The following is a 57,671-nucleotide window of genomic DNA, read 5'->3' on the forward strand; positions in this document are numbered from 1 at the left end:
CCCATTTTCTGTGCTGAGATGGTAAGGTACATGGGCGTTATCTTAATTGATGTTTCAAACTTTCAAAATCCCCAATGCCCATATTGATTTTCAGATATGGTTTTCCCATCATTGGTTCCACCTTCTCCACATTGTTGAGGATTTCATTGCAGTGTTTTTTATAGCTTTCAAATTCACGAAGGATTCTCTCGTGATCCACTTTCGGAACGGTGTTTCTTGGCTCCAAAAAATCCATTCTCTCTTCCTGTATCTTGACTGGTTTCCGACTCGGTTTCCTCCCATCCTTTACATATGCCTCGTAAAGAATCAACATCATTTCATAGGTCGGCCGGATACTGGTCTTTTCCATGTTCTTTATAATGGTGATGAGCCTATCGAATTTTTTCATCATCTGACGCTCCAATTTTTTGATACTGTCAACGATGATCTTTGTTCCCTCTCCAAATGGGTCAAGGCTGTTCTCCTTGAAGTATTGTATCATTACATCCAATACCTCGCTATGGGATTTGTTGAACCTTTTGGAATAACTGCGAAAGCGTGTGGCCGTTTCTTTCTTTACCGTGATATTGGAATAACCACCGCTTCCTTTCTTTGTTCTGCCGTTTGTGGATTGCTTTTCCATAGGTGCGATTTTGCTTTTTAGTGAAATTGCGTCAATTTTTTCGTCAAAAATTTCCAGTGTTTATAGGGCTTCCCAAAGGGTTTACTGTAGATTTCGAAAAAGTCTACTGTAGCCCCTGATTTTGCACGGTATTCCGAAATCAGTTCAATCAACTGGTTTTCAACTCGTTGAATACCAGAAAACAACCGTGATGGCGCATTTTGCGCATCACCCTCTTGCTATTCCTACGTCCCGCAAGCGGGACCGAATGAATACAGCCTTATCATCCTTCGGCTGCTTTTTTAGTCTGCATATGTTCTATCAGATTTTGCATGTCCTCCCCTATCTTGTGTTCCAGTACCCTTGCATAGATCTGGGTGGTGGTCAATTTGGTATGGCCTAGCATTTTGGAAACTGTTTCTATCGGGACTCCATTTGAAAGGGTAACCGTAGTTGCAAAAGTGTGCCTGGCTGAATGAAAGGATATGGTTTTGTAAATACCACAGGCCTTGGCAATTTCTTTTAGATATTTGTTTGTCTTCTGGTTGGAGAGCACAGGAAGCACTTTTGTATCGGTCTCAGGGCTGTCCCAATACTTTTCAATGATTTCTTTTGCCTTGGGCAATAAAGGCAGTTTCACACTTTCCGATGTTTTTTCCCTTTTGGTATAGATCCATTGGTTTCCATCAATACCAAGCACCAGTTGGTTCTTTTCAAGTTCCCTGACATCGATATAGGATAGGCCGGTATAACAGGCGAAAAGGAAAGCATCCTTGACTTTTTCATAGCCAGCTCCAGTGAAGTCCGTTTCTTCGATGAGCCTAAGTTCCCTTTCCGTTAGATAACTGCGTTCAGTTTTATGAAAACGGAGCTTATAGTTAATGAAAGGGTCTTTTTCCAACCATTCCAACTTAACGCCCAGCTTGACCACTTTCATCAAACGCTCCAAGTGTTTCATCGCCCCATTATTGGTACATTTCTTTCCCTTTTGGAGTTGCGGGCCGTTCAGTAGATAATGTTCAAAATCGGTAATGAACTTATAGTTCAATTGTTCCAAACGGATATCGGGGAGTTTGTATTTGGATTCCAAAAAACGAAGGAGATACTTTTTGGTCCCATAATAGTTTTTCATCGTTCCGGGTCGGAGTACACTCTTTTGTGTTTTGTTATGATACTCGATAAGTTCAAACAGGGTACTATGTTGCTCGTCCTGTCCTAGATAACGGGCCTTAATGGCTTGGGCTGTGATCACCTTTTCTTCACGCAACAATACCTTGTGGGTGTCCATGATTGCAGCATAGACCTCATCAAGGTAACTGTTCAATAAACGGGCCTTATGGGTCAGACCATGGAGCCTTCCCTTGTTTTCGTCCCATTCATTCACCGAAACATATCGTTTCAGACTGATTTCTGCCCTCTTCCCATTGACGGTGATACGGGCATATATGGTCAACTTTTGGGGATTATTTGAAATGTCCCGTGTGAATAGAAGTACTTTTAAAGTGTTGGAATTGCGCATAATACATAACTTTTGGGTTTGACAAAACAGGTTTGCAAAACACCCATGAACAGCGTCAAACGCTATCTAAATTATGCACAATGAACGTACCGAACCATTCACCGAACTCTACACCTTTTATATGGTTTTAAATGAATTCAATTGAATGCAATAAAAACAAAAAGCACTGTCAATCAGTCAGTTGACAGTGCTTTGATACCACCTATTTAGTGGTTCGTCGGGATGACTGCCCTACTAATCCCAATGCCCCATATCGTCCTGGGTCGAAAGAATATTTTTAACAATTCTTGTTCAACTAAAACCATAGAATCTGTATCTTTAAAACTTAAATAAGATTAGGTGCCAAATAACGGCATTTAGGTTCATTTTATATGGTATTTGTGTACTGGTGAACGATTCGGTGCACAGGTTAAGAAAAATGATTTTAACTTTTTGAATATCAATTGATTATACCTTGGGTTTAGGCCCCAGTCAGGTCACTTTTTAACAAACCATAAGATATCAAAATCCTGTAATCTAATTGATTTACAGGATTTTGCATTTTTTTGGCATATCATATAATTTGGTTTAAAAGAGTTCACAAATCGTCAACATTCGTCAACATGTAAATTTGGCATTAAAAATCGGACGATTTGACTGTATGGTTGATTTGACTTTCGTAGCAGATTGTTTAATTAAAAACTTGTCTCTATGAGATCGACCAAAACCTTTTCCATCCTAATTTGGCAATACGCCCAACGGGCAGATGCCAATAATGAAGCAAATCTTTATGCCAGAATCAGTCTTAACGGCAAAAAGGCGAACATCAGCCTCAAGAAAAAACTGAATGTCAACAGTTGGGACTCAAAAAAACAACGCGCCAAAGGTACCAAAGCATCCGCCAGATACTTGAATGAATACCTTGAGGAGGTGGGTGTCGAAGACCTGTTGTCCCCTCATATCCATGCATCCCATCAAACCTAAAACCAATAAGATGATTATATTATTTTTCATAAGTTTCAATTTTACTTAGGAAGTTTTCAAAAAAATCAGTGATCAACAACCCATGGGGGTGATGGGGGAAATGGCGTTCCACTAGAATGAGTTTGCCCGTGGTGATCAATTCATAGGTATCGGTGACGGCAGCTCGGTTGAGATGGATCACGGTTCGGGTCTGAAAGACATAGGGTTCCTGTGTCAAATCTATTCGGGAATCGATGCGTTCCACTTATTGTACGAGGGAATATTGCAACAAACGGTTATAGAAGCCATCGGCTTTCTTTTGCCGATACACAGCATCCACGGAGGCGTTGCCCAACTATAGGGCCTTTTCCATGTTCCTTTCGTAGCTGTTGGCCTCGATGTCATAGAACCAACTATGGAACTGCTTCAAATGGGCCAGAGCCTCGACTTTCAGATTTTCCCGTTCGGCGAAGTATGGGCTAAAGTTTTTTGGCTCTGATCAGGCCACCAAGTACCCATTTTTGGAGAAACTCGCCGGGACGTCCAGAATTAGCAAAAGATGCATCGACGATTTCCGGTCCTTAAAATACTACAGTTATGAAGCTCATGTTCTTTTCTACCAATTTGATGGTGTTGACGAAATTTTCTTCGTTGGGATTATAGGCAAACGTATGAATTTTGTGGAGCACATTTAAAGTTCAAATAATGTACTGATACCTCAAACAAAATCCATTTTAAAAAAACCAAACCAAATCCCCTAGCATTGAAACGTACCAGAATCCACAATCCGTTCTATGTAATCACCGGAGGTCCAGGTGTGGGCAAGACGAGTCTTCTGGAGGCCCTTCAAATAAGAGGATATACCGTCATTCCTGAAGTGGCGCGCCAACTAATCAAGGAAAAACAGGCCATCGATGGGGATGCCCTTCCCTGGAAAAACAAAAGATTGTATCGGGACCTCATGTTCCAAAGATCTCTTGAAAGTTTCGAAAAAGTCATGAAGCAGAAACAAGGCAGCAGCCCCATCTTCTTTGACCGTGGATTTTTAGATGCCATCTGTTATGCCAGTCTTACCGGTATCAGAGTGGAAAACGATATGAAAATACTGGCCGAGACCTGGCGCTACAACGATCATGTTTTTATCTTACCCCCATGGAAAGAAATCTACCAGACCGATGCCCAGCGCAAACAGGACTGGAACGAAGCAGTATTCACCTATAATAAAATGATCCAAACCTACCGAAGCTATCAATACAACCTAGTGGAAGTTCCCAAAACAACCATCGGAGAAAGGGCAGAATTTATCCTTACATTCGTAACAAAGGAAAAATAGAACCTTCCAGCATTTGTTATAATGCTCAGATACCATCCATCTATTCATTCCTTAATTAAATATACCTCAAGAAGTTGAAGGTGTATTCCTACCACATAATTTCGATACGGTTCTTATATTTGTAAATCAGCTGCCCTGATGAAAAAGAACCAAAATAACCAGTAACCAAACTAATGATCAACCCATTCAAAATAGGCCTAACCGAAACCTTGGCTCCATTTTTCAACCAATCATTCGATTGTTTGTGCATTGCAAACTTTGAAGGCTATTTTGTAGACATCAATCCAGGGTTCGTCTCACTTTTGGGATACTCCAAGGAGGAGCTGATGTCAAAAAAAATATCGGAGTTTATTTATGCCGAGGATCGTGAACCAACGGCCCAAAAAAGACAAAAACTCTTGGAAAACGTTCCTTTGGTCAATTTTGAGAATAGGTATGTCAGTAAATCTGGGAAATTGGTCTGGTTGCACTGGACATCGGTTCCCCTGTCCGAACAAGGTTTGGTCTATGCCATTGCAAAGGATATTACCTATACAAAGGAATTACAAAAGGAACGGCTCTCCCATTTAAAAAATCTTTCCATTGCCAATAAAGAGCTAAAACAATTGAATTACACCACCGCACACGATTTAAGGTCCCCGATCAACAATCTCATCTCATTGGTCAACTTGATTGATCTAGATAAAGTAATTGACTCCGAGACCCAGGAAATACTGGCTATGATCAAAGTGTCCACGATTAGTTTGATTGATACAATGAACTCACAAATTGATGCCTTCAAGGAAATTGACACCACACAAAGGCAACTGTCCAAGACCAACTTAACCGTTGTAATCAATAAGGTACAACACTCCATTGGAAGTTTAATCAAGCAATCGGACACGCAGTTCCATATAGACCTTTCTGCACTTCCTGTCGTCTGGTTCAACCCCCAAGCCTTGGAAAGTATCTTTCTCAACTTGATCACCAATTCCATCAAATACTCCAAGTCCGGGGTTCCCCCCATCATAACACTCCATAGTGCTTTAGAGGACGGAAAACACATCTTAAGATATAATGACAACGGTATCGGCTTTGATTTGTCAAAGACAGGTGACCAACTTTTCAAATTGAACCAAGGTCACCACGGTGGGAGTAACAGTAAAGGAGTGGGGCTGTATTTAGTATATCAAAAAGTGACCGATTATGGTGGAAGTATCGAGGTGGACAGTGAAGTAAACCAAGGAACTACCTTTACCATAACCTTTAGTGAAGACCCCAATTCGTCTATCCTATAAATGTGCCTACCGGAACATCGAACCCACTTCTTGGTGAACCTTCAAATAATGTTGTTCCAACGCTTCCTCAGTAACCTTCATTCCGGTAATCCTTTGGGAATTTCAGGCTTCGGGGTGAATTTTCTTCGTGTCATATTCAGTAAATGCAATGATTAAACTTACTGCCCTAATTTTTGGGGTATCTACGATTCTAATCTTATTTTTGGGTACCGAACAATAAAATTCATCTTTCACATGTTCCCGAGTAAGAATACGGAAAAAAATCTATTTATAATTTTATACCTCAATGCAATCTATCCCTTAGGCCCCAGTCTAAAAAATTATCTGGTTCAGCACATCAAAAGTTGTTCTTTCGAAAGAAACCAAATCATTAGCAGGGCTGGAGAAGTCTGCAATCGTCTTTATCTTATTAAAAAAGGGATGGTCCGTGGGTACTTCGTAAGCGACGAAATAGAATTGACTACTTGGGTAGACACCGAAAATGAGGTCTTCACCTCCATTACCGGTTTTTTTAGAAATGAACCATGCCAAGAATATATGCAAAGCCTTGAAGAAACCTATTGTGATTATATGGATTATGAAGACTATAAGTATTGCTTAAATAATTTTCCGGAAATGCGGCACATCAACCGAATATTATTGGAGGAGTATTACATACTTGCAGAAAAAAGGGTCTATTTGGCAAGAATTCCCAATGCCAAAAAAAGATTGGCCTACTACATGGAGCACATGAAGCCACAAATTGTAGATCGAATCCCACGAAAACATTTAGCTTCCTATCTAGCCATAAGACCTGAAACTTTATCAAGACTGTTGAGAGAAAGAAATTAAGTTTTATTTGCTTTGTTACTTCCAGAAACAATTTTGAATTCATATACAAAGTGTATTTTTTAACTTCCATTTAAGTTACCTTCCCTACCATCCACCCTTCTTTTTACGTAAGAAATAACTCTAAATTGACATATATCAATTTCAGAGATTTTTTTTAATACTAAAAAAAAACACCCTCCGTTTCTTAAAGCAAACGAAAGAAAAACTGCACACAATCCGCTTTAAATTGTACGAAAAATAACATCAAAAACCTTCTTAAGTAAATAAAATAGTTCCTAAGCAATATGACATAAAAAATACGCTTCCCTAAGACCGATAAAAATTCGCAAACCCTTACCGGTGGTGACCTGATTCAGCAAAGCTGAGCACAAGCCAAAAAAAGCTGCATCCATGTGGCCAGAGTTTTTCATGCCTTTTCCGAACAGGATTACAAACTATAAAACCGCTAACAAAACCTAAAATAAATCACAAATGAAAACCATTTTTAACCAAAGAACCCTAATGAGCTTATTGCTTTTCCTTTTCTTAAGCTTAGGAGTTTCCATGGCCCAAACAGATCATACTGTCATCGTGGATTCCGACTTTCCTAATAGTGGAGGGCTTATCGCCTCATTACCTGCAAGTGTAACGCTGATAGAAGCCAAGACCTCTGCTACATTGCCAGAAACCCTAAAACAGGCCTTGGCCAAGAATTCAAGTGTCAAAAACATTCATCTTTTTGTGCCATCGACAAACGCATCCATCCGTATTGGAGGACGATCCTACTCGGCCGAAGCCGTAGGAAATCAATTGGAGCCATCAGAATTTAGAACCGGTTCTGATGTGACCGTTTTTGTTTACTCGTGTGTATTGGCGAAAACCCCCGAAGGCAGGTTCCTTCTTGAAAACATAGCCTCTGGAACAGGTTTCAACGTGGCTTCCAGCTCAAGTTGTGACGAAATGGGAGAGGAAATGACCTTTGATTTTTCCGTAAGGCCCTTGAGCAATACCAAGACCATTTTCGATTAACATAGCCAAAATCCAAATACAAATTTGACCAAAATGAAACAGATCAACCTTCATTATTCCCACTTCATCACCCTATTGTTTTTTGTGCTGGGATGGGGATCCATGTTCGGCCAATCGGTAAACATGGAAGTACAGCAAGGCCCCAATATTGATGTGGTGCTGACGGTAGGTATTACCGATGAAAATATAGATACGTTCGAGGCGGACCTCGGAGCCGCCTTGGAAAGCAAAGGTATCCCCGCTGACAAACTCTATGTACAGGGTTTTGAACGAACGACCATCTCCTCCAACTCAGAGGATGCGGCTGCAATCTTTAACAATTGGACCCGTTGGGGCTATAACCCGGAGACTTGGGAATTTGTTGATGCCGACAAGGTCATCAGGCGGGTCAACAACGATAAATTGGCCGGTTTCTACGATCCCGTTTTCGATTCCTCCAATTACACCATGGAAGTGGATTTCAGGACGACCAATACCGATAATGATGATATGGGTATCAACTTCGGTATTCCCAACTCGCCCATTGGTGCCTACCTGTTCAACCTTTCCGGGGCCGTTAGAAGCTTTAGCACCAATGAATTCATTCCGGGCGATGGTTTTGCAACAGGTCTTTACCAAATCACCAGAAGTGATGGAAACGCCAATCCCCAGCATTATATTCAAGGATTGCAATCAGCGCGCTCAGTTATCTTTAACCCAAACCAATGGTACCATCTAAAACTGGAGGTCAAAGGCAACAGGGCCAAAATTTGGTTGGACGACAACCTGTTGATCGATTATACGGCTCCTTCCGAAATCGGTGGCAGTTATGGGTTCTTTTCCAACAGTCAACCCTACGCCACCTTCAAAAACATTGAAGTGACCTCTTTGACCCTTAAAAAGTTCAAGGACGTACTCAGGGAGCCTCAATGGAGAAACAGCGCTATGCGGTTCAATGTAAACCTCGACGATCAAGAAGTTGCCGATTTCGACAACGATCAGGATTTGGCCGAGATATTAATGCGTACCATCAACGAGGACATTCACTATATCGGGTGGGGATTGAACGACAACCAAACCCAGTTCGAGCGATTTGTACAACAGAATAATAACAAGGGAACCTTTGTTAACCGGGATATGGGAAGCTGGTCCACTTGGATGGATGATATGGCCCAATATATTTATGAGCAATACCAGTTGCTTACCGTGACCGAAGGGGACTACTTTATTGCTGGGACCAGCGTTGAAATAGCCGTTGATCCTTCCGAAATGAAAACCAGTACCGCCAATGCAAGTTATCCGAGCGGTAGATGGAAAATAACACATAATGAAACCTTCTTCCCCAATAATCAGGGAAGAGTTTCCTGGAGCGGTCTTTATTTGGAAGATGTACCGGAATTCTATGAAAAACCAGGAAAGTACTCCTTTACCTTCGAAGACCTCCCCACCTCCCCTACAACCTTGTATTTTCACAGAAAACCAGTAGCGAGCTTCTCCTACAGTTCAGATACGGGCGTGTTCAACGACACCTCCTACGATTTGGATGGTGGTCCCAACAATGGTATTGCACAGACCGAATGGAAGTGGAAACCTGTTGATGCAACATCTACCCAGGGCTGGACCACGGGAATGTTCGACAAGAATTCCGTTTCGGACGGGGAGTATTTGGTGATGCTGAACGTACAGGACCATCAAGGTGTATGGAGTAGCCCATCGAGTGCTTATATCTTAGTGGACAGCAGTAGTTCATCTACTAACGAGGACCTACCAGTGGCGCAATTCAATATTCAGCCAGATGCATTGTTCACGTACTCTGGTTCCATGAACATCAATATAGAAAACAACTCCATCGACCCGTACGGAAGAACACTTTCCAATGAGGAATGGATCGTTACCCAACGGGTGTACGATAGCGAGGGAAATCCGACGGATACCGAGATCCATAACTCCACCATGGAGATGACCGATTTCTCGGCTTACAACAATGTAACCGCAGATTACATCATTAGCCTTCGTGTACAGACCAATACAGGGGTTTGGTCCGAGCCGTTCTTCCGAACATTGACCATTACCCACGACACCACCGAACCTACCTTATCGGCCACACCGAATAGCGGATCTATTGATACGGACACCAATATTTTGTTGACCTTTCAAGATGAAAATGATGGAAGTGGATTTGACGTCCAACGTTATGTATTGATTCAGGACAGTAATCCGCCTGCATCCGACAGCAGTTTGTGGTCCTCTTGGAGCAACAGTCAATCCAAGACCACTTCATTTTCCAGTGGCGGCACGGGATGGTACATCCATGCAGAGGCGAAGGACAATGCAGGAAATATAGGAACGGCATCCTTTGGTCCGTTCGACCTTGCCTTGGTCGTCGGTGCAAAGAACGACTTAGCGGTTTTGGACGAAGATACAGAGTCCGACCCTATCGATGTCCTATACAATGATGTATACGATACCAACAATACACCAACGGTAAGTATCATTACCCAAGGAGCAAAAGGTTCCGCTGTGGTGGACGAGAATAATAAGATAGTCTACACCCCAAATGCGAATGCGTATGGCAGCGACGCGGTTGTATACGAATTGGATGATGCAGGAACCAAAGTAACCGCAACCCTTACCTTGTCCATCACTGCCGTAGATGATACCCCAATAGCAGTTGCAGATTCCTTCACTTTGGATGAAAATGCCACTTTGAACGAGGATGTATCAACAAACGATATCGAAGTGGATGATGATGAAAGGGTATATCACATCATTACAAACCCATCCAATGCAAGCGCATTTACATTTAACGCAGATGGTACGTTCAGTTACGAGCATAATGGCGATGAGTCGGCAACGGATAGCTTTACCTATAATTTTGAGGATACCGTTTCCTTCTCGGAAACCGTTACGGCCACATTGAACATTACCAATGTGAACGACGCACCCAAAGGTGGGAATGTTACCCTTGAAGTTATTCAAGATGTAGGATATACTTTCAAAACCACTGATTTTACCTTCTCTGATGATGATGCAGGAGATGCTTTCAATGGTATACAAGTGATTACACTACCAACGGAGGGTACTTTACTATACAATAGCTCTCCCGTTCAGGCAAATGATATGGTCGATGATGTGACCTTACTTGTCTTTACCACGGCAAATGGAGGGTACGGTGAAGACTATACCTCCTTCTCCTTCAAAGTAAAGGATGGGGATGATGCCTTGAGTTCCACTACGCACACAGCGAATATCAATGCCGGCCAAGATACTGATGGTGACGGCATACCCGATAAGGATGATGAGGACGATGACAACGACGGTACACCAGACGATGAGGACGATTTCCCAAAGGATGATTCCGAGGATACAGATACCGATGGTGATGGAACAGGAGACAATGCCGACGACGACGACGACAACGACGGTACGCCTGATTCAGAAGATGAGTTTCCAAAGGATGATTCCGAAGTCACCGATACGGAAGGAGACGGAACTGGTGACAATGCCGACGACGACGATGACAACGACGGTACGCCTGATTCAGATGATGAATTTCCAAAGGATTATTCCGATGACACAGATACGGAGGGTGACGGAACTGGTGACAATGCCGACGACGACGATGACAACGACGGTACGCCTGATTCAGATTATGACTTTCCAAAGGATGATTCCGAAGACACCGATACGGACGGAGACGGAACTGGTGACAATGCCGACGACGACGACGACAACGACGGTACACCCGATTCAGAAGATGACTTTCCAAAGGATGATTCCGACGACACCGATACGGACGGAGACGGAACTGGTGACAATGCCGACGACGACGACGACAACGACGGTACACCCGATTCAGAAGTTGACTTTCCAAAGGATGATTCCGAGGATACAGATACGGATGGTGACGGAACAGGGGACAATGCCGACGAGGATGACGACAACGACGGTACGCCTGATTCAGAAGATGACTTTCCAACGGATGATTCCGAGGATACAGATACCGATGGTGACGGAACAGGGGACAATGCCGACGAGGATGACGACAACGACGGTACGCCTGATTCAGAAGATGACTTTCCAAAGGATGATTCCGAGGATACAGATACGGATGGTGACGGAACAGGGGACAATGCCGACGAGGATGACGACAACGACGGTACGCCTGATTCAGAAGATGACTTTCCAAAGGATGATTCCGAGGATACAGATACGGATGGTGACGGAACAGGGGACAATGCCGACGAGGATGACGACAACGACGGTACGCCTGATTCAGAAGATGACTTTCCAAAGGATGATTCCGAGGATACAGATACGGATGGTGACGGAACAGGGGACAATGCCGACGAGGATGACGACAACGACGGTACGCCTGATTCAGAAGATGACTTTCCAAAGGATGATTCCGAGGATACAGATACCGATGGTGACGGAACAGGGGACAATGCCGATGAAGACGATGACAACGATGGTACGCCCGATTCAGAGGACGCATTCCCGAAGGATGATTCCGAGGATACCGATACCGATGGGGACGGAACTGGCGACAATGCCGATGAGGATGATGACAACGACGGAACGCCCGATTCAGAGGATGCCTTCCCGAAGGATGAATCCGAGGATACCGATACCGATGGGGACGGAACAGGCGACAAGGCCGATGAGGATGATGACAACGACGGTACGCCCGATTCAGAGGATGCCTTCCCGAAGGATGATTCCGAGGATACCGATACCGATGGGGACGGAACAGGCGACAATGCCGATGAGGATGATGACAACGACGGTACGCCCGATTCAGAGGATGCCTTCCCGAAGGATGATTCCGAGGATACCGATACCGATGGGGACGGAACTGGCGACAATGCCGATGAGGATGATGACAACGACGGAACGCCCGATTCAGAGGATGCCTTCCCGAAGGATGATTCCGAGGATACCGATACCGATGGGGACGGAACAGGAGACAATGCCGACGAGGATGCCGATAATGATGGAACTCCTAATGATGAAGACGCTTTCCCTTACGACCCGAACGAAGATTCCGATATTGATGGTGATGGTGTTGGTGATAATTCCGATACGGACGACGATAATGACGGCGTTACCGATACCGATACCGATGGTGACGGTCTGGGCGACAACGTGGACAACGATGATGACAACGACGGCATTCCGGACAATGAAGACGATTTCCCGAATGATGCTTCCGAAACAATCGATACGGACGGAGACGGAATTGGGAACAATGCAGATACCGATGACGATGGCGATGGCTATTCTGACGAAGTGGAACTGACCGAAGGAACCGACCCAACGGATGCATCCAGTACTCCAGTGGATACGGATGGTGATGGAATTCCAGACAGTATGGATGAGGATGACGACAATGACGGCGTTCCAGACATTGATGATGCATTCCCTACAAGTGAAGAACCTTCGTTGGTTCCCGCACAAGCTTTTACCCCTAACGGTGATGGTAACAACGATGCTTGGATTATTCCGGGAATCGATAACTATCCCAACAATGTGGTCAAAGTTTACAACCGATGGGGTCACGAAGTGTTCGGCACAAAATCGTACCGGAACAACTGGGAGGGCTTCTACAAAAACAGGAACGAGAAACTCCCTGCAGGATCGTACATGTACGTCATCAATTTAGGTGATGGCTCTGCTCCCTTGCAAGGATGGATATTCATCAATTATTAATACCAACAAAAAACACCATACAAAACAGATGAAACTTTTTAACAACATACCATTATGGGTCACTTTCCTTGTGCTTTCCTTCTCGGCAAGCGCACAACAGGATCCGAACTATACCTTCTACCGCTACAACATGAACCTGTACAACCCCGCATTTGTGGGGAGTTCAGAGGCTGCCGAATTCTCTTTGGGAATCCGCAGCCAATGGGCGGGAATCGAAGGAGCCCCCGAGAGTCAAAGTGCCATTTTCGGGATGCCCGTGGGCAGAAATATAGGACTTGGAGCCTCCATACTCAATGATAAGACCTTTATCGAGCAGCAGACCTGGGTGGCCATAGATGTGTCATACAATATCCAATTGGATGAGGACCATTTTCTCTATTTTGGAATCAAGGGAAGTGCCAACTCCTATGATGCCAACACCCAGGGCCTTGTCACCTACGGTGTGGGCCAAGATGGTGCCTTGGTTGATTACGATAGTCGTTTCACCCCAAATGTAGGTGCAGGAATCTATTTGAAACACGATAGATATTTTGCATCCCTGTCCGCGCCAAAGCTGTTGACACCGGAACGTCTGCAAGAGCGTGATGGGAACGCTTATCTAGGTGTTGACCGTATGCACGCTTACTTGAGTGGCGGCTATACTTTCTTATTGGGGAGAACCTTGGACCTGAAGACCATGGGGATGTTTCGCTACGTTGACGCATCGCCCATATCTGTTGAATTCACCGGAATTTTGGACTTTGGTGAACGCTTTGAGTTTGGGGCAAGCTATAGATACGATGAAAGTATCAGTGGTCTGTTTCTGTTCAATATCAGCAATGGGTTTAATTTGGGTTATGCCTATGAAACTTCCATACAAAACCCCATTGACGGTTTGGACAACAATACACACGAACTCTTTATGCGGTTGAGGATGTAAAATTTCAAAATCAAATAATACTTATATTAGTTATAAATGCCCTTCTAACCAAGGGCATTTTTTATGACTTGAAGTAGCTAGCATTAGTTTAAGGCGGCTGTGAGGATATAAATAACATTGGCTTTATTGACATGGAGTATAACTTAGTTGTACCAACAAAAAATGATTTGGCTGAGCATTTCAAACAGCTCGGACTCTCTAGTTATGACCAACATCTAACTCAAGGGGGAGGTCATGAAGATATCAATTGGATGAGCCGAATGGTTAAGACCACCAAAAACGGAAAATTTGAGCCATCCAATATTTGGATTTTTCAAATTGAAAATCAGTCTTTTACATAGATTTCGAAGTGGCTTAATTTTATACGACGTAGGGGGTTTATCTTGGGCGGCGTTTCCCCTCTGTTCTTTAATGCGATATACGGAAAAACTACCAGGATATCTTTTATGCAAGCCCCTTTACATTTTTTGGGAAGAACGAATCTTAAGCTCTCCACTCAAAGCCCAAAAAAGGGGTTTGCCAAAGAAAACTATATGTTCCAAAAAAATATATAATCGGAAAAAATCCGATTACATCACTATATGGTGAAAATATGTGCTTTAGAGAGAAAGCAAGGAATTTGCAATACGTCTCATTTCTAGATATTGGATGTTAGAATTCCTTGGAGATGCTGGTTACTTAGCATATTTATTGAGGGAGCAAAAAATAGAAAGCTCATATCTGATAGAAAAGAATTGTCCATATCAAAGGCAGAAATGGATGCAATATGACCTTAAACCTTTCTAATGGCAAACCAAACCACTTAAGGAACTCTAATTTTAGTTTATTATATTAAACAAATATACGAACAAATAGACAAAATGTTTAATATAGTAATCATAATTGATTTTTCATTGGAGAGTTGACCTCTTAAAATGTTTCAAATCCCATGACATAACCGGAAACACTGGGCATAGTATCCCATCCCCATTGTTGGGAACCTACACCCTCTAGGTCAATATTTCATCTGAAAGGAAAAGAAATTTGTACAGACCGGGCACAAACAAAAAGGTGGTTTTCAAACCACTAACATCATGTATTGGGTGGCTCAAATTTTCCGTTTTTGGTGGTATCAACCATACGGGGCATCCAGCTTGACAAGAGTATCAAAAATACAGATAAATGCCGATTCTCTAAGATAAAGCTTGTGATGGTTCGATAAATTTGTTTTAAGTGGTTACCATATCCATCCCATCCACAATTTGGCCATCCCTTTAAAAAGGCAATTCCAATATGGGTGTATCTTCACTTACTAACTCAAAAAAAAAAATAAAATTATGCTTGAAAAAATAGCAGTAAAGGATATACATACCGGCCTAGGCCGGATTCACTCCATTCGCTCTTTGGTTACTGACCAAGTTATCCATAAAATGAAGATCGATAATTTAGCACAGTGACAAACTTTTTGGAATCAACTTTAATGGTTTTTAACTAAAAATCTAATCTAAAGGATTTGGGAGACTTTCAGCTCTAAACTTAATTAAGATTGCTTAGACATGAATATTTTATTTGAGTATTGGTTAAAAGTTCGCTTGTCCACAAAGATAGACCCTTTTTATTTCTTTAAGCTAAAGGTATAAATCTTCCCTTTTTCTGTTTCTATATCGTATAATGATGTTTCGGGTAATATTAATTCTTCAATAGAAGAATTCTCAGATATTATTGGGTCTGCCACTTTACTACAAGTGAAGAACTTATTCCGATTTTCCCCTTGTGCTATTTTTAACTTTCCCGTTCCGATATACTCAATTTCATTGGGGACCCTGAGCCGTAAATTGCCTCCTAAATTTGATTTTATTGAAGCGGCCACGAGTTTCTTGTTTTCCCATTCCATAGCTACCACTTCAAATCCTCCTCTGGTCCTTAATCCACCTACGTATCCGGCATCAAGTGCGTCGGGAACTGCTGGTAGCAGATGGACACTACCGTCCGAACTTTGCAATAGCATTTCAGCAATTCCAGCGGTACATCCAAAGTTCCCATCGATTTGGAATGGAGGATGCGCATCGAACAAGTTGTTATAGGTTCCTCCCCCTCCTTGATTGATTCCTACAGGGGTCAATTGGTCTATGATTAATTTATAGGCGTGATTGCCATCCTGCATTTTGGCCCACCAATTTACCTTCCAGCCCATACTCCATCCCGTAGAAATATCCCCTCTCTGCAGCAAGGTGTTCCTTGCAGCGGCAAAAAGTTTCGGTGTGCGATATGGAGAAACCTGATTGGACGGAAAAAGACCGTACAAATGGGAAATATGGCGATGATTGTCCTCTGGTGAGTCCACGTCGTCCAACCATTCCTGCAATTGGTTGTGCTTGCCAATCTGCATTGGGGGCAATTTGCTTCTCAACACTTTTAGCGAGTCTACGAAAGCGCTTTCCTTTCCCAAAACTTCCGTAGCTTGAATATAGGTGTTGAATACATCGAAAACCAATTGGTTGTCCATGGTAGATCCGGCGGTTATGGACGAACCTTGATGTGCTTCTGGGGCATTTTCGGGAGAATTTCCAGGAGCTATGACCAAATATGGGTACTTGGGGTGCTGCACCAGAAAATCTGCATAAAACTCAGCGGCTCCTTTAAAGATGGGGAGAGATGTTTTTAAGAAAGTGGTATCCCCAGTGTATAAATAGTGCTCCCAAAGATGCTGACTCGCCCAGGCTCCCCCACCGTTCCAGATACCCCAAAAGGCACCATCAATGGGTCCGGTAATCCTCCAAATATCAGTGTTGTGGTGTGCCATCCAGCCCCGTGTACCGTACATGGTCTTGGCTGTTTCCTGACCAGTTTCAGAGAGTTCTTTAACCATTTTTAGAAAGGGCTCGTGAAGTTCGGAGAGATTGGTCCGCTCTGCAGGCCAATAGTTCATTTCCGCATTGATGTTGATGGTGTATTTACTGTCCCATGCGGGATTCATACTTTGGTTCCATATACCTTGAAGGTTTGCAGGTTGCCCACCCGGTTGGGATGAGGATATGAGCAAATATCTCCCATATTGAAAGTATAATGCAACAAATGATGGGTCCTCCGTATTCCTGAAATTGGCCAGACGTTCATCCGTGGGCTGCTTTGAAGCTTCCGTTTCCCCGAAGTCCAAAACGACTCTGTTGAACAATTCTTGGTATCTTTTTATGTGGTCGGATATTAGGACTTTATAATCTTTATCAATACCCGCATCCAAAAATCCTCTTGCACGTAGCACTTCATCACCGCTCAAATCTTGGTAGGAGTTGAAATTGCTGGCAATCGAAACCATCAAAATGGCTTCGTCCGCATGTTCCACCGTAATTGAGGTATCTGCTTGGGTTATCCTTCCATTTTGGGCCTTTAGTCCCATTAGGGCATTGAATTCCACTTTGCCCTCAATACCTTCGTGATCGCTGGTTCTGCCCCAAAGAGAGATTTGGTTACCTGGCTTGGTCTCTATTCTTGAATTGGCGTGGGGAGTGGTGAAATTGGCGGTAAAGTCAATTTTACCTGGCTTGCTGGCAGTAACGCGAATGACCAAAAGTCTATCGGTCAACGATACAAAAGATTCTCTCGTAAAGGTAACACAATTGATTTTATAAGAGATTTTACTAATCGCATTGCTGATATCCAACTCTCTGTAATAGTCTTGATAGTCTGTATGGTTGGGAAAGGATAGTTCCAGATTTCCTACAGGTTGAAACATTTGGCCATGCGATTTTTTGGTAATGATCTTATCGTTCGCCAATTTTTCTGCTGCTTTATATTTCCCATTAAAAATGAGTTCCCGGACTTTGGGAAGGGCCTCAAGTGCATTTGGATTGTCATTTCTATTGGGGCTTCCGCTCCAAACCGTATGTTCGTTGAGCTGGAATATTTCTGTGTCCACATTACCATATACCATTGCCCCCAAACGACCATTGCCCAAAGGCAGCGCATTTTCCCACGTATCTCCTGAGGGCTCGTCATACCAAAGTTTTAAGTCATCTGAATGCTGTCCAAAAAATGAAATTGGAAAACAGAAGACAATCAAATAAAATGACCATTTCATATACTAACAATTAATTTTAAAACTGGCTACGGGTTCATGATTAAGGTGTTCAATATACACATGTTATTCCTTGTGTAAAATAATAGTTGTGTTTAGTATACCAATACTTTTAGTTTTGGTATGAGGTAGTTCCTCTCGAACTAACTCTATTGTACTGATTCACGCTGGTTTTCAAGAATTTCTCCCAGATTCATTTCCAATGTGTTAAATAAACACTTATATTGGTGCCAGAAAACACGATATACAATTTACTCCAACGCTCAGATTGTCTTAATGACTTCATTATGCACAATGGAGATAATTGAACCGTATAGAACTATTTCATGACGACCAATAAATGATCAATTAGAATCTAAAAAGAATTAACTAAAAACAAACATCATGAAGTTTAATGCTGCAACATTAACATTTGTATTGTTTTGCTATGCCACAGGTATGGCCCAAACTAATGCACACACTGTAACCGAAGATTTCAAACCCTCAACCCTGAACCAACCTGGGAAAGAATACCCCCAGGTCAACTCACAGGGATATGCGCGATTTAAGATAGATGCCCCCGCCGCTGACAGTGTACGGGTAAGTCTTGGCCTTGGCGGTAGAGGCGGAACCAAACTACAAAAAGTAGAGAGTGGTTCATGGATGGGTACCACAGAAGGGCCCATGGATGAAGGGTTCCATTACTACCATGTAAATGTGGACGGTGGTACTTTTAATGATCCAGGCGCTCTTAATTTTTACGGTTCCACACGTTGGGAAAGTGGTATCGAGATACCGGCCCATGACCAAGAATTTTATGCATTAAAGGACGTTCCCCATGGAAAGGTGGAACAGATTCTTTTTCCTTCAAAAAGTACCAACACATCCCGAAGGGCATTTGTGTACACGCCTCCTGGGTACAACAAGGATCAATCTAAAAAATATCCTGTTCTGTATTTGCAACATGGCTGGGGAGAGGACGAAACGGCTTGGAGCAATCAAGGCCACGCCAACCTTATTATGGACAATCTTATTGCCGAAGGTAAAATTGAGCCTTTTCTTATTGTGATGACCTATGGGATGACCAACGAGATTAAATTTGGAGGGCTGCGTAATTTTGACATCACTCCCTTTCAAACGGTTTTGGTAGATGAACTTATTCCTTATGTTGATGCCAATTTCCATACCATCGCTGACCAGTCCCACAGAGCCATGGCGGGTCTTTCCATGGGGGGTATGGAGACCAAGATGATCACACTCAACAAACCAGAGGTTTTTTCCTATTACGGTCTGCTTAGCGGAGGCACCTATAGTCCAGAGGACATTAAGGATGAAGCCAACGTGAACCTCATATTCTTGAGCTGCGGAAGCAAAGAAAGACCCGATGCTGTCAAAAGTTCCACAGCTGCTTTAAAAGAGGCCGGTATAAATGCCGTTTCCTATGTTTCCGAAGGAACTGCACACGAATTTCAGACTTGGAGGCGAAGTCTACATGAACTTGCGCCACTTCTTTTCAACTAAATCAGGCTAAAGAAAATACCATGAAAATTGCAAGTTCGTTTAATGTCACCTTAGCATTTCTATTTGTATCAGCTCTCTGTTTTGGTCAACAGGCTAATGTAAACCTGGACTATAATCCGCAGGAGGATACCGAAGGACTTATACCCTTTAGTGCACCGATAAATTCTCCTGAAGTGCATAATAACCAAACTGTTACGTTTCAAGTGAAAGCACCTGAGGCCCAAAAAGTGGAATTGAATCCCGGAGCCATCAATACCGCTCTGGGCAAGGGTAGGGAACCTATCCCTTTTACAAAAGGAGAGGATGGGGTTTGGACATTGACCATTGGACCACTTCCTCCTGATATGTATGCTTACCATCTTCGGGTGGACGGCGTGCAAATGGCGGACCCCAACAATACGTATGCGGCATTTACGGCCATGCCTCCCTATAGTGAATTGATCGTGCATGGCGATGGGCCAGCGTACTATGATGCAAAAAACGTACCCCACGGAAATGTTACCCGTCACATTTATCATTCTGATGTAACTCAGGGCGAACGTGAACTGTATGTATACACACCGCCCGGCTACGATTCAAGTAAAAAGTATCCGGTACTCTATTTATTGGGGGGAAGTGGTGAACTGCCTTCGAATTGGGTGTACGATGGCAGGGTGAATTTCATCATGGACAATCTTTTGGCGGAAAACAAAGCCAAGCCTATGATCATTGCTATTCCCAACAACCAAGTGATTCATCGGAATCACCCACAGCATTCCGAGCTCACTTTCGACATTTTTGAAAAAGAACTCAGAAACCATGTTATACCCGTGGTTGATGAAAGTTACAGCACCATCCAAAACCCTGAGGGAAGGGCAATATCAGGATTGTCTATGGGAGGTCGACATAGTATGTTTATAGGTTTCCGTTCGCTCGATTTATTTGCAAATTTTGGTATTCTCAGTGCCGGGGATACGGATGCTGAGACCTCGTTGTCCCACTTTTTGAACGATTCCGAAGTAAACAACAAGGTAGACTATCTTTTTGTGGGGCAGGGCACCAAGGAAGCCGAAGGTTTTTTCAACGCAAGGGTCCAGGGTCTTGTCGGTGCATTAAATAAGCATGATATAGAACACGAATACTATGTAGGTGGTAACGGTGGGCATGACTGGTCCACTTGGCGTCATCTGTTGTATTATCGATTCTTGCCCAATCTTTGGCAGAACAATTAAATCGTATTTAAATGAAAAATAGAAGCTTACTCCTAGTTGCAATCACACTGATTTTTTTCAGTTCCTGTGCAGAACAAAAGCAGGAACCGGGTCTGGTAAAGACTACCAACGGAATGGTACAAGGTTCGGTTGAAGGTGATCTGACCGTTTTCAAAGGAATTCCCTTTGCCGCACCTCCGGTGGGAAACCTTCGGTGGAAGGCCCCACAGCCCATAGAACCTTGGGACGGTGTAAAAAAGACCACCGAATTTGGACCTGCCCCCATGCAGGGCGGCAATCCGCCTTCAGGAAAAAGCGAGGACTGTCTTTATCTAAATATCTGGAGCCCTGCAAAATCCATGGACGAAAAAATCCCGGTTTTGGTCTGGATTTATGGGGGTGGATTTAGCTTCGGTTCCACCTCAGAGCCAGTTTATGATGGCACAAACCTCGCCAAAAAAGGAGTCATTTTGGTCAGCATACCCTATCGTGTGGGTCAATTGGGCTTTTTGGCCCATCCAGAACTCAGTGCAGAAAATCCCAATAATGTTTCAGGAAACTACGGATTGATGGACATGATTGCCGGTTTGCAATGGATTCAGGAAAATATTGCTGCTTTTGGGGGTGACCCGGACAAAGTGGCCATCTTTGGTGAATCAGCGGGTGGCATTGCGGTAAGCATGCTCTGTGCCTCTCCCTTGGCCAAAGGGCTGTTTCAGGGTGCTATTTCCCAAAGTGGTGGCTCTTTTGGACCGTCAAGGCCAACTACATTTCCCGGTGAAAATATGAAAACCCTTGAAGTTGCCGAACAAGACGGGGTCAGCTATGCCGAAAACGCGGGTGCCTCAACGTTGGAAGAATTGCGGGACATCCCGGCGGAAAAATTGCCTATGGGCATGGGTATGGGCGGCGGATGGCCCATTGTTGATGGTTACGTGATTCCTGATGACCAGTTTACGCTGTATGAATCAGGAAAGTATAATGACGTTCCCGTGTTGATTGGCTATAATTCTGATGAAGGTGCCAGTTTCTCTCTGGAAAAAGACCCCAAAAAACATACAGAAAGTGTACATCTCCGTTATGGTCCGTATGCCGATTCGCTGTTGGCGGCTTATCCCTTGGAAGATAATGAAGTGACCAAAACGGCCCGTGACTTGGCCCGTGATGCCGCTTTTGGATGGCAGACATGGAGCTGGGCAAGGCTTCAGGCCAAAACCGGGGATTCCAAGGTGTTCTATTATTATTTTGACCAGCACCCAGACTACCCCGAAGATTCACCCAAGTATGGATATGGTTCTCCGCACGGCCAAGAAGTGGCATACGTCTTCCTTAATCTTAACAATCCTGATTTAAGTGAAACGGATACGCAAATTTCAGAAGCTATGGGCGCCTATTGGACCAATTTTGCCAAATACGGGGACCCCAATGGTGAGGGAATGCCCAATTGGCCTGCCTTCAACAATGAGACCAAACAAGTCATGTATTTTCAACAAGAACCAAAGGTTGGTGGAGTGCCAAGCGAGGCTGCTTTGGAAGTGCTTGACCACTATTTTGAATGGCGGCGAACCCCTGAAGGAAAGGAGTGGGCCCAGTAAAAAATGTATATGATTAAGAATAGGTTACCCTCGATTTCAACTCTTTTTTTGAGCCTTTTATTTTTTTGTAATGGGCATGCACAAGAAAAACTATATCCCAACACATTTGACTTAAATCAAATAACTCTACTCGAAGGACCATTTAAAACAGCTAGGGATTTAAATATTGAGGTGCTTTTGCAATATGATATGGACCGATTGTTGGCCCCTTATCGTAAAGAGGCTGGATTGGAACCGAAGGCTCCTGCCTATCCCAATTGGGAGGGGTTGGATGGTCACGTTGGGGGGCATTATCTGTCTGCAATGGCCATGAACTATGCGGCTACGGGAAATGAAGAATGCAAACGACGCATGGACTATATGGTTGAAGAACTCAAGCTCTGTCAACAAGCCAATGCCAAAAACAATCCGGAGTGGGGTGTGGGTTATGCGGGCGGTTTTCCCAATAGCGATAAGTTGTGGTCCACGTTTAAAAAAGGCGACTTTAGTATTTATTTTTCATCATGGGCACCGTGGTACAATTTGCACAAAACCTATGCTGGACTAAGGGATGCATGGCTTTATGGTGACAATGAGGAGGCAAAGGCCATTTTCTTGAATTTCTGTGATTGGGGTATCGGCCTCACTTCTAAACTTACAGATGAACAAATTCAAGAAATGTTGGATATGGAGCACGGTGGTATCAATGAAAGCTATGTGGATGCCTATCAAATTAGTGGTGACAAGAAGTATTTGGAGGCCGCCAAACGATTTTCCCACAACGACTTGTTGGACCCGCTTTCAAAGGGAATCGACAATTTGGACAATATGCATGCCAATACCCAGATTCCCAAATTTGTGGGGTTTGAGCGCATTGCGGAACTGGAAGATGCACAAAACTATGGTGATGCAAGTACATTTTTTTGGGAAACCGTGGTCAATAATCGCACCTTGGCCTTTGGTGGAAACAGCAGAAAGGAGCACTTTGCCAGTGTGGCCTCCAGTATTGATTATGTGAACAATATTGATGGTCCTGAGACCTGCAATACATACAATATGTTGAAGTTGACCGAGGACCTTTTCAGAATGCATCCCGAGGCCAAATATGTGGATTATTATGAAAAAGCCCTGTACAACCACATCCTCTCTACACAACATCCGGTGCATGGGGGGTATATATACTTTACTTCTGCCAGGCCCCGTCATTATCGGGTGTATTCCGCACCCAATGAAGCCATGTGGTGCTGTGTGGGAACGGGCATGGAAAATCATGGCAAATACAATCAGTTTATTTATACAAAAGCCAAAGATTCCTTATTCCTTAACCTTTTTGTGCCTTCAGAACTGGATTGGGAAGAAAAGGGAATACAAGTGAAACAGGAAACGGATTTTCCTTACGCTGAAACCTCCAAAGTGACCATCACCGAAGGAAATTCAGAATTTGAACTATTGTTGCGCTATCCGAATTGGGTGGCAAAGGGAGCATTTTCAATAACGATCAATGGCAAAACCTTTGCCCATTCAGAAACCCCATCGTCCTATGTTTCTATCAACAGAAAATGGAAAAAGGGTGATGTTGTGGAGGTTTCATTTCCAATGACCAACCATATTGAACATCTGCCCAATGTGCCCCAATACATTGCATTTTTCCACGGACCCATTTTGCTCGGGGCAAAAACAGGAACGGAGGATTTGGAAGGACTCATTGCGGATGACAGTCGATTTGGACAATATGCCAGCGGAGAACAGCTTCCAGTGGACAAGGCTCCCATACTTATTGATGATAATTTGGAAACCATTGCGGACAAACTAAATCCAATCCAAGGAAAGCCTCTTCACTATACTTTGAATGTGAAAATGGTCAATCCCAAAAACCTGGAATTAGAACCTTTTTATCAAATTCATGATGCCCGATATATGATGTATTGGCTGGCCCTATCGGAATCAGGATACAAGGGCTATTTGGATTCATTGTCCAATATAGAGAAGAAAAAACTCGATTTGGAACGGAGGACGGTTGATTATGTGGCCACAGGAGAGCAACAGCCAGAATCTGACCATTACATGGAAGAAACCCACTCCAATTCGGGCAACTCTAATGATGATTTTTGGCGAGAGGCCAGCGATGAAGGATATTTTAGCTATAAAATGGCCACGGGTTCAGAATCCAATCTAAACCTATTGGTGCGCTACTGGGGATTCGAATGGGGCCAACGAAAGTTTGACATCTATGTCGATAATGAAAAGTTGGCCACAGTGGACAATACCAAAAAATACAATATCAGTCAATTCAAACAAGAGACGTATCCCATTCCTGAATCACTTTTAAAAGAAAAAGAATTTGTCCGTGTAAAATTTGTGGCTCACCCCAACAGTTCGTCCAGCGCGGTGTATGACGTACGCTTGGTAAGGCCAAATTAAGTAGAAACAATATGAAATTAAATGAACATCTTCGAAACCACAGAACCGTTTTTATACTGTTGTTCATTCTCATTTGCTTATGGGGTACCGCTCTGGAGGCTCAAGTGCCCAGTGGTGGTAAAAAAATAAGCGATGAATTGTTGGGCCTCTTTTTTGAGGATATCAACTATGCGGCTGATGGCGGACTGTATGCCGAAATGGTTCAAAATAGGTCCTTTGAATACGACCCTACCGAACAACAGGGATGGAATCCATTTTCATTTTGGGAATATATGGAACCGGGGTATTCCTACGGGAGAATCGGCGTGGAGACCTCAGACCCCGTCCATGAAAACAACCCACATTATATGGTGGTCGATGCGGAATTTATTGGTAATTACGAAGAACACGAAGGACAATCAGGAGTGGGAATCAAAAATTTGGGCTTCGATGGAATGGTGGTCAAGGCTGGTGACATCTATAATTTCTCTGTGTTTCTGAAACAATTGAGCAATGCCCCCGTAACCTTGGATATTAGTTTGCAGGGCACTGACGGCACCGTTTTGGCCGAAAACAAAATTCAGAGTACTTCCAAGGATTGGAAAAAATACACCACAAATTTGGTGCCTTCCCAAAGCAGGGACACCACCCACCTGGTCATCTTGGCCACCACCAAAGGCAAATTTGCCATGGATGTGGTTTCACTTTTCCCTGAAAAGACCTTTAAAAATCGTCCCAACGGATTACGGTTGGATATGGCCCAACTTTTAGCGGATATGGAACCCAAGTTTATCCGGTTTCCTGGAGGGTGTCTAGTACACGGTGATGGTTTGCACAATATGTATCGATGGAAAAATACCATTGGACCCATTGAACAGCGAGTGGAACAGCGCAATATCTGGGGGTACCATCAAACAGCCGGTTTGGGATATTTTGAATATTTCCAGTTCTGTGAGGACATCGGTGCAAAGCCTGTACCCGTGGTTCCTGCAGGTGTGAGTTGCCAGAATTCCGGAGGCACATGGAGAATTGGGGGAAAGGGACAACAGGCACTTCCCATGGATGAGATGAATGAGTATATTCAGGAAGTATTGGATTTGATTGAATGGGCAAATGGGCCGGCCACCTCTGAATGGGGCAGCAAGCGGGCAGCCGCAGGTCACCCCGAACCCTTCAACCTGGAATATGTCGGCATTGGGAATGAAGACAAAATGACTCCAGAATTTGAGGAACGATTTACCATGCTCTACCAAGCCGTAAAGCAAAAACATCCAGAAATTACGGTCATTGGTACCGTAGGTCCATTTTTGGATGGGGAAGATTTTGAAAAGGGATGGGAAATAAGCAACAAATTGAAGCTTCCCATGGTGGATGAACACTATTATATTGAACCTGACTGGTATTTGGGCAACCAAGAGCGGTATGACACATATGATAGAAAGAAAGCCCAGGTGTATTTGGGTGAATATGCATCCTGGGGCAACAAACTCTATAATGCCATAGCAGAAGCGGTCCATCTAACGGCCATTGAAAGAAACGGTGATGTGGTCAAAATGGCTTCCTATGCACCCTTGTTGGCCAAAAAAGGACATACCCAATGGTCAACCGATATGGTGTTTTTTGATAATACCACCTTGTGCCCGACCCCCAATTTTTATGTCCAAAAGCTCTTTATGAAAAATAGTGGCGATCATTACTATGAAAATGTCGTCAACTTTTCAAAGAAGGATACCACATTGGCGGCTTCCACAGTGATGGATAGCAATACAGGAGATGTTATCCTAAAAATGGTCAATGCGGGAAAGGCGCCAAAAAATATGGAGGTAAACCTTTCCAAATTTAAGAATAGGGTTTCCAAAGCAACATTGACCGTGCTTACAGGAGATCCTGAAGCTGAAAACACTTTCGACAACCCAGACAATGTCGTTCCGGTCACAGAGGAGTACAGTGTGGACAAAAAATTCATGTATTCCGCACCTGCAATGTCATTGAGCGTCATCAGAATTAAGACAAAAACATAAGTTCAAGAAGCAAAACTTACAACAACAGCAGCAATACTAAATCAGCATGAAAAAAATCAAAAAAAACCTTAAAAGAATCACGGCCATTTTGTTATTGGTCGCAGTAGCGGGATTGTACTCCTTTTCGGTGAAGGATGCAGGTCCAAAACCCAAGAAAGCACCCACGCCCCCCGTGTTCACCAAAGTAGTGTACGAGGGTAATGATCAGCTATACAATAATAATCCCTTGGAAGCAGATGAGTTTTACAATCCAATTCTTCAAGGTTGTTACCCAGACCCAGCCATAACCCGAAAGGGAGACGATTATTACTTGGTATGTTCGTCATTTGCCATGTTTCCTGGTGTGCCCATTTTTCATTCCAAGGATTTGGTCAACTGGACACAGATTGGCCATGTTTTGGACCGGGTTTCCCAGTTGGATGTCCACGATACGGGGATAAGCCAAGGGGTATATGCCCCTGGTATCACCTATAACCCCAATAATGATACATTTTATATGATTACCACTGCTTTTGCGGGTGGTTCGGGGAACATCGTAGTGAAGACCAAGGATCCGATGCAAGGGTGGAGTGATCCTTACCACCTAAAATTTAATGGGATTGACCCATCGCTGTTTTTTGATGATGATGGCAAAGCCTATGTGGTGCACAATGATGCTCCGGACAGAGGCAAGGAACTCTATAATGGCCATAGGGTCATCAAAATATGGGAATACGATGTGGAAAAGGACCAGATTATTGAAGGAACCGATAAGATCATTGTGGATGGTGGTGTGGACATTTCTGAAAAGCCCATTTGGATTGAAGCACCACATTTGTACAAAAAAGATGGCAAATATTACCTGATGTGCGCCGAAGGCGGCACCGGTGGATGGCATAGCGAAGTGATTTTTATGAGTGACAGTCCCAAAGGCCCTTTTGTGCCCGCTCCGAGCAATCCCATCCTTACCCAGCGCTATTTTCCAAAGGAAAGGGAGAACAAAGTGGATTGGGCGGGCCATGCCGACTTAGTTTTGGGTCCGGATGACAAATATTATGGTGTTTTTCTGGCGGTTCGGCCCAATGAGGAAAACCGCGTGAACACAGGGAGGGAAACCTTTATTTTACCTGTGGATTGGTCGGGCACTTATCCTGTTTTCGAAAATGGATTGATCCCAATGGAACCAAAACTAAAAATGCCCGAAGGCGTAGAGAACAAAATGGGGCAAGAAGGATTCTTTCCCAACGGAAACTTCACCTATACCGAGGATTTCTCATCAGAAAAATTAGATTACCGTTGGATAGGGCTCAGGGGGCCACGGGAAGCCTTTATGGAACAAACCAAGAATGGTTTGGAAATTACGCCCTTTGAAACCAATATCAAGGAAGTAAAGCCTACATCCACATTGTTCTACAGGCAACAGCACAGAACATTTTCATTCACAACAATCCTAAACTACAAGCCAAAATCTGAAAAAGATTTGGCGGGAGTGGTCGCCTTACAGAATGAAGGATCCAATTATGTCTTTGGATTGACCAAAAAGGACAATGACTATTATCTCGTACTGGAAAAAAACAAATGGCCCAGAAGACAGGGTGAAATCATCTCAGAGGTTTTGGCAAGCACTAAAATTGATTTGTCAGGGCCCATTGAATTAAAAATAGCTGCTGAAGGTGACAAGTATACGTTCAGTTTTTCCACTGATGGAAGCTCTTTTGAGAACTTGAGCGGCACAGTTTCTGGTGACATCCTCTCCACCGATGTGGCAGGAGGTTTTACCGGTGCTCTTTTGGGACTTTATGCCACCAAGGCAAATGACATAGTACCGGAATAACATAATCCATCAGAAAAAATGTAAGCCATGAAAAAATCAGTAATGCAATTTTGTCTCTTGACAGTGATTTTATTGTGCTCGGGAAAAATTACCGCACAGGCCCCCAATTTCCATATTTATTTGAGTTTGGGCCAGTCCAATATGGAAGGGAACGCCCGAGTAGAAGCACAGGACACGGTCGACGTTAATGATCGTTTTAAGGTTTTGGCGGCAGTGGATTGTCCTGACCTCGGGCGAGAAAAAGGCAAATGGTACACTGCCGTTCCACCTTTGTGTCGATGCAAAACGGGCCTGACCCCTACAGATTACTTTGGTAGGACATTGGTGGAAAAATTACCGGACAGTATAAAAGTCGGGGTTATCAATGTTGCCGTAGGAGGCTGTAAAATTGAATTGTTTGATGAGGATAACTATAAGGAATATGTGTCCACCGCTCCGGATTGGTTAAAGAACATGGTAGCAGAATATGATGGAAACCCTTATGCCCGTCTCGTGGAAATGGCAAAAATCGCCCAAAAGGATGGGGTTATCAAGGGAATCCTTCTGCACCAAGGGGAATCAAATACTGGGGACACCCTTTGGCCCAAAAAAGTAAAAACCGTTTACGACAATCTCCTTAAAGATTTGAATTTGGAGGCTTCAAAAACCCCATTGCTGGCCGGTGAAATGGTGCACGCCGATCAAGGGGGGATATGCGCCAGGATGAACGAAATTGTGGCCACGCTCCCAGAAACCATTCCCAATGCGCATATCGTTTCCTCAAAAGGAGTTCCCAATGCCAAGGACAACCTTCATTTTAATGCGGAAGGGTATCGTATGTTGGGCCGAAGATATGCCATAAAGCTGCTGAATGTGCTACGTGATCAAGCCAATGACCCCATAGTAGAGAAACATGCACCAGAAGGATTTGACCAAGTCAGAAATGACATCCCAAAAGGTAGGGTGGACAGCATTACGTATCGCTCAAAAACGGTGGACACAGAACGAAAGGCTATGATTTATCTGCCTCCTGGCTATGCCAAATCAAAAAGATATCCTGTTTTGTATCTCTTGCACGGCATTGGAGGGGATGAAAAAGAATGGTTGACACATGGCACTCCTCATGTAATTTTTGACAATCTTTATGCGGACGGAAAATTGCAGCCCATGATTGTGGTGATGCCCAATGGGCGGGCCATGAAAAATGACCGTGCCGAGGGAAATATTTTTAGCAGGGACAAGGTTGAGGCGTTTGCCACTTTCGAACAAGACCTTCTAAATGATTTGATTCCCTACGTGGAAAAGAATTTTAAGGTGTACAAGGACCGGGAGCATCGGGCGATATCAGGTCTTTCCATGGGCGGTGGACAAACTTTGAACTTTGGTCTTGGCAATTTGGACACATTTGGCTGGGTAGGTGCATTTTCATCGGCACCAAACACCAAAGCGCCCCAAGAATTGCTTCCCAACCCTGAAAAAGCCAAATCGTTGGAGCTACTTTGGATTTCTTGTGGAGATGCAGACGGTCTCATGCCCTTCAGCAGTCGAACCAGTGAGTATTTGCGGAATCATGATGTGCCCCATATCTTCTATGTGGAACCGGGTGGCCATGATTTTGAGGTTTGGAAGAATGATCTTTATATGTTTTCGCAAATGCTTTTTAAGCCAGTGAATAAGGATGTGCTCACAAAGTACAGTGTTTTGGGATTACCGGCCAGCACCAATGTAAGACGAGCACAGTACCCACAAATTTTACCCGATAGAAGGGTGATTTTCAGAACAAAGGCTCCGCAAGCAAAAGAGGTACAAATCGATTTGGGCAAAAAATATGATATGGAAATCGACGATGAGGGCTTCTGGACAGTGACCACGGATTCCATCACCGAAGGGTTCCATTATTATTCATTGATTCTGGATGGGGTGGCTGTTGCAGACCCTGCCAGTGAAACCTTTTATGGTATGGGACGAATGGCCAGCGGTATTGAGATTCCGTTTAAAGGAGATGACTATTATAGCTTAAAGAATGTGCCTCACGGCAATATCCATATAAAAAAGTATTATTCAAAAGCATCACAATCATGGCGGGAAATGTATGTGTACACGCCACCTGGTTATGATGAGTCCACACAAAACTATCCTGTACTGTACCTTTTACACGGTGGAGGCGAGGACCAACGGGGCTGGGCCACCCAAGGAAAGACCAATTTCATATTGGATAACCTTATTGCGGAAAATAAGGCTGTTCCCATGATTATTGCCATGCTGGATGGCAATGTTTCTGGTACAGGAGGGGTGGCCGGATTCAATCAAAATTCGTTGATAGCTTTTGAAAATGAACTCAAACAAGTAGCAATTCCCTTTGTGGAGGAAACGTATCGCGTGAAGACGGGTGCACAGCACAGGGCTTTGGCCGGTCTATCCATGGGAGGTCTTCAAACCTTGCACGCGGGTGTGCACAATACCGACATGTTTTCCCATTTGGGAGTTTTCAGTTCGGGATGGTTTGCCAATAATGATGAGTTATCGAGCCAACAATACAAGTTTATGCAAAACAATGTGGACAAAATAAACACCAACCTTACCAATTTCTTTATTTCAATGGGAGGCCCGGAGGATATTGCCTATCAAAACTGTCAAGTGATGATGAAGAAATTTGACGATATGGGTGTTGCATATCAATATGGCGAATACCCAGGAGGGCATACATGGCCTGTTTGGCGGCATGACCTTTATAAGTTTGCGCAGCTTTTATTTAAGTAATAAGTCCAAACAAGAATTCATTAAAACGGCTATTATTGAAAAAACCACTAAAAATTAAAATGTTATGAATGGTATTTCTTATCGTCTTAAAGTTGCTTCCACGTTATTTCTATTTATTTTAATTGGTGGTTGCAATTCCTCTTCCAAACCCAAATGGGAAAAGCGAAACAGCGAATTAATTGAAGAATACGGGCTCACTGTCAGGGAACTGCCTAATCTTCCTTCAAGTTCCGTGGCTCCCAATTTGGAAGTGGGAACATCCATAAATTTCCAAGATTTGGACAGTTTGCAATTGTATCCCGGGGTAACGGCCAAAATTTTTTGGGGAAATGGAAATTTAATCAGTGTATTCGACCTAGAACCCAATTCGACCATACCAAAAGAAAACTTGCCTGCCAATAGATTTTTGATCGTAACAGAGGGTTCCATCGATTACATTGGAGAAGGCACAAAGTATAAAATGATGGCAAGGGAACGGGAAGAACCGGATGGTACTCATAGCGGTACACCGAGAATTGATTTTATTTATCAAGACAAAGGAAGCCAAAGCGAAATTGTCGCTGGAGATACTGGGGCCAAAGTGATGGAGGTTTATAGCCCTATAAAGGTTGATTATCTAGAAAAAATGGGGATTGATGAACTTCCTTTGGAAACCAAGGAACAGACATCCAAGAATGAACCGACCATTGTACCCAATAAGGTTTATGACCTTTTCGATATTCAGTTTACGCAGCTTGCTGAGGGAATCTATACAAGATTGGTTTCCGCAGGAGACATGCAGCTAAGTTTTGTTTCTGCCGATCCCAATACCCAATCAAAAGCGCATATTCATCCGGAAGAACAAATCACTATTCTGTTGAGAGGAACCCTAAAGCAAACCGTTCTGGACCAAGAGATGGAATTAGAACCTCACGATATAGTCCTTGTTCCAGGAAACGTGGTGCATTCCGGTACAGCAGGTGAATTGGGCTTTGATGCACTTGATGTTTTTTGGCCCGTTCGGGAAGATTATCTGAACAAGCAACAAGCGGCACTTGAGCGATATCACGAAATTATCCCAAAGGACGCCAAGCCCGAATTGGTGATCGATGGTTCAAAAACAGAACCTACACTTACCTTTAGCGAAGGTCCCAAGTGGATGGATGGGAAACTCTATTTTTCCAACATGTACTTTGACCAAAACTGGAACGCCGACCCAAAAAAGAGTTCCATTGTGGCACTGGACCCTGATGGAACGTACCAAAATATTACGGAAGGGAAAATGCAGGCGAACGGATTGTATCCCTATAAGAATGGCAATTTATTGGTCTGTGATATGATTGGTCACCGGGTGGTGGAAATGACCACGTCCGGGAAAGTGGTCCAAGTCATTGCCGAAACCTATAATGGCAAGCCCATAGACGGCCCCAACGATATTATCACCGATACCAAGGGCGGTATCTATTTTACGGATCCCCAATTTACCATGGACGCTGAAAAATATCAGCCCGGAAGAGCTGTTTACTATGTTTCCCCTGAAAAAGAAGTGACCCGCTTGGTGGAACCCAATGAATTTGCAATGCCCAATGGGATTTTATTAAATCCTGACGGAAAAACGCTCTACATCAACAATTGTTATGATGACGAATCTTGGTATCCCGTAGACAGTTCAAAGGAAAATTTTGTTTGGGCCTATGATGTGAACGATGATGGTACTATTTCAAACGGTCGGAAATTTGCCGAACTGCGTTTGACCGGAAATGTGCTAGACCGTAAAGGCAAGTCTTCTAGTGCGGACGGAATGGCCATTGATACCATGGGAAATATTTATGTGGCCACCTATTTTGGAGTCCAGATTTTTGATTCTAAAGGCTCCTTTGTCGGCATGATTAATCTACCATCATTTCCAGTGAGTTTAGGCTTTGGGGATGAGGATATGAAAACTCTCTATATTGTGAGTTATGACAAAGTGTACAAGATTCGAACCAACAGAAAAGGGTATGTCAATTATCTCTAAAAAAAGTGTCAATGATAATATCTAATTCTGCACATCGTCGCCCATAACATCATATCCGCGCCATTTGAATTCCTTGGCAAGTCCTGAAGCGGCAGGCCAAGCGATTTGGTGTTGATCACTTGCCACCCATTTTCTCCTGTTTTCCTCCGTATCAAAAGATATTTGGATCTGATAGTTATACGTAGTAGGCTCTGCCTGTATTTCCTTGGCCAAATCATCTGGAAAAAGTCGAAGTAATTTCGAGCTGAGATACCCGTCTTGAACGACCATGGCAGGAACGTAGATGGAATAGTACATTTTTTCAAAGGCTTTGGCATTTTCCCTATCTACCACAAAATCCATTTGTAAGACCATGGCCTTGGGTGTTTCCAAAGGTCTGGCAATTGACAATCCGTTGTTCTTTGAAGCTGCAATGCTAATTATTAGAATTTCAAGATTTTCATTGCTGCTATTTGACCAAGCTATTTCTTCTCCCAAACCAGCATGGAATGAATCATCCTTTTGAATTTTGGCCGTTGCAGAACCAACCGATACCAATCCACTCCCATTCATTATATAGTATACTTCCTCAACCCCTTCCAATTGGCGTTTTTCCGTTGTCCCCCCTGAGGGAACCACTACATGGTCCACATGGTGCCAATCTGTTCGGAATATTTCTGGATTAAAAATCCGTCTATATAAAACGCCTTTTCCCTTATAAACCTCATTGTCTTGTTTCAATTGACCTGTGTCCAATCGGGAGGACACAAATACAGGGACATCATCCTTCTTGGCCCCAACACGGTCATCACCTAGGTCAAAGGCACCTCCCTGAGCCTTTACCTCACTTACAGCAAAATTCAGCCATTTGAGGGGTTGTCCAGATGAATTATAAATTCCATGGGAATCCCCAAGTTTACAAGGAACCAAAGCTGGCCCCTTTATTTTTGATGTTCTACCATTGATGGTGAATTCAGCTTCTCCATCCAAAATGACATACATTTCTTCAATGGAATGATGAAAGTGGTGACCAATACCGGATTTAGGTTGAATAACCCCAGAATGTAGGTACAGGAAGTTGCTGACCAGATCATTTCGGCCAATCAATTGGGTAAAACCCATTTTACCGGCACCGGCATGTACACTGGATAATTCCCTATACGTCGAAGGATCATTGTAAACCACTCTTTCATTAAGGTTTTGGGCCATGCAGATACTGGCCATCAAACAGAACAAAAAGCTGAATATTGGTTTCATAATATTGTATTTGTATCGTTTCATTTTAAGTGTATAGAATTAGCCATCATTATCCTATAAGTTACTTTTTGTCCGGTATTCCATAAACCACATAGCCTTTTGCAATTGCTCCCGGTTTTTTCGAGTGGTCATAACTATCTTTTCTAAAATTAGAGGTGGCATTGATCACCAAATATTGCTTGTCATCCAAAGTAAACATAATGGGTTGCGCATTGGTCTCATGGCTTAGCGTAGTTTCCCAGAGCACACTTCCATCCTCAGCATCAAAAGCATAAACCTTACCCCCTTTTGCCGTAGCAAACACAATCCCCGTAGAGGTAATGACCATACCCTTTCTCTGGGTACCATTGGGGGCTCCTTTGGTTTCATCCCCTTGCACATAAAGCGAGTCCACACCAATGGGTCGTCGCCACTTAATGGTTCCTTCATTCAGGTCATAGGCCACAATTGAGGACCAAGGTGGATCAATCAAACCGGGCCAATCCAGACCGTAATCGGTAGTGTATCGGTCTTCTGGACGTTCCACGCCTTCAGGGTAATCCTGCATTGGGGCTCCTCGCTGTGCATCTGGAGGTATAGTTACCCCACCAGAAGCCACCACAGGGCCATCTACTGGTTCTGCCTGTTGATTGCCCCGTCTAAAACTTCTGCGATCGGTATCACCCCCAATATATTGGAACAAGGCTTTCAAGGAAGCTTCATCCACATGCACCAGACCTGGCATTACCCCTTTTCCATTGATCACTGTATTCCTAAATTCCTCATAGAACATATGATGCCCAAGATTCTTCAAGGAAGGCCCTGCCCCACCCTCCATATTTGGGCCATGACAGGCAATACACGAGGAGCTGTAAAGGGATTTGACCTTGTCCACATCATTGTCCGTAAGCTCGTTTTTTGGTGGTTCCACCTTGTTCAATCTGTAAGTGGATGCATATTCCTGGGTCATTATGTACATCATTCCATTACGAGGATCGGCGGCTGTGTTTCCATAATTAGCACCGCCCAAAGCTCCGGGCATCATTATGGTTTCGTATTTGTCGGAAGGCGGCACATATAATCCTGTTTTGGCAGAATCCAATCTTTTGAGCCAATCTTGCCGGAGACTATCCGAAAAGTAGGGATTCAAGTTTTCTTTGGTCACCTCATGTCTCGTAAAACTCGGAAGCGAAGTGATGGGTTGTGTCGGCCAAGATTCCTCCCCTTGCATTTCGCTTTTGGGAAATGGTTTTTCCTCAATGGGAAATAGTGATTTCCCAGTTACCCTATCAAATACAAAAACGAAACCATGTTTGGTGGCAATGGCCACTGCATCTATCTTCTTACCGTCTTTCTCAACCGTGAGCAGTTGTGGGGCCGGCGACAGGTCATAGTCCCAGAGATCATGGTGAACCGTTTGGTAATGCCAGAGCCTCTCCCCCGTTTTTGCATCAAGGGCCACCAACGAATTAGCAAAAAGGTTACTGCCCAACCGATCAGCGCCATAATAATCATAGGTTGGCGAACCGATGGGCAAATAGGCAATTCCACGATCCGTATCTACCGATATTTCGCTCCATACGTTAGCGCCTCCAACATACTTATAAGCATCCTTGGGCCAAGTTTCATAACCATATTCACCGGGATGGGGTATCGTATGAAAGGTCCATTCCAATTTACCAGTAACCACATTATAAGCTCTTACGTGACCTGGTGGGGAAAAATAGGCCTCCCCGGGCGCAGAGCCAAGTATCAAAAGATCATCGTAGATAACACCCGGCATCATGGGCTGTATCCTCGTTATGGATGTTGGATTCCGATCTAAACCTTCCCTAAGGTCCACATAGCCATTGTTCCCGAAATCCATAACAGATTTCCCAGTAACCGCATCAATCGCCTGAATGGAATTGTTAAGCGTGAACAGTAATCTCTTGTTCTTTTTGTCTTCACTTTCCCAATAATTGATACCTCTTCTGGTAATTCCCGGCAAATCTGTATGTATCCAAAGTTCTTTACCCGTTTTGGCATTTATGGCAATGAGGGAACTATTTTTCCCGAGAACGTACATGGTGCTGTCCACAATGATCGGGCTGAAAAAATAAAAACGGTCATCTCCTGATGGGTAGCTCCACAACAGTTGCATTTGTGCAACGTTGGACTTGGTGATACTGGGCGACTCGAAGAACTTGGATTGGTCTGGACTACCTCCGTAGTGCGACCACATTGTGTGCTCGGCAACTTCATTTGTATGGGTCTGACATCCCGATATAGTGACCAAAATTATCAGTATAACCAAGGTAACCCAAGATGTTGGCGTGAATTTAATATTTGACATTGTTATAGATGAAAAGCCCATTATGCCATGCCGAAGCGTATTCTATACTTTTGGCCGGACAATGGTAGCTGTCAATATTTTTATGGGTTTACCAAGTTCTTTTCTTCAAAATTTCTTGAATCTGCTCTCTGGAAACAGGAAGCTCATCGATATGTTCGTTGAGCCACTTGCTAAAATCCTTTTCAATTTCATCAGACCAACGCGTATCAATCTGTCCGGCAGTGTAGGTTCCTTCTTTGATACGTTGATGTCCGAACATATCACGTAAACGGACAACTTCGGAAACGGTAGCCACTTTTTCTGCCAAATGTGCAGGTATAAAGGTGACCACGCCCATTTTGCCCAAAACAACATCGCCGGGCATTACCGTTACAGTCCTGATCCTGGTTGGTTGATTTATTCCGACCAGCATCGTGTTCAAATCCCCTGGCGGATTATGGTGCGAGGCATCGTAACTCGTGTAGTAAGAGGTAAAACCGCCAATTTCCATGAGCCCTTCAACATCTCTGAGAGCACCGTCATAAACAATTCCATTACCTGATTTTGCGAAAATAGCGTTGCCCACATTATCACCAATGGTGGGGCCATCCTTATCGGCACCAAATTGGTCGGCAACATACACATCCCCCTTTACCAAAATATCCACGGGCCACGTGTTCTGCCCACGTTTGCCCTGGGCTTTTCCTCGATCATCTATAGCCTTCCACACATCGGGCCGACCTGGCATAAAGGTTGCCGTAACAGCACGTCCCACGAGCACACTATCCGGGTTGATCATTTTCCAGCCTTCGGCAATTTGATAGCGATAGCCTTCATTCTTCATAACCGCCCAAGCTTCTTCGACGCTGACGGATTTTATCCTTTCCAAAAGGGCGTCCGAAACTTTTGGCCTTCCATCATCAAAGCGTTCCCCTTTCCATTCCGGAGTTAAAAAAATAAGTTCTTCCTTACTGATCTGTTGACCCATCATCTGGGTTGCCAGACCAACAAGAACCATTAGGATCATATACTTTTTTCGTAACATAATAGTATCTTTTTAATGAGTTATTGATTATTCAAAAAATGGTATTCCCTCGGGTGCATATTTCTTCATCGCCTCTTCATTGATATCCACTCCAATACCCGGTTTGTCCGAAACTTTCACAAAGCTGTCCTTAACCCAATCCCCTTCGTCATAGGTGACGATTTCTTTAAACATTGGATCTGTATGGAAATAGGATTGCCACTCCATTAAATGGAAGTTGGGAACCGAAGCACAAACATGGGCACAAGCCATAGCCCCCAAGAAGGAAGCCACCATATGTGGCGAAAAGGGAACGTAATATAAATTAGCCAGGTTCGCAATGCGTTGTCCTTCCCCTAAACCACCACATTTTTGAAGGTCTGGCATAATAATGTCCACTCCATTATCCAACAATTGCTTGAATCCGTGGCCCAAATACACATTTTCACCTGCCGAAATTGGTGTGCTGGTTTCTTCTGCCAAGGTTTTGAAGGCATCAAAATTTTCCGCGGGAATCGGTTCTTCCAACCATGTAAGGTTAAGATCCTCCACTTTCTTGGCAATGGTCTGGGCAGTTACATGATCGTAACGCCCGTGCATATCCACACAAAGGTCTATTTTTGGCCCAACCGCTTCCCTTACTGCGGCCAGTTGATCATACATTCTTATGATTTCCCCAGGACTGGCCGTCCAATTATATCGGTCATATTTATCAGGATCACTAGCGTAATCCAAATCAAATTTCAACGCATTGAAGCCCCAATTTTTGATGGCGTCCTTTGCTGCTGTGGCAAAATCATCCGGTGACGGGAAACGAACACGATAAAGGGCAGTATCACAATATACCCTTACTTTATCACGAAATTTTCCGCCAAGCAATTGATAAACAGGCAAGTCCAAAGCTTTACCTGCCAAATCCCATAAAGCGGTCTCTATGGCAGAAAGAACGGCTACGTATGTACCCGACTGCCCGCCACCGAAATGACCTGCACGACGGATATCTTCAAATATTTTATGAACATTGAACGGACTTTGGTCCCTTAGAAAAAACCCCATCCTTTTGACCAAGTGGTAAGTTCCTGGAACGGCATCCACCCCTTCACCACAACCATAAATTCCTTGATTGGTGTGTATTTTTACGAACAGGCCACTACCACGGCGAATAAAGCCACATTTAACATCCGTGATTTTCAAATCTGATGGTGCGGATAATTTTGGATTTTTATCTATTGCTTTTTGATATTCTGAACCATATGTTGCTGATGACACCATTCCCAATCCTGCACTGGCCATGATTGATTTGGATATAAAAGATCTTCTTGAATTTTTCATATTTGGTTGCTTTTTGACTTAAGAGATAATTATTATAATTTTTAATCGGTTATTACTGATTGTGGCGTTTCATCGGTAGGTTTTCCGTGCCAGTATGAGGCTAAAATAGACCCCGTTACATTCATTAAAGGGCCAAATACGGCCGGTGCCAGCCCCATGGTCGCAATTTTCCCCAGACTGTTGGCAATTCCCGAGGCCAATCCGCCATTTTGCATTCCCACTTCAATGGCAATGGTTCTAGCATCCTTTTCGGACATCCTAAGAAGCCTAGCGTACCAATACCCCAGTAAATACCCGAAAATATTGTGGACCAATACCAACAACATCAAAATGCCGCCAATCTCCAAAAGGCTGTCCCTTCCTGCTGCGGTAATGATGGTAATTATTAGACCTATGGCCAACATGGATATTAAAGGCATTGCCCTACCCAACCATTTAATACGATTTCCAAATATTTTATTAAAGAGCAAGCCCGCCCCGATAGGTATAATGATCATCTTTACGATACTCCACATCATGGCGAACACATCAATCTCAATGAACTCTCCGGCGAACAACTTCATCATTAAAGGCGTAAGAAATGGTGCCAAAAGTGTTGCAATGGAAGTAATGGTTATCGAAAGTGCGACATTCGCCTTGGCCAAAAAAGCCATTACGTTAGAGGCTACACCACTGGGAGAACAGCCTATGAGCACTATTCCTGCTGCAATTTCTGGTGGAAAATTGCTGATCTGTGCCAAAAAATAGCCCATCAGGGGCATTACGATCAATTGTGCCGAAACTCCGATCATCACTCCTTTTGGTGATTGAAATACGGCTGCAAAATCTTTGACGCTCATCGTTGTTCCCATACCGAACATGATAATCTGTATCAAGGGAATAATGAGCACAGTGAATTTAAAATCACCAATGTGGGTAAAGTAAACTGGGTAATATAGTGCCGCCGCCACACCTGCAAAAATCATTGTGGTGAATATCAGACCCTTCATTTTTTCGTATCCGTTAAACCCGAAGGCCAACAATGCAAAAAATCCAAGAATAAAAAGTCCGGCTTGATCGATATGGCCTGTTATGGCCATCCCAATTATAATCAGGAACAGCAAAGCTGCCAATCCTAGTGCTATAGAATATATGGTTATATTTTTCAAAATAGAAGGATTTAAAGTTTATACGCCTGTCTTGCCAGCAATCTCCATTGCTTGCCTTCTTTTTGAAAAACCAGCAGGCAACCTATGTTGACTGTTGCCGGCGCACCATTATTGGTTCCTTCACCTTTAAAAATATGACGCACTATACCTGTTTTACCAGAAATTGTTATGGTTTGATCTATCGGGGTTATCGATGAAAATAGAAATCCGCCGTTCATGACGCCATCCACATATTCCGTTTTATTCTCTATCTTACCGCTAGAGTGACCGTAGGTTAGACTTTTCATGGTCAATTCTTCCAGTTTATCTTTGTCTCTATCGACCATGGCTTCGTAAAGTTGACTTACCGCATCATCGATTTTATTGACTTCAGCAGTATTCTTTTGAGCCACTAAAGTGGTGGAGAAACAAAGAAGTATTCCTAAAAAACAGTGTTTTGTTATGGTTGAATATTCAATAAGGTGTTTTTTCATTCTATTGGTTTTATGCTGGCAGATATCTATTGTTTTTTAGATGCCATATAATCATTGAGTTCTTTTCTGGACATGGGTAATTTGCTATCTGGATATTCCTTTAGCCAGTTTTCGAAATCTGCATTGATCTCTTCCGTCCATCTCGTGTCTATCTGTCCCGCGGTGTATCTTTTTTCCCGTAATCTTTGGAACCCAAACAGATCGCGCAGGCCTACTATTTCAGAAGACAGTACCAATTCCGAAGCCAAATGGGAAGGAATAAAAACGGTGCCATGTTGGTTCGCCAAAACCACATCGCCCGGTAATACGGTTGCCCTTCCAATTCGGATGGGCATGTTAATGCTGGTCAACATTTCCTCCTGCAGATAAGAAGGGTCCGCACCTTTGTGCCAGCCATTGAATCCCTCAATATCCAAGAGGCCTGCGACATCCCTTACGCCACCGTCAAAAATCACCCCGTTTTTGGAATTGGTATAAATGGCATTTCCTAAATTGGAACCGATCAGCGTACCATCTATAATTCTTCCGTATCCATCTGCCACGTAGACGTCTCCAGGTACCAATTGTTGAATGGGCCATGAATTGCTTCCTCCAATGGTATCCCGTTTCTCTTGTGCTCCTTTAAGTTTCACCAATTGTTGATAGTCTGGTCTAAGTGGCATATATTGTGCAGTGACCACCCTACCGGTCATGGCATTTTCTGGATGGATTATTTCCCATTCGCCTTCATATTGATTGTGATATCCCTTTCTTCTTAAAAAGCCCCAGGCCTCTTCAATTTGAATATTTTTCATTCTTTGCAACAAGGCATCGGAAACTTTTGGCCTTCCGTCCTTAAAACGCTCTCCGGTCCAGTTGGAGGTCAGTTCCATAATGTATTCAGGTGAAGCTGTAACTCCTTGCGATTTGGCGTAAAAAAAACCAAGAAAGCAACTTAGCACCAATACTATCCTTAAATTTCTCATGTTCTATATTTTTTAATTTTCCCTTAAAAAGGGGTCTGTTCTTCACGAATTCCCCACTGAATCAAGTTAGACAGGAAACCCCCGTTAACACGGGAGTTCTCCCATCAAACTCAAACTAAATCAAACTACATCAAAACGTGCCCCTATACACAAGGGCGATGATACTCTATTGGCACATCCTTATTCATTCGGTAGAATGTTGCCAGGTTATTTATTAACTATAAGTTCTATCGTGGGAACGAAGCTCGTTCCATTCCTCTGTAGATTTAAAGAATGTTTTATCCGAAGGATGCAAATGTTCCTTCACCACTTCTTCATCCAAGTCTATCCCCAAACCTGGTGCGGTAAGTGGAACCGTGGCAAAACCTTTGTCGATCATCTTAAAACCACCAACCGTTTTTACCAGACTTTCCCACCACGGCACATCCACCGAATGATGTTCCAGGGCCAAAAAGTTTTGCGTCGCAGCCGCACAATGCACATTGGCCATAAAAGAAACAGGTGTACCTGCTTGGTGCATGGCCATGGCAATGCCAAATTCCTCGGCATAATCTCCAATTCTCTTGGTCTCCAACAGACCTCCAGAAGAGGCTAAATCCGGATGCACGATATCTACCGCCCTATCATGAATAAGGGGCATAAAGTCCTTTAAAAGGTAAATATCCTCCCCTGTGGTCGTGGGTGTCTCAATGGCATCGGTAATGGTCCTCCATTGTTCATTGTACTGCCATGGAACCATATCCTCGAACCAAGCCAACCTATATTTATCCAGGGCCTTTGCCAAACGTATTCCATTGTTGAGGTCAAAGTGTCCATAGTGATCGGTGGAAATTGGAATTTCATAACCTACCATGTCCCGAACATCTTCCACTACCTGCTGCAATACTTCAAGTCCTTTTTCCGTAATCTGTATTTGGGTAAAAGGATGCATGGTATTTCCGTAGGACATCATATTACGGCGATCGCCCCATTGGGCCAAAACACCTCTTTCATTTTCCCAGAACTTTCCGTTTACCACCGTACCGGGCTTTCCCCGTAGCTCTCCAATGGAAACATCCATTTTAAGCCAAGTGTATCCCTGTTCATTTACCCTGAAATCTATTAATCGCTTTTGCTCTTCAGGTGAGGATGCTTCGGGAGTGTCGGCATAGAGCCTTACTTTGTCCCTGTATCTACCCCCCAGTAACTGCCAAGCGGGTACACCGTATGCTTTACCGCAAATATCCCAGAGCGCCATTTCAACCGCACAGACCCCTCCAGCTTGCCTGGCAGGTCCCCCAAATTGCTTGATGCTCTTGAATATTTTTTCGACATTGCAAGGATTTTCTCCCAGAATCCTACTCTTAAGGAATAGGGCATAGCGTACATCTGCGGCATCCCTAACCTCACCAAGGCCATAAATTCCTTGATTGGTCTCTATCTTGATTATGGCCGTGCCGCCCATCACATTTGTGAGGGCATACCGCATATCGGTGATCTTGAGTTCTGAAGGCGCGGACATACGGCTGACCTTTGAAGTGGTCTGTGCTATGGTATCCTCGATGCCCAGTCCCATCATTCCCGTCATTGCAATGCCTCCCAATGCGGTTTTTTTCAGAAAGTTTCTTCTGTCATCCGTGGTTTTTGGGTTCTCAATTTCTGCCTGCTTCGCCAACTTATGGTCCTTTTCTTCTTGCTTATTCTTGGCTATAATTTGTTTTAATACTGATTTCATTTTTTTATTTCTTTTTGATAATATCGGTTACTCATTAATCTACATCCCACCAAACCTTGGTATCCAAGTTATCGGGCCCCATTCTGGAAACCGCCTCTTGAAGGTTTGCCTGATTTACGGCTATCTCGGCAGGAGGGTAAGTCAACCTATTTATGAAATCACTGGTGATATCCTGTGCAGGATATGGGTTGGGCATCAAATCTGGATAGCCAGACCTTCTAAAATTGGCGAATAGTTCCGGTCCGTTCAAAAAGGAAGCCACCCAGTATTGTGTATTGATTTCCTCAACAGCATTGGCCAGATTCAATGGGTTGGCAGCTATATAAGTATCAATATCAGTTCCAGCAATGGCCACACTTTCTCCATAGGCCGCTGCCTGTTCCATATGTCCGCGTATTCCATTTTCGTAATACTCGGAGGGATCACCTGTCACCCATCCATTGACCGCAGCTTCTGCCAACAACAATTGCGTCTGCGCATAGGTACAGAGAAACATGGGCGACGACTGGGCGCCGTATGTAAACCGATCTACTTGTGAAAAGTCATAGAAACTGGCAAGTCCTTCATTGGTCGCAACAGTTCCAATGGTACTGTTATCATACCCCATGGGCATACCTATTTGATCATCAGGATTCTTTGAGGCAATTGCCTCTACTTGGTCCGGTCCCGATGCAGCGCCCACATACCTGATCGCCAACGAGGCCAATCTTGGATCATCGTTATTATACAAGTAATCCACGAATACATCTGTCAAATAGAAGTTATTGGCTTCGGTTCCATTGAATGTGAAACTGTATGGGTTGGTGAAATTGTTATCGTGCCTAACCACAAAGTTGTCGTCATTGGACTCCATTACACCTCCATTGAAGCCACTTTGAACGGTCTGTTCCGCCAAGGTGGAATCTACATTCGAAAGTCGCATACCAATCCTCACCAAAAGAGAGTTGGCCAATTTTCTCCACTGGTCCAAATCTCCTGAATACATCGCTTCCCCTCCTTCGGCAGGGGCCGACTCGCTCAACGCGTCCCTTGCCTCGGTCAATTCAGTGATCAAATCCGGATAAATCTGTTCCTGGGGATCATAACTTGGCAGTACCACCTGCTCGGACAAGCCCTTACCTGCTTCAAAATAGGGGATTTCCCCGTATTCATCAGTCAATACCATGAAAGCATAGGCTTCCAAGATACGGGCCATCTGTAATAAATTGGAACGGTCCGATTCTTCAGTGTTAAGCTGAAGAATAACGTCACTGGTATGTTTTATGACATTTTGATAATATGCATCCCACTGGTTACCGGTATTGTTACGGTTATCCTGATTATAGTTGGCCCCGGCCACAAATCCAGAGTTGGGCGTTACTATCTGCTGTACAATCGCTTCATCGTAGTAGATATTGGTTCCACTTGGGAAGGAAAGTCCAACGATCGCATTGTTCAATAGGAACACTGGGTCTATGCTTTCACTTGTTGGGTCTACAGTGTTGGTATTGAGTTCATCAAAATTCTCTTCGCATCCCAATAGACCTATGAGGATTACAAAGATTATGATTCTATTCCCTATATTTTTCATGATGTCTTATTTAGAATTTGACGTTTAGGTTAAACCCGATACTTCTTGTGGTGGGTACACCTGTGGATTCCAGTCCAGAAACGTTGTCCGAACTATAAGCAAAGGAGTCTGGATCAATATTGGGGACCCATTTTTTAAGTATTGCCACATTGTTTGCAACCAGGCTTAGGGTTACCCCTTGTACAAAGGAATCCTCTGGAATGAGTTTTTGGAAATCATACCCTAAGGTAATCTGCCTCAATTTCCAGAATCCAGAATTGTACACAATGGGTTCTATCAATTGCTGTGATCGCACAACTTCCCAGTAAGTTTGGGATTCCGTTGCAACATTGTTGGGTTGCCCCGCTTGGTTTACCCCATCTCCGATAACCCCGGTATCCCTACCAGGAAGGGTCATTTTATGGAGACCATGTCTAACGGCATTGAAGTTGGTACCGGAAATCATCTTACCTCCCAATTTGAAATCAATCAAAAAGGAGAAGTTGAAATCCTTGTAGCGTACGGTATTTGTAATACCTCCAACCCATCTGGGCAGTGCACTACCAAAGAATTTGATATCGTCCGACCTTAAAGGTCTTCCATCATTTGCAAATATTTGTCTTCCTTGGTCATCGAACTTATAACCAAAACCGGCCAATTGACCGATTTCCTTACCTACCACTTGGTAGAGATAACCGTTAAATACGTGGTTACCTACCAAAATACTCTCTCCCTCCTCATCGCTAAGCAGGCTGATTACTTTGGTTTTATTGTAGGACGCATTGAAATTAAAATCCCATCTTAGGTCATCATTACGAATGGGTGTCAAATTCAATAACATTTCAATACCGTCACTTCTACTTTCACCACTGTTGATCAACTGACTTATAAATCCTGAAGAATTGGAAATCTGAGCGGGTATGATCTGATCTATTGTGGTCTTGCGGTATACGGCCAAATCCAATCCGACCCGGTTATCGAACATTCTTAGATCGACACCTAGTTCTGTTTCCTTCACCCTCATTGGGCGAAGGTTGGGATTGGGCAATATGGATGTATTGGCGCCAGCAACTGGCTTGGGTGATCCATCCGGTCCTGGGAAGAAGTTGGCGTTGATATCATAAAATAGTGCGTCAGAATAAGGATTTACGTCCGTATCGCTGCCCACTTCGGCATAGGCGGCCCTGAATTTACCCAAGGTAAGCCACTCCGCGTCATCACCGACCCAGTTTGAAAAGAGGACACTACCGGAAACAGAAGGATAAAGGATACTTCTATTTGCTTCAGAAAGTGTTGAGAACCAATCGTTACGGGCAGTACCACTTAAAAAATAAGTGTCTTGATAAGATAAATCAACTGCTCCATACAAGGAGTTGATGCCTCTCTCGGACATGGAGTAGGTTGGATCTTTCACCCTACCGTTTTGTACAGTGTACAGATCACGGATCACAAAATCGGTCACATCCACTCTATTGAGCTCCTGTCTTCTTCTCATTTGGTTTCCACCAACATTGTAACTAATTCCAAAATCTTCATTTACATCAACATTTCCTGAAAAAAGGAAGTCCATGTTGGTTTCCCTATACCTTCTTGCTGTTTGGGTAAAGGTTCCATTAAAGAAGGGTTCTGGTGCCGCAGGTCTGGAAGCTTGTCCGGTCGGATACCCATTAAATTGTTGGGAACGTGACCAATAGTCCTGCCCTACCCGTATCTGTCCCGTAAGCCATGAAAGAATTTTATAGCGTGCGGCAACGTTACCGAATATTCTATCTCTCCGTATTTCGTTGAACTGTTCGGAAAGCGTAAAATATGGATTGGTACGGTTTCTGAACCTGCTGTATACAAATTCGTTCCCGTTCTCATCAAGTTTTTTCTCTTCCAATAAATCGAAAGGCATGGAATTGGCCATGTTGTAAAGGGCCACAGGAATCGTATTGTCCTGTTGGCCAACGTTGGGCGGGTTTATGTTTTTCTCGTAGGAATAATTGACATGGGCCTCAACGCTAAGCTTGTCGGACAGGTCATAGTTTGCCCCAAAGTTTACCGTCTTCCTGTTAAACTCGTTATTAGGAGTGATGCCTTTACTGCCTAGATTGGAAAGTGAAAGGTTGAACCCTCCTTTTTCTGATCCACTCGAAATGGATACGGAATTGGTGATGTCGAGACCACTTCTATAAAACTTCTTAATTCTGTCGTAAACCGGAACATAAGGAACTTCCACTCCATCAAAAAGAACCTGCGTCATTCCCGGTTGAAAGCGTTCCCCGAAGGACCATTGTCCGGAGGTTGGATTGGCCGATGTAGGCCTCACTCCGTTCTCCCCTTGTCCATATTCATACTGATAGTCTGTAAAATCCAAAGGGGTATGGTCGGTTATGTTAAGGTTGTAGGTAACCCCTATTCCCTGTTGACGCCCACGCGACTTCGTGGTGATCATAATAACACCATCCTTTGCCCTGGACCCATAAAGTGCTGCACCGGTGGCTCCCTTTAAAATGGTCATACTTTCTATGTCATCTGGATTGATACTGGAAAAACCATCACCACCATCGGAATAGATTCCGTCACTATTGGTGCCCACTTCTGTACTGGTACTCCCCGGGCTTGTACCAAAGGAAGTATTGTCTATCGGCACACCATTTACCACTATTAGAGGATTATTGGTCCCCGAAATTGAGGATTGACCTCTAATTCTAACTTTTGATGACCCACCTGGTCCTGAACTCAATGAGGATATATTGACCCCTGCTACCTTGCCCTGAAGGGTGTTCATAAAATTTGAAGACCTGTTCACATTGACCTCGTCGGCATCTACCTGGGCAATGGAATATCCCAATTTCTTGGTTTCTTGCTTAATCCCCAAAGCAGTTACCACAACTTCGTTCAAGTTCTGTGTATCTTCCTGTAATACTATATCAAGGGTCGTGGATCCTCCAACCGGGACTTCTTTTCTTGTAAACCCGATGGAACTGACTATCAAAACGGCATTGGCATTCTGAACAGTTATCTCATAAACTCCATCAAAGTTGGCGGCAACACCATTAGTGGTGCCCTTTTCTATCACAGATGCCCCTGGTATGGGTACGCCATTGGAGTCTGTAATTACACCCGAAAGTGTGGTTTGAAAATCGTCATCGGGAGATGAGGAAGGACTTGAGTCCGTCGGAGCTACATCGATTGCGTTTCTGGTCTTTAAAATAATTTGTTGTTTGTTAAAAAGATAAGAAACGTTGGTTCCCTGGAAAAGTTGGTCGAGTATTTCAGCGATCAATTTTTGGTCTACATTGATAGAGACCTTTCTGTGAGCATTTACTTTTTTGTTGTCATAAAAGAACTTGAACTCTGAAACAGATTCAATCTGTTCGAACACTTGCATAATTTCTACATTTTTCATGTCCAAACTGAGTTTGGTATTTTGGGAGTAGGAATTTGCATGTGTCGAAAAAAAGGAAACTATCAAGAAAAGTGCAGTTAGTTTCACCGTCAGCGACAAGTTGTTTGTTAAACAAGGCAGAGTGCTCTTGATGTAATTTTTCATACCTTTGTAATGTTTTTAGTTAACTTATTTTTTGAGTTAATAATCTCAAATCGGGAAGGTGTTGCAGCATCTCCCGATTTTTTTTGTGCATTTATTTCATAGGCGTATATCTGATTTTTGGTTATTTATTCTAGAATGATTATTTGATCATCTTCAATTAGGTAATCAAAGTATGTTTCGGACACGAACGTGTTCAGTACTTCTTCAATGGTTTCCACGTCAAAAGTGGCAGTGAACACCCTGTCTTCCAAGTCCATGTTCTTGTTCTGGATGGACACCCCGTAGTGCCTTTCCAATTTTTTTATCATATCCTTAAATTTCATGCCCCTAAGAACTAATTTCCCTTTCATCCAACTGGTATACAGTTCGGTATCGACCTTTTGCACGCTCATTTTTCTATGAGCAGATTCCCAAGAAGCCATATCTCCAGGTGTAAGCAATGTGGAATCGTCCTCACTATAGCTCATACCCGATTCATAAAGTCTAACGGATCCTTCAACCAGCACCGTCTTTTGGTTGGTATCCTCGGGGTAGGCAGTAACATTGAACTGGGTTCCTAATACACGTATATCCAATGATTGCGAAGTGACTATAAATGGACTGTTCTCATTTTTCTTCACATCGAAGAATGCTTCTCCGATCAATGTTACTTTTCTCTGCTGTCCCGGAACAAACTTTATAGGATATGTTAAGGTGGAACCTGCATTAAGATTAACAGTGGTTCCATCAGACAAAACAATTTTGAATGTCTTTCCATTTGGGATATGTAGCGTATTGTATACCAAATCGTCGTCAACTGCGTCAATATCACTTTGTGAATAGTCCACCATATTTTCGGCTTTAGTGCCGAGCACATTGCCATCCTTTGTTACAATCGCGGTAGAACCCGACTGGGACAGAATCCGGGTTTCCCCATTCCCCAGTTCCAACGTAATAGCTGTTGGATCATGCTCCACCTCTACCAATTTCTCCATATAAAATGACTTAAAGAAAAGAGATAACGCCACAACACCAACAAAAACTGCTGCATAACGCATAAACCTTGAATAAGAAGTTGTTAAACGCTTGTTCGATTTATTTGTATGAAGTCCATGTTGAATTGTTCCCCAAGCTTCTTGTGAATCAAGATGATGTATATTTTGCAGTTCTTTCAATTTATCCTGCAATTTTGTGAGCCTTTGAAAGGTCAAAAAATTTTCATCATCTTCAGACAACCATTTCTCAAATAGAATTTCTTCTTCTTCGCTTATGGGCCCTTTTAATTTTTTAAGGATAATTTCTACGATCAATTTGGTCTTTGTTTATAGCGATGATAACATATCATCTACTTATAAGACCTAAAAAATTGAAAAACGGGTAGTGAAAATCTTATATTTTTATATAATTTTTTATAAATATGCCATTTTAAGATATCTAAAAATGGATATTTCTCAAATTTAAGCGAAGTATCTTAAAAGACTTTTTCAAGTGGTACTTTACTGTATTGACTGTAATGCCCATGATTTCTGCTGCACCTTCATACTTGATTCCTTCCATCACACAGAGCTCAAATACCTTTCTATTCTGTACTGGCAAGGATTCCAGTTCTTTAAAAATTGTTTCAGAAACTTCTGACTGAATCCACTCATTCTCATACGAAGGTACATAAGTAGTGGAATGGGACATATCGAAAGTTCGTTGAGAATTTTTAATTTTTTTTAAACTTTCATTTCGTACAGCAGTATTGATGTAGGGCTTAAAATTCTCAATAGTTGTATACTCATTTTTCTGTAATAGCTTGGTGAAAACTGTTTGTACCACATCTTTTGCATCATCCAAATCTTGCACATAACTATAAGATAACAAACACCATTCTTGGTAATGCTCAAGAAACATTTCTTCCAAATTTTTAGTGTTTATCATTTCTGTAATTATTATGAACTTGGTTAATTAAGCTTAATGGTTATAGTAGAAAAAAGAAATTTGAATACATTATAATTAATTGTATATTTTACACTTTAAACAATAGCAATTTATCAAATTGTTGCTATTTGTGCAAAAAAAATATGATAATTACAAATAAAAAACATCGTATTGCCATTTTCGTACTCGAGTAATATTGTAGTTGCTCAAACTGAAGAGGCAAAACTTATAAGTGGATGTAATTAAAATCAAAATTTTACCATGAAAGACCTATTGATCAACCGTTACATTGCAAATAAAGGTGTTTGGATAGGAAGATGCCACGTACCATCTGAAAACGCCTATAATAATGTTGAAGGCCCCCATGTAATTTGGGCACATAAAGAATGGGTATATGATCTATCCTATTACTTCAAATCTACGGGAGAACTCATCAATTCGGGCAACTACAAAGAAATATTGGATGTAAAGAATCCGAATATTACAAAAGTGGGGGCTTTTGAAGAAATTTTGGAAAATTCATTTTATCATCAAAAGGACTATAACAAGCCCTTTTTCCTGGCCCCTAACGATACTCAAGCCGTTAAGGCATGCGGGGTCACTTTTATTAAGAGCTTATTGGAAAGGGTAATTGAGGAGAGGGCAAAAGGAGAACCTCAATTGGCCATACAACTAAGGGACGAAATCACCTCCATCATTGGTGAAAGTCTCAACAACATAGTTCCTGGCTCGCCACAGGCAGTTAGTTTAAAAGATGAACTAAAAAAAAGGGGGATTTGGTCCCAGTACCTGGAAGTTGGTATTGGCCCCAATGCGGAAGTGTTTACCAAAAGCCAACCTTTTTCATCAGTGGGTTTTGGTGCGGAGATTGGTGTGCTCAGTGATTCAAAGTGGAACAATCCAGAACCTGAAATAGTATTGGTGGTCACCAATTCAGGCAACATAGTGGGGGCAACTTTGGGCAATGATGTGAATTTACGGGATTATGAGGGCAGAAGTGCCTTGTTATTGGGAGAAGCAAAAGATCAAAATGGTTCTTGTGCCGTTGGTCCACTGTTCAGAATGTTCGATGACTCTTATTCGTTGGACGACGTAAAAACTGCCAAGGTATCCTTAACGATTACCGGGACCGATGGTTTTGAGTTAAAGGATGCAAGTGACATGGGAGAAATAAGCAGGTCACCTGAAGAATTGGTAACACAAGTGATCAATGATAACCATCAATATCCCGACGGGTTCATTCTTTTTTGTGGAACCATGTTCGCTCCAACGTTGGATAGAAATGAAAAAGATATGGGGTTCACCCATAAACCACAGGACAGGGTGATCATTGAATCCCCTAAACTGGGTATGTTGGTGAATTGGGTCAACTCGGCAGATAAAATTCCTAATTGGAATTTCGGAATCAATGCTTTTGTTGACTACTCCATAAAGAGGTTACAAAAAAAGAAATAATGAAAGGTATGTAAAAACACCCTTTACTAATTACTAAAAAAACTAAAAAATGATTTCAGGTAAAAACTATATCGGTTCAAAAGTATCGGGGAATGGCGAGAGAACCTTCCACACCTTTAATCCAAAAAGCAACCAAATTACGGCTTGGACCTTCTATGAAGCCTCCTCGACAGAAATTGACGAAGCAGTTGATTTGGCGGAACAGGCATTTCAGGAGTACAAACAATTTTCCGGTGTCAAAAAAGCAGGTTTTCTGAGGGCCATTGCGGAAGAGATTGAGAATTTGGGCGATGAGTTGATCGAGACCTATACGCAGGAATCCGGGCTTCCCGAAGGTCGCGCCTTGGGAGAACGAGGCCGTACCATGGGACAGCTCAATGCATTTGCCACATTGCTCGAAGAAGGTTCCTGGACCGATGCGACCATAGATACCGCAATTCCCGAACGCACTCCTATACCCAAAGAAGACATACGAAAGATGTTGGTCCCGATCGGTCCCATAGTAGTTTTTGGTTCCAGTAATTTTCCTTTTGCCTTTTCTACTGCCGGGGGCGATACAGCAAGTGCCCTGGCAGCGGGGTGTCCTGTCATCGTAAAGAGCCATCCCATGCATGCGGGAACCGGCGAACTTGTCGCGTCGGCCATTATAAAGGCCGCAAAAAAAACAGGAATGCCCGATGGCGTTTTTTCAAACTTGAACAGCAGTGGAATCGAGGTGGGAGAAAGATTGGTTACCCACCCAAAAGTAAAGGGCGTAGGTTTTACGGGAAGTATCCGAGGAGGAACGGCACTTTATAATTTGGGTATGCAACGGGAAGAACCCATACCTGTTTTCGCAGAAATGGGGAGTGTGAACCCTGTTATTGTGCTTCCCTCTGCCTTGGAAGAAAAAAAGGATCATTGGGCCTCCCAATATGCCGGCTCCATTACGTTGGGGTCTGGCCAATTCTGCACCAATCCCGGCTTGTTGATCGGGCTTAAAGGAAAGGCTTTGGACAATTTTGTTTCCACATTGGGTGAACAACTGTCGCTTTTGGATCCATCGAGCATGTTGCATCCGAACATCCATGAAAACTATGAAAAGGGACGAAAGGAAATCTCTAGTCATGAAAAAGTATCTGTTGTGGCGGAGTTTGGGAAGGAATTGCCGCCAAATTATGGCAGGCAGCAATTACTTACGGTGAGCGGAAAGGATTTTTTGGAGAACCCCGTAATGCACCAAGAGGTTTTTGGACCGTTGTCCCTGGTTGTACAATGTGCCGATGAGGAGGAGCTCACCAATATCCTTCATAGTTTGGAAGGTCAACTTACCGGAACAATATTGGGCGATGAACCGGAGATAAAAAAATATGAAAAGGTAATAGATGCCTTAAAAAGTAAGGTGGGGCGAATCATTTTCAACAGTGTTCCCACCGGCGTCGAGGTCTGTCCGTCCATGTTTCATGGCGGCCCCTTCCCGGCGACCACGGACAGTAGGTTCACTTCGGTGGGGTCCTCGGCCATAATTCGATGGGTACGTCCCGTCTGTTTCCAAAATTGGCCACAATCCATGCTACCAGCCGAATTACAAAACGACAATCCGTTGGGTATCATGAGAAAAGTGAACGGTATGTTCACCTCAAATCCTATCTGACCAGAAAAAAAGAAGGCATAGCATATCTCAGGAGATTTTGGGCTCATCGAGATGAAATGAAAGGATAAACAGCTTGCTGGTTCCCTATATCAACCTTGGGAAGCAATCTGTACCTTGGGAAATAGGTCTTGTCTGGACCGGTACATTGATGATGGGTCTTTATTATATGGATAGAGGTCAGAAAAATCAATGGATTATCTAATGCCCATTCATAAGACCAAATTCCTGTCGTCATGACACAATCATCTTTTATTATTTGATGTACCATGTTAGTTTTGTAGTATACCCACGGTAAAAGAAGCTAAAATTTACAAATGGAAGAAACAGGGAATCAAAACCTCATCTTAAGAAAAATAAACCCCGGCAAGCCAAAAGGCATAACGGGGTTTTCTTTTTGAAAAATTATACGGGACCGTGACTTTCTTTCCCTTTAATTTTCATTAGCGACCAATGCATTAATTCTTTGTATAGAGCCATCAGGGTTATAAGTAAGCTCTGTCATTTTTACGCTTCTTAAGTGTGTTTTCCCACCGGACATGGAACTGTCGTGAAAAAATAACCACCACTTTCCTTGGTATTCCACAATAGAATGATGGTTGGTCCAACCCAATACAGGATCTAAGATCACCCCTTGATAAGTAAACGGCCCATATGGATTATCCGCGATAGCGTAAACAATATTATGGGTATCACCGGTGGAGTAAGAAAGATAATATTTGCCATTATATCGGTGGACCCAGGCAGCTTCAAAAAACCTTCGGTCGTTGTCGCCCGCAAGAATTGGTTCGCCATTCCGATCCAATATCACAACATCTTTGGGTTCCTCTGAAAAGCTTACCATATCGTCGCCCATTTTGGCAATCTTGGGCATAAGGGCCGGTTCGTCATCCGCAGGGTATTTGTCGGCTCCCAAATATTCCCCTTGCTCCCATTGCTGGAGCTGTCCGCCCCAAATACCTCCAAAATACATATAATAGGCACCATCCGTATCCTCGAAAACCGCCGGATCCATACTAAAGCTTCCTTCAATGGGCTCCGCCATGGCCTCAAATGGACCTCCGGGAGTATTGCTTTTGGCAACACCAATATGAAAAACATCGTCTTTATCCTTTACTGGGAAATACAAAAAATATTGATCACCCTTTTTAGCGGCATCCGGAGCCCACATTTGCCTACCTGCCCAAGGGACATCGTCAATATGTAGCGCAAGTCCATGGTCTGTAACCTCTCCTCCCACACTATCCATCGAAAACACATGATAATCTTCCATGTTAAAATGACTTCCCAAATCATCCTCCGGAATTCCTGATTCAAAATCATGGGACGGGTAAACATATAGCTTGCCTTCAAAAACATGTGCAGAAGGGTCCGCAGTATAAAGTTCAGATGTTAAAGTATATACCATATCAGGGGCAATTCCAATGGTGTCTTCAACAACATCAACATTCCCTTGAACATTTTTGGATTCTTTTTTTTCACGTTTGCACCCAAAAGTGAAAAAAAATAGAGAAATCAGTAAAAAACAAGAAGAAAGAATGCTTGTTAAGCGGATTTTACGGCTAAAAAATGTGTTTTTCATAATACGATAAATGGTTTTAATTGTTAAAAATACACATATTTTTTAATAAACAATCGTTTGCCTATATCTTTAAAAAAATATATTGTATTGTATATCAGTATTTTAAATTGTTTTAATTGAGTATTCAGAATAATTTCAATATCAAATTTAAAAAATTTTAACGCAACCGATTGCGCAAATAGATATATTGTGTATATTTAACACATTCAAAATTACAGGTATGTTTTTTTGCCGTATCTGGATTAATTAACTAAACAAAATCAAAACTTAGTAACATGACTGAAAAATCATTATTTGTTTTTACAAACAGTAAATGGTCCTCGCCTTTGCATTTGTATCTAACAAGCTTTTTGTTATTTATTTTTTGTACTACTGCACTAGCACAGGACATTATCTCGGTATCTGGAACAGTGACCGATGAATCGGGTGCACCTATTCCCGGGGTAAGTGTACTTGTACAAAACACAACAAATGGAACATCGACAGACTTTGACGGGAACTATGTGCTCGAGGCGGCTTCCAGTGCCACCCTTGAGTTTCGCTATCTTGGATTTGTTACGCAAACGATTGAGGTTAATGGAAGGTCAACAATTAACGTTCAATTAGCTGAAGACACACAGCAACTATCAGAGGTTGTAGTAATTGGGTATGGTACCCAAAGTAAAGAGTCCGTAACTGGTTCGGTAGTGTCCATTAAGGCCGAGGAATTGAACGAAGTTCAATCCGCCAACTTTACGCAAGCCCTTGTAGGACGGGCCGCAGGTGTAAATATTTCCTCCACCAGTACACGTCCGGGAGCTGCACCACAGATTCAAATTCGTGGCGTACGCTCACTTACAGCATCAAATGATCCATTAATTGTTTTAAATGGAATCCCTTTTTCTGGGGGGCTCAGCGACATCAACCAAAACGACATTGAGAGTTTGGATATCCTAAAGGACGCCTCGGCCACAGCAATTTATGGATCTAGGGGAGCCAATGGGGTAATCCTCATCACAACAAAGTCAGGTAAAAAAGGACAAAAGGCACAATTCTCTTACAATACTTATTATGGTACCAAGGAAGTGTTTGCCAAGTTACCAGTAATGAATACGGCCCAACTATTGGAATTACGTGAGATTGCCGCTGCCAATGGCACCGGAACGCCTACAGGAAATGATGAAAGTGTTGATAATGATACGGATTGGCAAGATTTATTGTTTGGTTCATCCATGCAAACCTCCCACGATATCACTGTACAAGGAGGTACTGAAAATGGCACCTACAATGTAGGTTTGGGCTATTTTAAAGAGACTTCTCCTGTTCCCGGTGATTCTTTTCAAAGATATTCCCTACGTTTTTCACTGGACCAACAAGTGGGTAAATTATTTCGTTACGGGGTAAACTCGGTAATGAACTATAGTGTTACCAAAAGCATAGTCGGTCCAGCCGGGGTGTATACCGCATCTCCTCTTTTAAGTCCTTATGATGAAAATGGAAACTTTTTGGAATCTGTTAGACTTACGGATGGACAAGACCAAGTATTCATCCCTACTCGAAATGAGATCAACCGAATTGGTAAACGAAGAGCAAACGAGCAATTGGACTTCGGTACCTATAACAACGTTTACGCAGAACTTAAAATGCCCTTTATTGCTGAAGGCCTTAAGTACCGCCTTAACGTTGGTCTTAACCTAAGATCGAGCAGAGATGGCGATTTTACTGGTCAGGGTGTCTTTAGTTTTAATCCTGATCAACCTAATTCGGCCAGTTACGGAACTAGTCTTACGCGGGACTATGTAGTTGAGAACCAATTGATTTTCGACAGGACCTTTGCCGATAAGCACAAAGTGAATTTCGTCGGGCTTTTTTCGGCTCAAGGAAATGATTTTGATAGTTCTTTTATACGGGTTCAAAATATACCGGATGAAAACGATTTATGGTACAATACGGATTCAGCTCTATTGGAAGACGTATTGGATTATGATACCAGTTATACAGAATGGGGGCTGTTATCTTTAATGGGAAGGGTCTTGTATGAATATGACAACCGTTACCTGCTTACCGCTACCATACGATCAGACGGTTCCTCACGATTGGCGCCAGGTAACAAGTGGTATACCTATCCTGCGGTATCCGTAGGGTGGAACATTGCCAATGAAGCTTTTATGGATAATGTAGATGCCATTAACCAATTAAAATTAAGGGCGGGTTATGGAGAAACCTCCAACCAGGCCATTGATCCTTTTTCTGTTCAAGGACGACTAAATGGTGGTGGTACCAACCCTGCGTATAATTTTGGCGATGTTTTTGCAAATGGTTATGTGGTGACCCAATTGCCCAACTCAAACTTAAAATGGGAGTTTTCGAAAACCTATAATTACGGTATTGATTTTGGCCTTTTCAATAATCGCCTTTCTGGTACGGTAGAGTATTATGAAAC

General features: G+C 43.1%; 35 protein-coding genes and 1 pseudogene (1 of these 36 running past the window's edge). 19 read left to right on the plus strand and 17 right to left on the minus strand.

Annotated features, from left to right (window positions below; translation table 11 throughout):
- Positions 1–37: 37 nt before the first annotated feature.
- Entirely contained in the window at positions 38–622 is a 585-nt protein-coding gene (locus K1F36_RS11260; protein ID WP_220113908.1) for a BfmA/BtgA family mobilization protein, read from the minus strand.
- Between the two features lie 262 nt (positions 623–884).
- Entirely contained in the window at positions 885–2,120 is a 1,236-nt protein-coding gene (locus K1F36_RS11265; RefSeq protein ID WP_220113909.1) for a site-specific integrase, read from the minus strand.
- A gap of 690 nt (positions 2,121–2,810) precedes the next feature.
- Here K1F36_RS11265 and K1F36_RS11270 point away from each other — a divergent pair.
- A complete protein-coding gene (locus K1F36_RS11270) occupies positions 2,811–3,083 on the plus strand; it encodes an Arm DNA-binding domain-containing protein (RefSeq protein WP_220113910.1) in 273 nt (90 codons plus the stop codon).
- 19 nt (positions 3,084–3,102) lie between these two features.
- Here K1F36_RS11270 and K1F36_RS20140 read toward each other — a convergent pair.
- A pseudogene (locus K1F36_RS20140) lies at positions 3,103–3,528 on the minus strand (conjugal transfer protein TraK); the annotation flags it as partial.
- 297 nt (positions 3,529–3,825) lie between these two features.
- Here K1F36_RS20140 and K1F36_RS11280 point away from each other — a divergent pair.
- The 7 genes from K1F36_RS11280 to K1F36_RS11310 all read left to right on the plus strand — a co-directional run bounded on the left by K1F36_RS11280 (position 3,826) and on the right by K1F36_RS11310 (position 14,462).
- On the plus strand, positions 3,826–4,395 hold the full coding sequence (locus K1F36_RS11280) for an AAA family ATPase (RefSeq protein ID WP_220113912.1): 570 nt from the start codon (positions 3,826–3,828) through the stop codon (positions 4,393–4,395).
- A 173-nt stretch (positions 4,396–4,568) separates the two neighbouring features.
- Positions 4,569–5,672 carry a PAS domain-containing sensor histidine kinase gene (locus K1F36_RS11285; protein WP_220113913.1) on the plus strand — a complete coding sequence of 368 codons (1,104 nt, stop codon included), beginning with the start codon at positions 4,569–4,571 and terminating at the stop codon, positions 5,670–5,672.
- A gap of 234 nt (positions 5,673–5,906) precedes the next feature.
- Complete coding sequence (locus K1F36_RS11290) at positions 5,907–6,503, plus strand: Crp/Fnr family transcriptional regulator (protein WP_220113914.1); 597 nt, start codon at positions 5,907–5,909, stop codon at positions 6,501–6,503.
- A 471-nt stretch (positions 6,504–6,974) separates the two neighbouring features.
- A complete protein-coding gene (locus K1F36_RS11295) occupies positions 6,975–7,511 on the plus strand; it encodes a DUF4347 domain-containing protein (RefSeq protein WP_220113915.1) in 537 nt (178 codons plus the stop codon).
- A 33-nt stretch (positions 7,512–7,544) separates the two neighbouring features.
- The gene (locus K1F36_RS11300; protein WP_220113916.1) at positions 7,545–13,202 is read left to right on the plus strand and encodes a T9SS type B sorting domain-containing protein; all 5,658 of its coding nucleotides are present in this window, start codon (positions 7,545–7,547) and stop codon (positions 13,200–13,202) included.
- 28 nt (positions 13,203–13,230) lie between these two features.
- Entirely contained in the window at positions 13,231–14,121 is an 891-nt protein-coding gene (locus tag K1F36_RS11305; RefSeq protein ID WP_220113917.1) for a PorP/SprF family type IX secretion system membrane protein, read from the plus strand.
- A 131-nt stretch (positions 14,122–14,252) separates the two neighbouring features.
- Positions 14,253–14,462, plus strand: a complete 210-nt coding sequence (locus K1F36_RS11310; RefSeq protein WP_220113918.1) for a hypothetical protein — start codon at positions 14,253–14,255, stop codon at positions 14,460–14,462.
- A 1,253-nt stretch (positions 14,463–15,715) separates the two neighbouring features.
- Here the strand turns inward: K1F36_RS11310 and K1F36_RS11315 are convergent.
- Entirely contained in the window at positions 15,716–18,178 is a 2,463-nt protein-coding gene (locus tag K1F36_RS11315) for a glycoside hydrolase family 95 protein (protein ID WP_220113919.1), read from the minus strand.
- A 381-nt stretch (positions 18,179–18,559) separates the two neighbouring features.
- Between K1F36_RS11315 and K1F36_RS11320 the strand changes: the two genes are divergently transcribed.
- The 8 genes from K1F36_RS11320 to K1F36_RS11355 all read left to right on the plus strand — a co-directional run bounded on the left by K1F36_RS11320 (position 18,560) and on the right by K1F36_RS11355 (position 33,408).
- The gene (locus K1F36_RS11320) at positions 18,560–19,675 is read left to right on the plus strand and encodes an alpha/beta hydrolase-fold protein (protein ID WP_220113920.1); all 1,116 of its coding nucleotides are present in this window, start codon (positions 18,560–18,562) and stop codon (positions 19,673–19,675) included.
- Positions 19,676–19,695: 20 nt separating this feature from the next.
- On the plus strand, positions 19,696–20,886 hold the full coding sequence (locus tag K1F36_RS11325) for an esterase (protein ID WP_220113921.1): 1,191 nt from the start codon (positions 19,696–19,698) through the stop codon (positions 20,884–20,886).
- Positions 20,887–20,897: 11 nt separating this feature from the next.
- The gene (locus tag K1F36_RS11330) at positions 20,898–22,460 is read left to right on the plus strand and encodes a carboxylesterase/lipase family protein (protein ID WP_220113922.1); all 1,563 of its coding nucleotides are present in this window, start codon (positions 20,898–20,900) and stop codon (positions 22,458–22,460) included.
- A gap of 48 nt (positions 22,461–22,508) precedes the next feature.
- Positions 22,509–24,860, plus strand: a complete 2,352-nt coding sequence (locus K1F36_RS11335; protein WP_258539033.1) for a glycoside hydrolase family 127 protein — start codon at positions 22,509–22,511, stop codon at positions 24,858–24,860.
- Positions 24,861–24,871: 11 nt separating this feature from the next.
- On the plus strand, positions 24,872–26,860 hold the full coding sequence (locus K1F36_RS11340) for an alpha-L-arabinofuranosidase C-terminal domain-containing protein (RefSeq protein WP_220113924.1): 1,989 nt from the start codon (positions 24,872–24,874) through the stop codon (positions 26,858–26,860).
- Between the two features lie 46 nt (positions 26,861–26,906).
- The gene (locus tag K1F36_RS11345; protein ID WP_220113925.1) at positions 26,907–28,673 is read left to right on the plus strand and encodes a glycoside hydrolase family 43 protein; all 1,767 of its coding nucleotides are present in this window, start codon (positions 26,907–26,909) and stop codon (positions 28,671–28,673) included.
- A 27-nt stretch (positions 28,674–28,700) separates the two neighbouring features.
- Positions 28,701–31,412 carry an alpha/beta hydrolase-fold protein gene (locus K1F36_RS11350; RefSeq protein ID WP_220113926.1) on the plus strand — a complete coding sequence of 904 codons (2,712 nt, stop codon included), beginning with the start codon at positions 28,701–28,703 and terminating at the stop codon, positions 31,410–31,412.
- A 64-nt stretch (positions 31,413–31,476) separates the two neighbouring features.
- On the plus strand, positions 31,477–33,408 hold the full coding sequence (locus tag K1F36_RS11355; protein ID WP_220113927.1) for an SMP-30/gluconolactonase/LRE family protein: 1,932 nt from the start codon (positions 31,477–31,479) through the stop codon (positions 33,406–33,408).
- A gap of 21 nt (positions 33,409–33,429) precedes the next feature.
- On the opposite strand, the gene K1F36_RS11360 is transcribed toward K1F36_RS11355, so the two are convergent.
- From K1F36_RS11360 to K1F36_RS11415, 12 genes are all read right to left on the minus strand, one after another.
- On the minus strand, positions 33,430–34,644 hold the full coding sequence (locus tag K1F36_RS11360; RefSeq protein WP_220113928.1) for a cupin domain-containing protein: 1,215 nt from the start codon (positions 34,642–34,644) through the stop codon (positions 33,430–33,432).
- A 61-nt stretch (positions 34,645–34,705) separates the two neighbouring features.
- Positions 34,706–36,958, minus strand: a complete 2,253-nt coding sequence (locus K1F36_RS11365) for an outer membrane protein assembly factor BamB family protein (protein ID WP_220113929.1) — start codon at positions 36,956–36,958, stop codon at positions 34,706–34,708.
- An 88-nt stretch (positions 36,959–37,046) separates the two neighbouring features.
- Positions 37,047–37,982, minus strand: coding sequence for an RraA family protein (locus K1F36_RS11370; RefSeq protein WP_258539034.1), 936 nt, complete (start codon positions 37,980–37,982; stop codon positions 37,047–37,049).
- A gap of 27 nt (positions 37,983–38,009) precedes the next feature.
- The gene (locus tag K1F36_RS11375) at positions 38,010–39,293 is read right to left on the minus strand and encodes a mandelate racemase/muconate lactonizing enzyme family protein (protein WP_220113930.1); all 1,284 of its coding nucleotides are present in this window, start codon (positions 39,291–39,293) and stop codon (positions 38,010–38,012) included.
- Between the two features lie 41 nt (positions 39,294–39,334).
- Entirely contained in the window at positions 39,335–40,441 is a 1,107-nt protein-coding gene (locus tag K1F36_RS11380) for a bile acid:sodium symporter family protein (RefSeq protein ID WP_258539035.1), read from the minus strand.
- A gap of 11 nt (positions 40,442–40,452) precedes the next feature.
- Positions 40,453–40,914, minus strand: a complete 462-nt coding sequence (locus tag K1F36_RS11385; protein ID WP_220113931.1) for a nuclear transport factor 2 family protein — start codon at positions 40,912–40,914, stop codon at positions 40,453–40,455.
- A gap of 26 nt (positions 40,915–40,940) precedes the next feature.
- Positions 40,941–41,879, minus strand: a complete 939-nt coding sequence (locus K1F36_RS11390) for an RraA family protein (RefSeq protein WP_220113932.1) — start codon at positions 41,877–41,879, stop codon at positions 40,941–40,943.
- Between the two features lie 214 nt (positions 41,880–42,093).
- Positions 42,094–43,593, minus strand: coding sequence for a mandelate racemase/muconate lactonizing enzyme family protein (locus K1F36_RS11395; RefSeq protein WP_220113933.1), 1,500 nt, complete (start codon positions 43,591–43,593; stop codon positions 42,094–42,096).
- A gap of 34 nt (positions 43,594–43,627) precedes the next feature.
- The gene (locus K1F36_RS11400; protein WP_220113934.1) at positions 43,628–45,163 is read right to left on the minus strand and encodes a SusD/RagB family nutrient-binding outer membrane lipoprotein; all 1,536 of its coding nucleotides are present in this window, start codon (positions 45,161–45,163) and stop codon (positions 43,628–43,630) included.
- Between the two features lie 10 nt (positions 45,164–45,173).
- Positions 45,174–48,536 (minus strand): SusC/RagA family TonB-linked outer membrane protein, encoded by a 3,363-nt coding sequence (locus tag K1F36_RS11405; protein ID WP_220113935.1) that lies wholly within the window; start codon positions 48,534–48,536, stop codon positions 45,174–45,176.
- A 269-nt stretch (positions 48,537–48,805) separates the two neighbouring features.
- Positions 48,806–49,969 carry a FecR family protein gene (locus tag K1F36_RS11410; protein ID WP_220113936.1) on the minus strand — a complete coding sequence of 388 codons (1,164 nt, stop codon included), beginning with the start codon at positions 49,967–49,969 and terminating at the stop codon, positions 48,806–48,808.
- Positions 49,970–50,093: 124 nt separating this feature from the next.
- The gene (locus tag K1F36_RS11415) at positions 50,094–50,582 is read right to left on the minus strand and encodes an RNA polymerase sigma factor (RefSeq protein ID WP_220113937.1); all 489 of its coding nucleotides are present in this window, start codon (positions 50,580–50,582) and stop codon (positions 50,094–50,096) included.
- Positions 50,583–50,843: 261 nt separating this feature from the next.
- Here K1F36_RS11415 and K1F36_RS11420 point away from each other — a divergent pair, with 261 nt between their 5' ends.
- Both K1F36_RS11420 and K1F36_RS11425 read left to right on the plus strand, forming a co-directional pair.
- Complete coding sequence (locus tag K1F36_RS11420) at positions 50,844–52,037, plus strand: fumarylacetoacetate hydrolase family protein (RefSeq protein WP_220113938.1); 1,194 nt, start codon at positions 50,844–50,846, stop codon at positions 52,035–52,037.
- A 49-nt stretch (positions 52,038–52,086) separates the two neighbouring features.
- Positions 52,087–53,670 (plus strand): aldehyde dehydrogenase (NADP(+)), encoded by a 1,584-nt coding sequence (locus tag K1F36_RS11425; RefSeq protein ID WP_220113939.1) that lies wholly within the window; start codon positions 52,087–52,089, stop codon positions 53,668–53,670.
- Between the two features lie 430 nt (positions 53,671–54,100).
- Here K1F36_RS11425 and K1F36_RS11430 read toward each other — a convergent pair whose 3' ends face one another.
- Positions 54,101–55,075, minus strand: a complete 975-nt coding sequence (locus tag K1F36_RS11430) for a glycoside hydrolase family 43 protein (protein ID WP_258539044.1) — start codon at positions 55,073–55,075, stop codon at positions 54,101–54,103.
- Positions 55,076–55,524: 449 nt separating this feature from the next.
- Here K1F36_RS11430 and K1F36_RS11435 point away from each other — a divergent pair, with 449 nt between their 5' ends.
- Positions 55,525–57,671, plus strand: the 5' portion of a protein-coding gene (locus tag K1F36_RS11435; RefSeq protein ID WP_220113941.1) for a SusC/RagA family TonB-linked outer membrane protein. It continues 1,000 nt past the right edge of the window; the window shows 2,147 of its 3,147 coding nt (coding positions 1–2,147); the start codon lies at positions 55,525–55,527; the stop codon falls past the right edge of the window.

The organism is Flagellimonas abyssi, assembly GCF_019457905.1.
GTDB classification, from domain to species: Bacteria; Bacteroidota; Bacteroidia; order Flavobacteriales; family Flavobacteriaceae; genus Flagellimonas; species Flagellimonas abyssi.

Bases quoted from the DNA above. Each gene is read 5' to 3' on its own strand.
- K1F36_RS11385 (WP_220113931.1), bottom strand. From the start codon at position 40,914: ATGAAAAAACACCTTATTGAATATTCAACCATAACAAAACACTGTTTT.
- K1F36_RS11320 (WP_220113920.1), top strand. From the start codon at position 18,560: ATGAAGTTTAATGCTGCAACATTAACATTTGTATTGTTTTGCTATGCC.
- K1F36_RS11305 (WP_220113917.1), top strand. From the start codon at position 13,231: ATGAAACTTTTTAACAACATACCATTATGGGTCACTTTCCTTGTGCTT.
- K1F36_RS11270 (WP_220113910.1), top strand. From the start codon at position 2,811: ATGAGATCGACCAAAACCTTTTCCATCCTAATTTGGCAATACGCCCAA.
- K1F36_RS11330 (WP_220113922.1), top strand. From the start codon at position 20,898: ATGAAAAATAGAAGCTTACTCCTAGTTGCAATCACACTGATTTTTTTC.
- K1F36_RS11260 (WP_220113908.1), bottom strand. From the start codon at position 622: ATGGAAAAGCAATCCACAAACGGCAGAACAAAGAAAGGAAGCGGTGGT.
- K1F36_RS11375 (WP_220113930.1), bottom strand. From the start codon at position 39,293: ATGAAAAATTCAAGAAGATCTTTTATATCCAAATCAATCATGGCCAGT.
- K1F36_RS11355 (WP_220113927.1), top strand. From the start codon at position 31,477: ATGAATGGTATTTCTTATCGTCTTAAAGTTGCTTCCACGTTATTTCTA.
- K1F36_RS11310 (WP_220113918.1), top strand. From the start codon at position 14,253: ATGGAGTATAACTTAGTTGTACCAACAAAAAATGATTTGGCTGAGCAT.
- K1F36_RS11400 (WP_220113934.1), bottom strand. From the start codon at position 45,163: ATGAAAAATATAGGGAATAGAATCATAATCTTTGTAATCCTCATAGGT.
- K1F36_RS11405 (WP_220113935.1), bottom strand. From the start codon at position 48,536: ATGAAAAATGTAGAAATTATGCAAGTGTTCGAACAGATTGAATCTGTT.
- K1F36_RS11420 (WP_220113938.1), top strand. From the start codon at position 50,844: ATGAAAGACCTATTGATCAACCGTTACATTGCAAATAAAGGTGTTTGG.
- K1F36_RS11365 (WP_220113929.1), bottom strand. From the start codon at position 36,958: ATGTCAAATATTAAATTCACGCCAACATCTTGGGTTACCTTGGTTATA.
- K1F36_RS11325 (WP_220113921.1), top strand. From the start codon at position 19,696: ATGAAAATTGCAAGTTCGTTTAATGTCACCTTAGCATTTCTATTTGTA.
- K1F36_RS11395 (WP_220113933.1), bottom strand. From the start codon at position 43,593: ATGAAATCAGTATTAAAACAAATTATAGCCAAGAATAAGCAAGAAGAA.
- K1F36_RS11370 (WP_258539034.1), bottom strand. From the start codon at position 37,982: ATGTTACGAAAAAAGTATATGATCCTAATGGTTCTTGTTGGTCTGGCA.
- K1F36_RS11295 (WP_220113915.1), top strand. From the start codon at position 6,975: ATGAAAACCATTTTTAACCAAAGAACCCTAATGAGCTTATTGCTTTTC.
- K1F36_RS11340 (WP_220113924.1), top strand. From the start codon at position 24,872: ATGAAATTAAATGAACATCTTCGAAACCACAGAACCGTTTTTATACTG.
- K1F36_RS11415 (WP_220113937.1), bottom strand. From the start codon at position 50,582: ATGATAAACACTAAAAATTTGGAAGAAATGTTTCTTGAGCATTACCAA.
- K1F36_RS11430 (WP_258539044.1), bottom strand. From the start codon at position 55,075: ATGGTATATACTTTAACATCTGAACTTTATACTGCGGACCCTTCTGCA.
- K1F36_RS11290 (WP_220113914.1), top strand. From the start codon at position 5,907: ATGTTCCCGAGTAAGAATACGGAAAAAAATCTATTTATAATTTTATAC.
- K1F36_RS11345 (WP_220113925.1), top strand. From the start codon at position 26,907: ATGAAAAAAATCAAAAAAAACCTTAAAAGAATCACGGCCATTTTGTTA.
- K1F36_RS11285 (WP_220113913.1), top strand. From the start codon at position 4,569: ATGATCAACCCATTCAAAATAGGCCTAACCGAAACCTTGGCTCCATTT.
- K1F36_RS11360 (WP_220113928.1), bottom strand. From the start codon at position 34,644: ATGAAACCAATATTCAGCTTTTTGTTCTGTTTGATGGCCAGTATCTGC.
- K1F36_RS11265 (WP_220113909.1), bottom strand. From the start codon at position 2,120: ATGCGCAATTCCAACACTTTAAAAGTACTTCTATTCACACGGGACATT.
- K1F36_RS11390 (WP_220113932.1), bottom strand. From the start codon at position 41,879: ATGAGAAATTTAAGGATAGTATTGGTGCTAAGTTGCTTTCTTGGTTTT.
- K1F36_RS11350 (WP_220113926.1), top strand. From the start codon at position 28,701: ATGAAAAAATCAGTAATGCAATTTTGTCTCTTGACAGTGATTTTATTG.
- K1F36_RS11300 (WP_220113916.1), top strand. From the start codon at position 7,545: ATGAAACAGATCAACCTTCATTATTCCCACTTCATCACCCTATTGTTT.
- K1F36_RS11315 (WP_220113919.1), bottom strand. From the start codon at position 18,178: ATGAAATGGTCATTTTATTTGATTGTCTTCTGTTTTCCAATTTCATTT.
- K1F36_RS11425 (WP_220113939.1), top strand. From the start codon at position 52,087: ATGATTTCAGGTAAAAACTATATCGGTTCAAAAGTATCGGGGAATGGC.